Origin of the sequence: Paenibacillus sp. FSL W7-1287 (assembly GCF_038004245.1) — a bacterium.
In the GTDB taxonomy this organism is placed as follows: Bacteria; Bacillota; Bacilli; order Paenibacillales; family Paenibacillaceae; genus Pristimantibacillus; species Pristimantibacillus camelliae.
In genome coordinates this window covers 3,392,060-3,449,730 of sequence record NZ_JBBORD010000001.1, presented here as the reverse complement: position 1 = coordinate 3,449,730, position 57,671 = coordinate 3,392,060, and the positions used below count along the sequence as shown (strand labels likewise).

General features: G+C 42.8%; 38 protein-coding genes and 1 pseudogene (2 of these 39 running past the window's edge). 31 read left to right on the top strand and 8 right to left on the bottom strand.

Annotated elements, in window-relative coordinates; genetic code table 11:
* The 6 genes from NSQ99_RS15605 to NSQ99_RS15580 all read left to right on the top strand — a co-directional run.
* A protein-coding gene (locus NSQ99_RS15605; RefSeq protein ID WP_340837664.1) for a spore germination protein crosses the window boundary here: on the top strand, positions 1 to 1,353 show its 3' portion. It extends 306 nt beyond the left edge of the window; the window shows 1,353 of its 1,659 coding nt (coding positions 307–1,659); the start codon falls outside the window, past its left edge; its stop codon occupies positions 1,351 to 1,353.
* Between the two features lie 22 nt (positions 1,354 to 1,375).
* Positions 1,376 to 2,479, top strand: a complete 1,104-nt coding sequence (locus NSQ99_RS15600) for a GerAB/ArcD/ProY family transporter (protein WP_340837663.1) — start codon at positions 1,376 to 1,378, stop codon at positions 2,477 to 2,479.
* Complete coding sequence (locus NSQ99_RS15595) at positions 2,472 to 3,662, top strand: Ger(x)C family spore germination protein (RefSeq protein ID WP_340837661.1); 1,191 nt, start codon at positions 2,472 to 2,474, stop codon at positions 3,660 to 3,662. The genes NSQ99_RS15600 and NSQ99_RS15595 overlap by 8 nt, the downstream gene beginning before the upstream one ends.
* 220 nt (positions 3,663 to 3,882) lie before the next feature.
* A complete protein-coding gene (locus NSQ99_RS15590; RefSeq protein WP_340837660.1) occupies positions 3,883 to 6,264 on the top strand; it encodes an alpha-L-arabinofuranosidase C-terminal domain-containing protein in 2,382 nt (793 codons plus the stop codon).
* A gap of 5 nt (positions 6,265 to 6,269) precedes the next feature.
* Positions 6,270 to 7,205 carry a glycoside hydrolase family 43 protein gene (locus NSQ99_RS15585; RefSeq protein ID WP_340837658.1) on the top strand — a complete coding sequence of 312 codons (936 nt, stop codon included), beginning with the start codon at positions 6,270 to 6,272 and terminating at the stop codon, positions 7,203 to 7,205.
* Between the two features lie 265 nt (positions 7,206 to 7,470).
* Positions 7,471 to 9,108, top strand: coding sequence for a response regulator (locus NSQ99_RS15580; protein ID WP_340837657.1), 1,638 nt, complete (start codon positions 7,471 to 7,473; stop codon positions 9,106 to 9,108).
* 70 nt (positions 9,109 to 9,178) lie between these two features.
* Here the strand turns inward: NSQ99_RS15580 and NSQ99_RS15575 are convergent, their stop codons facing one another.
* Both NSQ99_RS15575 and NSQ99_RS15570 read right to left on the bottom strand, forming a co-directional pair.
* Positions 9,179 to 10,216, bottom strand: coding sequence for a Gfo/Idh/MocA family protein (locus NSQ99_RS15575; RefSeq protein WP_340837655.1), 1,038 nt, complete (start codon positions 10,214 to 10,216; stop codon positions 9,179 to 9,181).
* The gene (locus NSQ99_RS15570; RefSeq protein WP_251666210.1) at positions 10,216 to 11,115 is read right to left on the bottom strand and encodes a sugar phosphate isomerase/epimerase family protein; all 900 of its coding nucleotides are present in this window, start codon (positions 11,113 to 11,115) and stop codon (positions 10,216 to 10,218) included. Before NSQ99_RS15570 ends, NSQ99_RS15575 begins: the two co-directional genes overlap by 1 nt.
* A 123-nt stretch (positions 11,116 to 11,238) precedes the next feature.
* Here NSQ99_RS15570 and NSQ99_RS15565 point away from each other — a divergent pair, with 123 nt between their 5' ends.
* The 4 genes from NSQ99_RS15565 (at position 11,239) to NSQ99_RS15550 (ending at position 19,915) form a co-directional block, all read left to right on the top strand.
* The gene (locus NSQ99_RS15565) at positions 11,239 to 12,126 is read left to right on the top strand and encodes an AraC family transcriptional regulator (RefSeq protein ID WP_251666209.1); all 888 of its coding nucleotides are present in this window, start codon (positions 11,239 to 11,241) and stop codon (positions 12,124 to 12,126) included.
* 178 nt (positions 12,127 to 12,304) lie between these two features.
* On the top strand, positions 12,305 to 13,924 hold the full coding sequence (locus NSQ99_RS15560) for an extracellular solute-binding protein (RefSeq protein WP_340837653.1): 1,620 nt from the start codon (positions 12,305 to 12,307) through the stop codon (positions 13,922 to 13,924).
* Positions 13,925 to 13,944: 20 nt separating this feature from the next.
* Positions 13,945 to 15,687, top strand: coding sequence for a sensor histidine kinase (locus NSQ99_RS15555; RefSeq protein ID WP_340837652.1), 1,743 nt, complete (start codon positions 13,945 to 13,947; stop codon positions 15,685 to 15,687).
* Positions 15,688 to 15,880: 193 nt separating this feature from the next.
* Positions 15,881 to 19,915: a family 43 glycosylhydrolase gene (locus NSQ99_RS15550; protein ID WP_340837651.1), complete on the top strand. Its 4,035-nt coding sequence runs from the start codon at positions 15,881 to 15,883 to the stop codon at positions 19,913 to 19,915.
* Between the two features lie 78 nt (positions 19,916 to 19,993).
* Here NSQ99_RS15550 and NSQ99_RS15545 read toward each other — a convergent pair.
* Positions 19,994 to 20,791: pseudogene (locus NSQ99_RS15545) on the bottom strand (IS3 family transposase); the annotation flags it as partial.
* Entirely contained in the window at positions 20,746 to 21,141 is a 396-nt protein-coding gene (locus NSQ99_RS15540) for a helix-turn-helix domain-containing protein (RefSeq protein ID WP_340837649.1), read from the bottom strand. The gene NSQ99_RS15540 and the pseudogene NSQ99_RS15545, both read right to left, overlap by 46 nt.
* Before the next feature lie 654 nt (positions 21,142 to 21,795).
* On the opposite strand from NSQ99_RS15540, the gene NSQ99_RS15535 reads away from it, so the two are divergent.
* The 13 genes from NSQ99_RS15535 (at position 21,796) to NSQ99_RS15475 (ending at position 40,488) form a co-directional block, all read left to right on the top strand.
* A complete protein-coding gene (locus NSQ99_RS15535) occupies positions 21,796 to 23,190 on the top strand; it encodes an ABC transporter substrate-binding protein (protein WP_340838811.1) in 1,395 nt (464 codons plus the stop codon).
* A 195-nt stretch (positions 23,191 to 23,385) separates the two neighbouring features.
* Positions 23,386 to 26,169, top strand: coding sequence for an extracellular solute-binding protein (locus NSQ99_RS15530; RefSeq protein WP_340838810.1), 2,784 nt, complete (start codon positions 23,386 to 23,388; stop codon positions 26,167 to 26,169).
* Positions 26,170 to 26,185: 16 nt separating this feature from the next.
* The gene (locus tag NSQ99_RS15525; RefSeq protein ID WP_251666205.1) at positions 26,186 to 27,142 is read left to right on the top strand and encodes a carbohydrate ABC transporter permease; all 957 of its coding nucleotides are present in this window, start codon (positions 26,186 to 26,188) and stop codon (positions 27,140 to 27,142) included.
* Positions 27,143 to 27,144: 2 nt separating this feature from the next.
* Entirely contained in the window at positions 27,145 to 28,020 is an 876-nt protein-coding gene (locus NSQ99_RS15520) for a carbohydrate ABC transporter permease (protein ID WP_251666204.1), read from the top strand.
* A 14-nt stretch (positions 28,021 to 28,034) separates the two neighbouring features.
* The gene (locus tag NSQ99_RS15515) at positions 28,035 to 29,501 is read left to right on the top strand and encodes an NHL repeat-containing protein (protein ID WP_340837647.1); all 1,467 of its coding nucleotides are present in this window, start codon (positions 28,035 to 28,037) and stop codon (positions 29,499 to 29,501) included.
* A complete protein-coding gene (locus tag NSQ99_RS15510) occupies positions 29,485 to 30,120 on the top strand; it encodes a YIP1 family protein (protein ID WP_340837645.1) in 636 nt (211 codons plus the stop codon). The genes NSQ99_RS15515 and NSQ99_RS15510 overlap by 17 nt, the downstream gene beginning before the upstream one ends.
* Positions 30,121 to 30,202: 82 nt before the next feature.
* Positions 30,203 to 32,764 carry a DUF5696 domain-containing protein gene (locus tag NSQ99_RS15505; RefSeq protein ID WP_340837643.1) on the top strand — a complete coding sequence of 854 codons (2,562 nt, stop codon included), beginning with the start codon at positions 30,203 to 30,205 and terminating at the stop codon, positions 32,762 to 32,764.
* Positions 32,761 to 33,675 (top strand): carbohydrate ABC transporter permease, encoded by a 915-nt coding sequence (locus NSQ99_RS15500; RefSeq protein WP_251666200.1) that lies wholly within the window; start codon positions 32,761 to 32,763, stop codon positions 33,673 to 33,675. Before NSQ99_RS15505 ends, NSQ99_RS15500 begins: the two co-directional genes overlap by 4 nt.
* Before the next feature lie 15 nt (positions 33,676 to 33,690).
* Complete coding sequence (locus tag NSQ99_RS15495) at positions 33,691 to 34,638, top strand: carbohydrate ABC transporter permease (protein ID WP_251666199.1); 948 nt, start codon at positions 33,691 to 33,693, stop codon at positions 34,636 to 34,638.
* A gap of 80 nt (positions 34,639 to 34,718) precedes the next feature.
* Positions 34,719 to 36,068, top strand: coding sequence for an endo-1,4-beta-xylanase (locus NSQ99_RS15490; RefSeq protein ID WP_340837640.1), 1,350 nt, complete (start codon positions 34,719 to 34,721; stop codon positions 36,066 to 36,068).
* Between the two features lie 87 nt (positions 36,069 to 36,155).
* On the top strand, positions 36,156 to 38,345 hold the full coding sequence (locus NSQ99_RS15485) for an ABC transporter ATP-binding protein (RefSeq protein WP_340837638.1): 2,190 nt from the start codon (positions 36,156 to 36,158) through the stop codon (positions 38,343 to 38,345).
* A 2-nt stretch (positions 38,346 to 38,347) separates the two neighbouring features.
* Entirely contained in the window at positions 38,348 to 38,842 is a 495-nt protein-coding gene (locus NSQ99_RS15480) for a DUF1854 domain-containing protein (protein ID WP_251666196.1), read from the top strand.
* Between the two features lie 110 nt (positions 38,843 to 38,952).
* Positions 38,953 to 40,488: a glycoside hydrolase family 43 protein gene (locus tag NSQ99_RS15475; protein ID WP_340837636.1), complete on the top strand. Its 1,536-nt coding sequence runs from the start codon at positions 38,953 to 38,955 to the stop codon at positions 40,486 to 40,488.
* A 104-nt stretch (positions 40,489 to 40,592) separates the two neighbouring features.
* Here the strand turns inward: NSQ99_RS15475 and NSQ99_RS15470 are convergent, their stop codons facing one another.
* Positions 40,593 to 41,366, bottom strand: a complete 774-nt coding sequence (locus tag NSQ99_RS15470) for a response regulator (RefSeq protein ID WP_251666194.1) — start codon at positions 41,364 to 41,366, stop codon at positions 40,593 to 40,595.
* A gap of 341 nt (positions 41,367 to 41,707) precedes the next feature.
* On the opposite strand from NSQ99_RS15470, the gene NSQ99_RS15465 reads away from it, so the two are divergent.
* The 4 genes from NSQ99_RS15465 to yjfF all read left to right on the top strand — a co-directional run bounded on the left by NSQ99_RS15465 (position 41,708) and on the right by yjfF (position 46,362).
* Complete coding sequence (locus NSQ99_RS15465; protein WP_251666193.1) at positions 41,708 to 42,748, top strand: ABC transporter substrate-binding protein; 1,041 nt, start codon at positions 41,708 to 41,710, stop codon at positions 42,746 to 42,748.
* A gap of 101 nt (positions 42,749 to 42,849) precedes the next feature.
* Complete coding sequence (locus tag NSQ99_RS15460) at positions 42,850 to 44,358, top strand: sugar ABC transporter ATP-binding protein (protein WP_340837633.1); 1,509 nt, start codon at positions 42,850 to 42,852, stop codon at positions 44,356 to 44,358.
* A 5-nt stretch (positions 44,359 to 44,363) separates the two neighbouring features.
* The gene (locus NSQ99_RS15455) at positions 44,364 to 45,407 is read left to right on the top strand and encodes an ABC transporter permease (RefSeq protein ID WP_251666191.1); all 1,044 of its coding nucleotides are present in this window, start codon (positions 44,364 to 44,366) and stop codon (positions 45,405 to 45,407) included.
* Positions 45,394 to 46,362 carry a galactofuranose ABC transporter, permease protein YjfF gene (gene yjfF, locus NSQ99_RS15450; protein ID WP_251666190.1) on the top strand — a complete coding sequence of 323 codons (969 nt, stop codon included), beginning with the start codon at positions 45,394 to 45,396 and terminating at the stop codon, positions 46,360 to 46,362. The genes NSQ99_RS15455 and yjfF overlap by 14 nt, the downstream gene beginning before the upstream one ends.
* A gap of 56 nt (positions 46,363 to 46,418) precedes the next feature.
* On the opposite strand, the gene NSQ99_RS15445 is transcribed toward yjfF, so the two are convergent.
* The 3 genes from NSQ99_RS15445 to NSQ99_RS15435 all read right to left on the bottom strand — a co-directional run bounded on the left by NSQ99_RS15445 (position 46,419) and on the right by NSQ99_RS15435 (position 50,869).
* Positions 46,419 to 47,372 (bottom strand): substrate-binding domain-containing protein, encoded by a 954-nt coding sequence (locus NSQ99_RS15445; RefSeq protein WP_251666189.1) that lies wholly within the window; start codon positions 47,370 to 47,372, stop codon positions 46,419 to 46,421.
* Positions 47,350 to 48,957: a response regulator transcription factor gene (locus NSQ99_RS15440; RefSeq protein WP_340837629.1), complete on the bottom strand. Its 1,608-nt coding sequence runs from the start codon at positions 48,955 to 48,957 to the stop codon at positions 47,350 to 47,352. The genes NSQ99_RS15445 and NSQ99_RS15440 overlap by 23 nt, the downstream gene beginning before the upstream one ends.
* Positions 48,958 to 49,078: 121 nt before the next feature.
* Positions 49,079 to 50,869, bottom strand: coding sequence for a sensor histidine kinase (locus tag NSQ99_RS15435; protein ID WP_340837626.1), 1,791 nt, complete (start codon positions 50,867 to 50,869; stop codon positions 49,079 to 49,081).
* A 390-nt stretch (positions 50,870 to 51,259) separates the two neighbouring features.
* Between NSQ99_RS15435 and NSQ99_RS15430 the strand changes: the two genes are divergently transcribed.
* From NSQ99_RS15430 to NSQ99_RS15415, 4 genes are all read left to right on the top strand, one after another.
* Entirely contained in the window at positions 51,260 to 52,213 is a 954-nt protein-coding gene (locus NSQ99_RS15430; protein WP_340837624.1) for an ABC transporter substrate-binding protein, read from the top strand.
* Positions 52,214 to 52,428: 215 nt separating this feature from the next.
* Positions 52,429 to 54,216, top strand: coding sequence for a cache domain-containing sensor histidine kinase (locus NSQ99_RS15425; RefSeq protein ID WP_340837622.1), 1,788 nt, complete (start codon positions 52,429 to 52,431; stop codon positions 54,214 to 54,216).
* A complete protein-coding gene (locus NSQ99_RS15420) occupies positions 54,194 to 55,801 on the top strand; it encodes a response regulator (RefSeq protein WP_340837621.1) in 1,608 nt (535 codons plus the stop codon). Before NSQ99_RS15425 ends, NSQ99_RS15420 begins: the two co-directional genes overlap by 23 nt.
* A gap of 557 nt (positions 55,802 to 56,358) precedes the next feature.
* Positions 56,359 to 57,671, top strand: partial view of an extracellular solute-binding protein gene (locus NSQ99_RS15415; RefSeq protein WP_340837619.1) — the 5' portion only. Its footprint extends 391 nt past the window's final position; only the first 1,313 of its 1,704 coding nucleotides appear in the window; the start codon lies at positions 56,359 to 56,361; its stop codon lies off the right edge, out of view.

Below are 57,671 nucleotides of genomic sequence, written 5' to 3'. Positions count from 1 at the left end.
GAAGGGATGCAGGATGAAACTCAAATCAACAAACACGTCATGCAAGCGTTAATGGAAAACAAAGCATGGGGAAGTGATGGGTATTTGGCTCAGAGCCAAGGCGATGCATTTTCGGCATACTTGAAAGAAAAACTGCTATCTGTAAGCAAAATAAGCGAGGTAACGGATCTATATAAGCTCGAGGAGTCTATTTTACTAGGATTTACAGCATTGCTTGTAGATGGAATGCCTCATGGTTTATTAGTAGGAGACCCAAAACCAAAGGTTAGATCAACAGATGAGCCTACCTCAGAGGCATTATTACGAGGTCCACGAGTTGGCTTTACAGAGGTACTAGGAGATAATACTGCGTTGCTCCGTCAACATGGTCAAACCGCTCACTTAGTATTAAAGATGGTAAAGGTAGGTAATGAAATTGAGAGAAATTTGGTTATTGCCTACATGGATGACATCGTTAATCCTGAGCTGTTGAAAGAGGTAGAGGATCGCATTGCTAATATAGATATCGATTTTGTCGCAGAATCCGGGTATATCGAACAGTTTATTGAGGATGATTGGTTAAGTCCTTTTCAACAACTACAAAACACTGAGAGGCCGGACCGTGTTATTAACGCTTTGCTTGCAGGAAGGATAGGTATATTACTAGACGGGACGCCATTTGCCCTTATTGCTCCTGTTACGTTTAGTATGCTTCTACAATCTCCTGAGGACTATTATGAAAGATGGCTGCCAAGTACATTATTGCGATCACTTCGCTTCTTCGTTGCATTCCTTGCACTGATGACACCTGCGATGTACATTTCGTTTATATCCTTTCATCCAGGATTAATTCCTACTGAATTGGCTATTACGATTATTGAAACGAGGCAGGGTGTGCCATTTCCATCTCTTATCGAAGTGTTAATCTTGGAAATTTCTATCGAAATATTGCGTGAAGCAGGAATTCGATTACCGAAGCCAATTGGTCCGGCAATGGGGATCGTAGGCGGTTTAATTATTGGGGATGCGGCAGTGCAGGCAGGAATTGTTAGCCCAATATTAGTTATCTCCGTTGCAGTAACTGCGATCTCATCCTTTGCTATTCCGATGTACAGCGCAGGAATTACGCTCAGAATGCTGCGATTTGGAGGGATGTTGTTTGCAGCAGTTTTGGGTATGTTTGGGACCATATTATTTTTCTTGTTTATATGCAGCCATATTACAAAATTAAAAAGCTTTGGTGTACCTTACGTAACACCGATTACACCATATCGGTTAAGCGATTGGAAAGATCTTATACTGAGAGCACCTATTCCTCTGATGAAATCTCGTCCAAATATGATGAAGACTCAGAAAAAAAAACGAAAGTCATAACAGGAAGGATTGAGGGAGTAATATGTTCACACGTACTGATGACAAAATAACAACTACTCAAGCATCCATATTTATATCGAGCTCTGTTCTAGGTGCGGGCATATTAACGCTGCCTCGTTCTGTTGTGTCAGCTGCGAAAACATCGGATGTTTGGCTGTCCATCTTGATCAGTGGTGTTATCGTCATCTTGATGGCAATTGTAATGGCCAAGCTAAGCCAAAAGTTTTCTGAGAAAACGATATTTCAATATGCTAGCAATATCGTTGGTGCACCATTGGCTTTTATAGTCAGTACGCTGTTGCTCATATACTTTATTATGATCGCGGGCTTCGAATTACGAGTATTAGCTGAAGTTACGATGTTTTACTTACTAGAAGGCACTCCAATATGGGCGATAATAATCCCTTTTGTTTGGTTAAGTGGATACTTGCTTTTTGGGGGCATCAACGCGATTGCTCGTTTATTACAAATTATCTTTCCGATTAGTATACTCGTGCTGATTATCACGTATTTGCTTAGTCTAAAAATATTTGATATCGATCAACTTCGTCCGTTTCTCGGTGAAGGTTTGCTACCTGTAATAAACGGTTTGAAATCAACAGTTCTAGTTTTTTCTGGATTCGAGGTCACAATGTTCCTCATTGCGCATATGCAGCATCCAAAACAAGCAATTAAGGCTGTCGTGACAGGTTTGGGCATTCCAGTATGTATATATTTGTTTACCCTTATTTTTGTAGTTGGTGGTTTATCGGTAGATGCGGTATTACGTAGTACTTGGCCAACGATTGATTTACTTCGAAGCTTTGAGATATCAGGCTTGTTCTTCGAACGGTTGGAGTTTCCTTTTATGGTTATTTGGACGATGCAAATGTTTAGTAACTTTACATGCTATTATTACGGTGCATCGTTAGGCATTTCTCAATTAATTAAGGTGAACATTAGCCCTGTGATTTTAGGGCTAATGCCTTTTATATATCTATCAGCAATGATCCCCAAACGGAGCAATGACATATTTGCTGTTGGAGATTTTATCGGATGGTCTAGTGCTGTATTGTTTGTGATCATACCGTTACCTCTATACTTGATATGGTTAATACGAAGTAAAGGATTGAAGCAGCATGTCTAAGTGTTTGTTCAAGCTTGTCAGTGCGCTTATGATTTGCACATTATTGTTATCCGGATGCTGGAGTAGTAGAGAAATCGAAGAGCAAAGTGTTTATGTGGGGATGGCTCTTGATATCGCTAATAAATCCGAAAGAGATAAGCATCTGGAAGCACAGGGCGGGATTACAGCAGTAGATTCATTAATTACGGCAACGCTGCAGATTGTACCAATCAAATCAGTGAAAGGAAATCAATCTAAAGAAGAAGGAGGAGTTAAGAAATATTTGAATGATTCAGAAACAGGAGATTCGATCTTTGAGATCTTGCGTAAATATGCACTAAAGAGAGATCGTGCAGTTATCGGCCATCACTTGAAGGTGTTTGTCATATCCACGGAACTATTAGAAAAAATAGATATTTCGACATTGCTTGATTTTATGCTTCGTGACAACGATATTCGGCCAAGCTGTATGGTGTTTCTCGCTAGAAGCAAGGCTGCTGATGTGCTAGAAACCAATCAGCCAGATGAAATACCTGCTTTTTATATTAGAAACATGACTCTCAATAAATACCGAAATAATGAAATTATGAACGGAGTCATTCTAACTAATTTGGATCAATATATCGAATCTAGACAAAGCTTCGTATTACAAAATATAGCTACCTATAAAGGAGAATCTGAATTTGCAGGAGCAGGCATTATAAAAGGAGCAACGGGGAAGTGGATTGGGAATTTAACTCAGGAGGATGTCAGTAGTTTATCTTGGGTAAGAGGAGAGGGGAACGGAGGCTTGCTCAAAGCAGTTGATGACAATAATAAAATTATTATTTATGAGATCAAGTCCTTAAAAACTAAAGTGATACCAAAAGTAGATGGTGACCGCATGACTTTTCAGGTGAATATTAATTCAGAGGGCAGATTAATCGAGAATTGGGATAATAGAGTAGATGTTTCAAAAATAGATGCACAAATGAGAATGGAGGAAATATTCGAGGAACGCTTGAATACTATGATTCAAAATCTTATGAATAAGCTGCAAAAGGAGTATAAAGCTGAGGTAGCAGGTTTTGGTGAACGCTTAAAAATAACGCATCCAAAGGTATGGCAAAAAGTGAAGAAGGACTGGGATGAAGTTTTTAGTGATGCTGATGTTAATGTTAATATTAAGCTAAAAATAACAGATTACGGTTCATCAGCTGAATAGTTGCTTGAGTCTCAATGGGAAGCCCTCTTTAAGCTTAAAGCTTGAAGGGGGCTATTTTTTCTGAAAACATACTATCAGAATATTGCACATTTCGGTATCCTCGATTAAAATCAAGTTAGATTAATTGATATAATAACTGTTTAATATTTATGTTAATCCAGTTTTGAGTAAAGCAAAAATTGAAAGCGAATTCAATTCATTAGGAAGAGGAGTAGTGGCAATGAGCAAAGTTGGTCGTTTATCTGTTTCCTTGGAGCATCGAGGAGCGAAGCTTGGTGATTTGTTTGGCATTTTCTTTGAGGATCTGAATCATGCAGCGGATGGTGGCTTGTACGGTGAACTCGTTCGTAATCGATCATTCGAGTTTGATCCAATTGACAACCGCAGCTACCATGCTTTAACGGCATGGGAGAAGATTGAACGCGGTGGAGGTCAAGCGCAAGTCTCAATCCAGACCGAAGCTCCTTTAAATACGAAAAATCCTCATTATGCTGTGATTGAAATTGTTGCTGAGGGTGATGGGGTAGGCTTAATGAATTACGGCTATAACACGGGTATCTCACTGAAACAAGGTGAGCAGTACTTGTTCTCGATGTATGCTAAGCGAGAAGGCAGTAAGTCTGAGGCAGAGGCTATAAGCATTACAGTTGAAAATCCAGATGGCGTTGTGCTGGCAGAGGCATCTATCGCTGTATCAGGTAATGAATGGACTAGATATGAAGCAATTTTAACGGCAAAGTCTACGGATCATTCTGGACGTCTTATCATATTAACAAAAGGCACAGGAAGCTTAGCTCTTGATCATATATCGTTGTTCCCTAAGGAAACCTTCAAGCAACGCTCGAATGGCATGCGGCAGGATATTGCTAGCATGCTGCAGGAGCTTAAACCGAAATTTATGCGATTTCCCGGCGGCTGTCTTGTGCATGATGGATCATTAAATGCTGACGATAGAAACTCGATGTATCGCTGGAAAAATACGATTGGACCAGTGCATGAACGACCAGCGCGCCGCAGCAACTGGGGCTATAATCAGACGCTTGGACTTGGCTACTACGAATATTTTGTATTAAGCGAGGATATTGGTGCGAAGCCTATTCCGGTATTGCCTGCGGGCTATGATCCTCACCATAAACGAATCGTACCGATTGAAGAGCTTGGGCCTTGGATTGATGATGCCCTAGATTTAATAGAGTTTGCAAACGGCAGCATAGAGACTACATGGGGGGCGAAGCGTGCAGAGCTAGGACATCCTGAGCCGTTCGGCATGGAGTACATCGCGATCGGTAATGAAGAAGTGGGTGAGCCATTCTTTGAGCGATATACATACTTTCACAATGCGATCAAAGCGCGTTACCCTGAGATGAAAATTATTAATTCCAGCGGACCATTCCCTGCTGGAGGAGAGTATGAGCGCGGCTGGGCATCGGCACGTGAGCATAGGTCCGATTATGTTGATGAGCATTACTACGTTTCTCCAGAATGGATGCTGGCAAACATTCATCGCTACGCTTCGTTCAGTGCAGATGATCCAAAGGTGTTTTTAGGTGAGTATGCTTCTTGGGGCAATACGTACTACAATGCGTTAGCAGAAGCTGCATATATGACGGGCCTACAAAACAATGCACATGCGGTAGGGTTGGCATGCTATGCGCCATTGCTTTGCAATGTTGATTATGTGAATTGGCGACCAGATTTAATTTGGTTTAACAATCATCAGGTGTTTGGAACGCCAAACTATTATGTGCAACAGCTGTTTATGCACCATCAAGGTGATTATTTGCTAGAGATGAAAGCTGAAGGGCTAAGTCAACCGATAACGGTTAATGAAGCACCGATAACAGGAAAGCTGGCACTTGGTGCGAACCCAGATACGGCTGAATTTTCATTTTGGGATATTCAGCTCAAGAACAATATAACGGGAGAAATACTAACAATAGATTATGCAACTGCGCAAGGCTCAGAAACGTACCGAAATCTACGTGAGCTCGGTAAGACAGATTGGGATCATTATACGATATCGTTCAAGGCGCGCAGACTGGAAGGTGAGAAAGGCTTCGAATTAAGCTTTGGAGACAGAGGCAACGGCAATCGTTACTTGTGGGAAATCGGTGGCTGGCAAAACCAAGACTCTGCACTTGTTTCTTTTGTGAATGGTCGAGGCTCTTGCCTAACACAGAGCTTGTTTACGGTAGAAACCGATGTAGTATATCAATTTTCACTTGAAGTAACAGGCCGACAATTGAAGGCGTATATAAACGGTGAGCTTATTAATGCGGAAGAGGATAAACCGCTTGTGATCGAGCCGCTGTACTATACGGCTAGCTATGAAGAAGCTAGTGGAGATATTATTGTAAAGGCGGTTAATGTTCAGAATCAATCACTAGAGATCGCTTTTGATGTGTCCGACCGTTCAATTGGATCTGTTGAAGTATATGAACTCTGCGGCTGCCAATTAGAGGATGAGAATGATTTTGCTGCACCTACGAGAGTTTCTCCAAAGCAAAAATTATATCATGTGGAGCATAATGCAGCGGAGAGCTTTACCTACATGATTCAACCTCATTCTGTAACTGTGCTTCGCTTGAAGGAAGTGAGGTAAAGAATATGAATGCCTATCTATTTGTACATTTCAAGGAGAAAACGACGGAAGATGGAGAGCAAGTGTACTTTGCGATAAGTCAGGATGGACTAAGCTGGGAGCAGGTTAATGGCGGAGAGCCTGTTCTATGGAGTACGCAAGGTGAACGCGGTGTTCGTGACCATACAATCGTAAGAACGAAGCAGGGCAGGTTTTACATTCTATCTACGGATCTGTCATTAGCTAGAAGCTTTAAAACGACATACAAGGGCAGCTGGGGTGAAGTATCACGTCATGGTAGTAAGCATCTTGTATTATGGGAATCGAAGGATCTCGTGAATTGGTCTGAGCCTCGTTTAATTAAACTGGGGGATGAACAGTTTGGCTGCCTTTGGGCACCAGATATTTTTTATGACGCAGAGCAAGAAGATTACATTATTCATTGGAGCTCCTCACATGCTTCCAATGCGTATGGTAACAAAGCTATTTATTATACACAAACGAAGGATTTCGATCAGTTTACCAAGCCTCAGCTGCTTTATCGCAAGGAAGATAGCGGAGTGATTGATTCAGCTATCTATAAGGATAAGCAAAGCTATTATTGCTTCGTAAAAAGTGAGAACAATCCAGAAGGCGTGATCATGCTGCAAGCAGATAGCTTTACAGGCCCCTACTCACCAGTAGAAGCGTTTAATGAAGAAATGAATAAGCTTGGTTCAAGCGCATACGAAGCTCCTACAGCCTATCAGCTTGCAGATGGAAGATGGTGCTTAATGATAGATTTCTTCGGAGTAAGAGGCGAGGGGCAAGGCTATATACCATTTATTGCAGATGATATCGCAAGTGGAAAATTTATACGATCAGATGATAGCTTCAGCTTTCCCTATCGATTTAAACACGGTACTGTTCTCTCCATTACAACCGACGAGTACGAAGCAATAAAAAAAGCTTATCAAAATTAACCTATGAATAAGCAGAGTGGTTATCTCAGAAGGTTGAAAGTGACCTAGAGATAACCTTTTTTGCTTCAGGAAAATAGCTGAACAAGGGAATAGGTAAAAAATTGGATATAAAGAAAAAATATGCTTCTTGCAGTTCCATTTATATTCTATAATAATAGATGAATATTAAGTGAAGGTACGGAAGAGAACAAATTTTGTAAGCGTTGTCAATATATAGTCGAAAAATCATTAATGTCGTTCGAACTGGGCAGAAGGAGAAGATTCGATGTACAGATTGTTAATTGTTGATGACGAGGAAATTATTACTGAAGCGTTGTACGAAGTGCTGAGCCAGTCCATGCGAGAGGAGCTTGATATATGCAAAGCATTTTCTGCTAAGGAGGCATTGAGGTGGTTAGCACGGACTAGAGTCGATATTGTACTGACAGATATTCGAATGCCGGGCATGAGTGGCATTGAGCTAATGGAGGAAATTAAAACCTATTGGCCAAGGTGCAGAATTATTTTTTTAACTGGATATAGTGAGTTTGAATACGCCTATCAAGCAATCCAGAAAGCAAACATAAAATATTTACTGAAAACAGAGGGCTATGCAAAGGTTATTGAGACCGTACAAGAAGTAATGAGTGAAATTAATTATGACCATCATATTAACAATATACTAAAGCAATCAGAGGAGCAGAAGGCTTCCTTAATGCAGGTTGCTCAAGAGGATTATTTTAGACGTTGTCTCTTAGATCAAACGTTGCTGGATGATGCAGACAACATGCAATCGATGGCGAAGGATTTCTCGCGGATGAATATTGCACTTGATGCGACGAAGCCAACTGCTATTGTGCTTGCTCATTTATCCTATTCCTCTGATGCAGCCTATAGTGAAATAAGCGAAACGATTGCATCGGTTAAGCATATCTGGAACTCTTTCATGTCAGAACAAATACATAGCGTAGCGTTGGTCGACAGGTATGGTGACTTGCTTTGGTTTTTGCAAACATCGCCAGCTGCCGAAGAGAAGTTCAGCCAGCACATGATTCGTTATGTTGAAGGAACGCTAGAATTAATTCAACAAGCTTGCTACGATTCTCTTGGCATCGTTATCTCTTTCACGATGAGCAGTGAGAGATGTGCTTGGACACACGTCTCACAGCAATATGATCGATTGCGGCAGCTGCAAAAAATGAAGGTTGGAGAGGGAATCCCGTTAATACAGATTGATTACCCCGGAGGAGCTACATCGACTACGTGTCAGGAAGGCTTTCGGATTATGCCTAAGGTTGAAATCATGGGCGCGCATCTGGAGGCAGGCCGAGTACATGAGTTTATGCAAAGCTTTGCTGAGCTTGAAGACTATATTTTGTGCAAAAACGACAATGTGCATCGATCGGTAGAAGCGTACTATGCGGTGGCTCTCCTGCTGTTGTCCTATATAAACCGAAATCAACTTCACGAGCAGGTAGGAGAGGTTGGTAAATTAATGAGACTTGATGAGCACAGCTCGATTAAGGATAGCTTTCAATATATGCGTATATTGGCTGAGCGGATATTTGCCCATAAGCTGATCGATGAGCGTGATCGAGCATCATTAATCATTGATAAAATATGCAAATATATTCAGGAGCATTTAAGTGAGGATTTATCTCTTGTACGATTAGCAGAGCTGCATTACTTTAACCCTTCCTACCTATCTCGTTTCTTTAAGCAGGAACGCGGAGTGAAGCTGTCGGAGTATATTGAAGACTGCAGACTTAAAAAAGCAAAGGAGCTGCTTTCGAATGCGGATTTAAAGGTAAGGGATGTTGCCCTACTTGTCGGCTATGAAGCTGCCCATTCGTTTACTCGTTTTTTCAAAAAGTCTACGGGCATGACACCACAGGAATATCGTGATTCTATCATTGAGGTGTAACGTAAGAAAACCATACGTTTCGAGCGAATTGCTCTAAGGGCGTATGGTTTTCATTAGTCTATATGAAATTTTATTGCGTTAAGTAAGTACGAATATCAATCTTTTTACCTAGCCGAGCACTCTCTACTGCTGCTAAAACCATAGCCATGCTGTATAGATTATCGCTGCTGCTCGTTTCAGGAGCAGTGCCTTGACTAAGTGCGTCAAACATATTAGCAAGACAGCCCTGATGGAATGTCAACGGCATTTCTAACACACTGCTGCCTATTCTATCATACTCGTAAAGAAATTTTCCATGCTGAGCATCATCCTTAATGATCTCTGCGTAGGGCTCTTTATGTCCATCCCATATCGCTGTTCCTTTGTCTCCTACTACACGCCATGTAGCTTCCCATGAGGTTGGCGCACCTTCAGCACACCAGGAGCCGCGATAATCGAATACAGAGCCATCGGACATTTCAAATATACAGAGCGCCATTGCATTGCCGCTATACCACGATCCTTTTGGGGTAAATTCGTGACAGTATACGGAGACAGGATTCGCGCCCATAATAAACCTTGCCTGATCGAACGTATGGATGGCCATGTCTAGCAGAAGCGGGCTTTCCATCGCATCGCGAAATCCACCAAAGTGTGGAGCGAGAAAAAAGTCAGCGCTTGCAAAGCCTACTGTACCTATCGTGTTGTCTGTAATCATTTGTCTTAATGCGCGGATTCTTGGATCGAATCGGCGGTTTTGCATAACTGCATGCGTTCGTCCAAGCTGCTGTGCGAGCTGTACAAGCTCAACGCATTGCTCAAGAGACTCAGCAAGCGGCTTCTCGCTAAATACATCACAACCAAGCCTCATTGCTGTTGATGCTATGGAGTAATGGCTGGCAGGAATGGTGATGTCAAATACTAGGTTAGCACCGGTCGCCTCGATGGCAGCATCGATCGAAGTGAATACAGGACAACTCAGCTTTTTATTTTCTGCGAATCTAGCAGCGGCCTCAACCTGTATATCAACTAAGCCGACAATCTCGCTATCGGGTCTTGTCAAGGCATAATCAGCCCAAACATTTGCCATTTGACCGCAGCCTGCGATGATGATTTTATAGCTAGCCATTATAATCCCCCCTCAATAGGGTTTGGCACGAAGCTGCCGCCTCGGCATGATTTGAGATAGTTTAGCGCATGTACTTGACCTGTCATCTCCAGCTCATCCTTATACACAGGATCATGCCAGCCTTCGATATCAATTGAACCTTTATAGCCGTGCTGTCTTAATATAGTTATAATGTCGCTCCAATTGCTGTCGCCAAAGCCAGGTGTTCGGTGCCACACGTAAGGTTTAGGACCATGGACACCATACTCCTTGACAATGTCCCAAGCGATGGTCGCATCCTTGCCGTGGACGTGAAATACTTTATCTACCCATTTTCTTAATTGAGGAATTGGGTCGATCAAGCTAACCATCTGATGACATGGCTCCCATTCAAGACCAAGGTTGTCAGCTTGGACGCTATTAAACATCATCTCCCAAGCCGTTGGATTATGTGCGATATTCCAATCGCCTCGCTCCCATGTACCACCCATATCACAGTTCTCGAAGGCGATTCGGATGCCTTTATCTTCGGCTCGCTTAGCCAGCTCGCCAAACACTTGCTGGAATTTTGGAATAGATTCATCGATTGGTCGATCTGGTAATCGTCCTGTAAAGCCAGATACGATATTGGTGCCGAACAAATGGGCATGATCAATCAAGCGCTCCCAGCTCGCCAGCGTATCTGCATTGTTGCCGCTACCTGTCAGCGGGTTTCCGAATACGCTTATCGCAGAGATATCAAAGTTATGCTCATCTGCTAAAGCACGTAAGCGTGATGCTAGTTCCTTTAGATCAGTCTGACCCGTCGTTTGCCAGAAGGTTAAGTTAAACGATTCGAAGCCATGACCAACAATTTGTGGGATAATCTGCGGGGCACTGTTGCCGTTAACAAGTGTACCGATTTTAATCGCTTGTTCCATGCTTGTTATCACTCCAATATTGTCATATAGTATTGCTAGCAACACTATTATAGATCAGATATTACAAGGTTACGCTATTCAAAATTGGCGGAACTTTCTCTTATCTTGTGGAGGTGTAGTGCTGTGAGTTATCCAAAGGAGCTATGGGAGGATACGCATATGTCGCAGCCCGCGTATCCTATTCAACTGTTTCCTAATCGGCCAACGAACAAAAAAGCCGAGGACTGTGTGCTTTATTTGCATTGGCATGCACATATGGAGCTTATACTTGTAAGAGCAGGAAAGGTGCTATTTTACATAGATAGTCAGCCAATTGAAGCTGAGCAAGGAGATATTGTGTTTGTGCCAGGTGGCAGTCTGCATGTTGGCTATTCACAAGCTGATGAAGCCGTTGCAATGGACTGCGTCGTTTTTAATGCCGCTTTATTTCATGAATGGTTGAATGACTCGGTTCATGTTCAGCTATTAGCAAGGTATATGGAAGGGAAAGACAATTTCCCGTTGCTGCTTTCAGCAAGTGATCAATACGCCAGAGAGCTTCAGAATGAGCTGGATATTATCATAAGTGAGCTAGCTACTAAGCAAGCTGGCTACCAATTAATTGTGAAGGCTAAGCTGTATGCATGGCTTGTCAAGCTTGCACGCTTAAACAGCAAGTCATTATCAACGCAGGGACAAGAACCATATTTTGCGAATCGAGATCGATTCAAACAGCTTATTGATTGGGTCAAGCTTCATTATACTGAGAAGCCTACTGTGAAACAGGCAGCAAGTATGGTAGGACTTGATCCATTTTATTTTTGTAAGCAATTCAAAAAATTGACCGGCAGAACCTTTATCGAATATGTCAATGTATACCGAATGACAGAGGCTGAACGTATGCTTAAGTATAGTGAAGCCACCGTAGGAGAGATCGCGAACAGAGTAGGCTGTGATAATGCAGCTTATTTTACGAAGCTATACAAACAGTATATGGGCATGACGCCATCCGAGGCTAGAAAACAGCTTTGAATGACGTAAAGATTGGGTAAGGAAGTAAAGAAATGTACGTTGCCGCAAAGGTGACGTATCGCAATAATGAATGGATACTCTTATCTTGAAAGAGGGGAATCGCTTGCGAATATCCACGAAGAAAACAATTCGCTACGTTGCTGGAATACTGTTCATATTTATTTTACTGTCGTCATGTATGTCTCAGCGCACGAATAACGATGAAGCCGCATCCAATGAGCAAGGTCAGACGGCTGATATTCATGTATATGAGGATATAGGACTAAGCAAGTATGATCCACCTATCGAGGTTTCCTTCATTCGTGATGTAGGAGGAGATTTTGATAGCTTAATCAGCTCTCTTCCCGGCGAAACGCTTGAAAACAATAGATGGTCTCGACTATATAAGCAAATTCTTGGCATAGATATTACATATGCTTGGACAGCAAAAGATGATTTTTATCGACAAAAGCTAAACTATGCGATCTCTTCTGGACAGCTGCCCGACATTGTTAAGGTGTCTCCAGATCAGCTAAGAGCATTAAATAATGCTGGATTAATTCAGGATTTAACAGAAGTGTATGAGCAGTATGCAACGCCACTTACGAAGACTATTCTTAGTCAGGAAGGTAGTGGACCGTTCGATGCAGCAACCTTTGACGGCAGGCTAATGGCAATACCTGAGACAGGCTCTTCTATTGAAGGTGCGATGTATATATGGGTTAGAATGGATTGGCTTGAGCGGCTTGGACTGCAGTCTCCTCGAACGATGGAGGATATATTGAAGATTTCTAAAGCGTTTACAGAGCTTGATCCAGACCAGAACGGGGTGGATGATACCTTTGGCTTAGCGCTAACGAATTATTTGTGGGATCCCGTTATGGGAGCGAAAGGATTTATAGCAGGCTATCACGCATACCCTGAAATTTGGATAGAGGACGAGCATGGTCAGCTAGTTTACGGAGGAATACAGCCTGAAGTGAAAAATGCTTTAAAAGTGCTGCAGGAGATGTATATAAACGGGGAGCTTGACCCAGAATTTTCGTTCAAAAACGGCAATAAGGTTAAGCAACAAATTAGAGATGGGAAAATTGGCATCATGTATGGGGAACAGTGGGGTTCTTTTTTAGTTCAAAGCAGTCGAGAAACCGATGAAAATGCTGATTGGAAGGCATTTCCTATCGTTTCCGTAAATGAAGAGCCAGCAAAGGTACCACTTAAATTCAGTACATGGCAGTTTTTAGCTGTTCGTAAAGGCTTTGAATATCCCGAGGCGGTTGTAAAGCTATTCAACCTGCATCTCGAAAAAAACTGGGGGGTAACAGCGGACTTCGAGACGTACTATAGCTCACCTTATCCTGTTTGGCAGCTATCACCGGTGACGCCATACCCTGTGAAGAAAAACTTGAATGCCTATCGTCAATTAAATGATGCGCGTCGTTCAGGAGATTGGAGCATGCTGAACCCAGAAGCGAAATCGATCCAAAAGCTCATAGATACGTATTTGAATGGTGGTGCTAATAGCTCAGCAGGCTGGGGATGGGAAAAAACGTATGGGGAAGATAGTGCCTTTTCGATCCTTGATCAATACGAGCGAGACAATCTGCTGCTATATGAAAAATATACAGGGGTTCAAACGGAGACGATGATCGAAGCGAAAAGCATGCTGCATGATTTACAGCACGAAACCTATATTAATATTATTCTTGGTGATCCGATAGAGAGCTTCGATGCATTCGTCGATACATGGTATAAGCTAGGAGGCGCAGCCATTACGCAGGAAGTGAATGAATGGTATTCTCAAAGCTTTAGAGAATAAGACATGCGGAGGAATTCTATTTGATAAAATTTCCAGCAACCTCATTTAAAAACTCAATTTATTTTCGTTTATTAATTACGTATGTTATTGTGATTTTTCCAATTATATTACTCGGCTTTTACTTATATTATTGGAGCTATAATAATGCGAGTGAGGATATATCTAGAGCAACGGTCACGCAATTAAATTACTATCTTGAAGATCTCAATCGAGAAGTTGAATGGATGGAGCTGCAGCAGTTTGATTTTATTGAAGATAGTGAGCTAAATAAGCTTGCCGTGACCTGGGAGATGATGAGCAGCGTTGAGCTGAGATCAAGCCTTACGTATTTGCTGCATCGCCTGACCTCATTCAAAAACAGCAGTGCCTATATTAAAGATATCAATATTCATATCGGTAAGAATGGGAAAACGATCTCAGCTGTTCATTCTGTCTTAGATTTGGATATGAAGCATTATGAAGCGCTGCAATCGAAGATCAATTATAATCGCGAACGATTAACTTATTTTGATTCATCGATGCACTTGATAGCTGCCAAGTATGGAGGTAAAAAAGGACAAGCACCTTTATTCATTATTCAGATTGAATTTGACTTAGAGAAGCTAAGTGATTCGCTGAAACAAATGAATCTATACACAGACAGTGGTGCGTTCTTATATTCAAACACAACAGACTTTCGTCTAATGGATAGTGAGCAATCAAAGCCAATACTGCAAAGCTATCTCATGCAAACGAAGGAAGCAAGAGAAAAGACCTCGCTGCTTAATCATATTGGCATGAGATATCACATTGACAAAGCAAGCTCAGATAATTTGAATCTTACCGTTGTGACGTATTTACCTGAAGAAACAGTCAAGCGCCCACTAAATTTCTTTTATCAATGGGCATGGCTGTTTGCTCTTGCTTCATTTATAGCAATTATCGTTGTGTCTTATTTTACGTATCGCTTTATCCATAAGCCGCTGCTGCAATTTATGCAAAGCTTTCGGCGTATGGAGGAGGGGGAACTCGATAGTACGATCGAGCATGATAAGAAGGATGAGTTCGGCTATCTGTATACACGCTTCAATCAAATGCTCGTAAAGCTGAAAACATTAATTGATCAGGACTATAAGCAAAAAATGATGATGCAGCGTTCTGAGCTCAAACAGCTCCAGTCTCAAATTAACCCGCACTTTCTATACAATAGCTTCTTTATTCTAAATTCATTGGCTAAGACTGGAGATGTAGATCGGATCGAGCAGTTTACAATTATGCTGGGTGAATACTTCCGTTTCATTACACGTAACAGCGATGATCTCGTCCCAATGTCAGAGGAGACGAAGCATTCTAGAGTGTATACAGAAATTCAAGAGCTTCGTTTTTCCCGTCGTATTCAAGTGCAATTTGATGAACTGCCAGATGAAATCGCTAGTATAAAGGTGCCACGACTTATCATTCAGCCTTTAATTGAAAATGCGTATGAGCATAGTCTGGAGAATAAGGATGAGGATGGACGATTGCGCGTTACCTTTACTAGGGAGAATGATGATGTTTTCATTAGAATAGAGGATAATGGGGAGCATTTATCCGATGAAAAGCTAGAGCAGCTGAAGCTCAGTCTTAAGCACATCGATGAATCAAGTGAGATGACTGGAATTATTAATATTCACCGTCGTCTTGTGCTGACCTTTGGTGAAGCAAGCGGCTTGAAGCTTGAACGAAGCGAATTGGGTGGACTTCAAGTGACCATTCATATTCAATTGAATCAGTTGGAGCATTAGGTTAATGGCGTAGCAGCATTGTGCTGCACGCCATTTTTTATACTTTTTATACCCAATAAAGCTTACTTGATTTGTCCGCAATCTATAACTTGAAGGGTACTTCCACATCAGTTTGACAGGTTGTAGCTGGCAATTGTAAACGTTACCCTATTGAAGTATAGACATTAATTGGTACAGGGGGGCGATTCAATTTGTGAGCGTTAATAAAAAGAAAATAATTGTGGGCGCCTTATTGATTGTTGCTGTTTTGATGGCAATATTCATCGTGCGATCTCTTGGGAAAACGGAGCTTCCTGCAGTTAACGACGGACAATCACTTGAGCATGAAGGAGCAGCCGTTTCTAATCCAATCATGTTGACTGACGCACCTGATCCGGATGTCGTGCGAGTAGAGGATACCTATTACATGGTAAGCACTAGCATGCATATGATGCCTGGCTCACCGATCATGAAGTCAACGGATCTTGTCCATTGGGAGATTATTGGCTATCCTTATGACCGTTTAGAGGAAAATGATGCACACAACCTAAGGAATGGTATGAATATATACGGGAAAGGCTCGTGGGCTAACAGTCTGAAGGTCTATAACGGTAAATTTTATGTGCTAACGGCATCGCTCGATTCCGGGAAGACGTACTTATTCTCTACTGAAGACCCAAGCGGTGATTGGGAACGTACTGAATTTAATGAGTATTTACATGACCCCGCCTTGTTTTTTGATGACGATGGCAAGGCTTATATTATTTATGGGGTCGAGGACTTTTCGATTAAGGAGCTCACTGCAGATTACAAGGCGATCAATCCTAACGGGCTTAATCAAGTGATATTAACATCAGGTCAACCAGGCATGGAAGGTGCACATGTCTATAAAATTAACGGTAAATATTATATTACCGCGATCTGGTGGGAGCAAGGACAGATTAGAAGGCAGTATATTTACCGCTCTGACCAAATTAATGGTCCCTATGAAGGGAGATTGGCATTAAGCGATACGATGGGCTATAAGCAAAACGGTGTAGCCCAAGGTGGACTCGTTGATACACCAGATGGCAGTTGGTACGCTATGCTGTTTCAGGACCATGATGCAGTAGGTAGAGTGCCTGTTCTTGTTCCAGTGAAATGGGAGGATGACTGGCCTATCTATGGAGAGGATGGCATAGTGCCACTCACATTCACTGCACCGGGCAAGAGTGATATGTCGACAGCGTTAACGAGAAGCGATGAGTTTCTGCAGCTGTTAGCTGAAGAGAATGCAACGAGCGATCAATCGCTTGGACCAGCTTCGAGGTTATCATCTGGAATCGAGATAGCTGCAAACGGTTCATTTAACTCCAGTATTGCGGACTGGAGCGGCAAGGATCAAGCAAAAATCGAGGTAATCATTGATCCAGATTCGAGCGATAACAACATTGCATTGATTTCTAACCGCCGTGCGACCTACGCAGGCATCGAGCAGAACTTCACGAAGAGGATTGAACCTGGTGAGCGCTACACGGCAAGCTTCAAAGTTAAATATACGGATGGGCCTGACAATAAAGAGTTTATACTGACTGCAAGAAAAGTGAGTGCTGGCGAAACAAGCTATCAAAACCTAGTACGCGGCACAGTAAACAAAAATGAATGGACCGAGATCACAGGCAGTTTTACACTGGAGGATGATCCTGCATTTGTATACTTGTTTATAGAGACACCATGGACTGAGGCACCGTCTCAAGAGCTGGATCTTATGGACTTTTATGTAGACGATGTTTCTATTACCTCTAACCCTGTTTCGACAGCTGAACTCGCGGAAAGCATGCCTAACGGCTCCAAGCTTGGCCTGCAATGGCAATGGAATCATAATCCTGATCATACACGCTGGTCGCTAACTGAGCGTCAAGGCTTTTTGCGGCTGACTACGGGCAATCCCGTAACCAATATTATGGAGGCTCGTAATACGTTGACGCAGCGCGCGGTTGGAGCATATAGCTCGGGCTGGATATCAGTAGATACGAGTCACATGCTCGATGGCGATTATGCTGGTCTAGCTGCCTTCCAGGAGGAATACGGCTTTATTGGCGTGACGCAGGAAGCGGGTAAGCAATATCTCGTTATGGTTGATAAAGGGGAAGAAATTGCAAGAGAGGCATTACAGCAGCAGCAGGTCTATCTAAAGGTTGACTTTGATTTTATGATCGATCAAGCTACCTTTTTCTATAGCTATAACGGCAGACAATGGACGGAATTTGGCAAGAAGCTAAAGATGAGCTACACGATTCCGCACTTTATGGGTTATCGCTTTGCCCTATTCAACTTTGCTACACAGCAGGCTGGTGGCTACGTTGATTTTGATTTCTTCAGATTTAGTTCAGAAGCAACGGGTGCGGAGACACCGTACCAGCTGTCAGCTTACTTAAAGGAAAGTAAGCTTGCGATCAGCAAGGATAAGGAAAGCGGCTATGAGCTCAAGCTGCTGCTTGATGATTGGCCAGCTGAGCTAGCTATCGAACGTATAGAAGCAGAGCTAATTGTCTCAGAATTGTTCGAGGTACAGGATGCGCAGCTGAATGAAGCTAACCTACCTCTTGCAGCCCTGACCTTAGAGCGGTCAGAGAAAGGAATCAAGCTTCAAATCGCTCATATAGGCTCAACAGAGCCGCTATACGTTAATCAAGATGGAAGCAAGCATGTTGCAACGATAAGCTTAAAACTTACAGAGGAGCTGAATGGAATGAAAAACGAGGAAATTAAAGTAGAGAGTGTAAAGCTAGTTGGTGGAGAGGGTAAGAGCATCGAGGCAGATGTAAGCGGGGCGGTAACGAAAGCTGTCTATACACCGCCAGCTACTGCGATTGGTAAAGAACTAGGCAATCATAATCCACTAGTTACGTACAGATTTGGAGCAGATCCATATGCATTGGTGTATGAGGATCGTGTTTATCTTTATATGACGAATGATGTGCTGGAATACGATGAAAGTGGCAATGTGAAGGACAATACGTACAGCTCAATTAATAAGCTAGGTGTTATCTCTTCCGATGATTTAGTCAATTGGACGGATCATGGTGAGATTCATGTTGCAGGAGGCGAGGGTGCTGCCAAATGGGCAACGCAATCATGGGCGCCTGCCGCTGTGCATAAAGTAATCGATGGAGAAGATAAGTTCTTTTTATACTTCGCTAATAACGCTAGCAATATTGGTGTATTAACAAGTGATAGCCCGACTGGACCGTGGGTAGATCCGATCGGTAAACCGTTAATTACAAGACAAACACCAGGTGTTGCGGATGTAACGTGGCTTTTCGACCCAGCAGTATTTGTAGATGATGATGGCCAAGGCTATATTTACTTTGGCGGCGGTGTGCCGCAGGGCCAAGATGCGATGCCTAATACGGCAAGAGTGATGAAGCTTGGGGATGATATGATCAGCGTCGTTGGTGAAGCTGATGTTATTCCTGCTCCATATATGTTCGAAAACTCAGGCATTAACAAGGTAGGGAATAAATACTACTATACGTATTGCACGAACTTCTATAGCGGCACACGTGAGCCAGGAAGTCCGCCGGCTGGCGAGATTGCTCACATGGTTAGCGACTCACCGATGGGGCCTTGGACTTATGCCGGGACTATTTTGAAAAACCCTGTACATTTCTTCAACGTTGGGGGCAACAACCACCACGTAATCTTCGAGTTCCATGATCGCCATTATATTGCCTATCACGCTCAAACGCTGTCTAAGGCAATGGGAGTGGAGAAAGGCTATCGCTCGACGCATTTGAACGAGGTTGTGTTTAATGATGACAGCATTCAGACAATTACAGCAGATTATAAAGGCGTTCCACAAATCAAGCCGCTTAACCCTTACGTACGTGTAGAAGCTGAAACGATTGGCTGGAATGCAGGGATTAAGACAGCGGCTAATGATAGCGCAGCTAGCGGAAGAGCAGTAACGGACATTGATGATGGAGATTGGATTGGTATATCCAATGTAGACTTTGGTAGCGAGGGCGCTACATCCTTCACAGCTTCCGTAGCAGCGGGCAGCATGTCTTCCATTATAGAGCTTCGTCTGGGAGATCCAGAAGGCAAGCTGATTGGTGAGCTTGCTGTACCAGCTAACGGAGAAGCAGGCTTCGTCGAGCTGACAACGGCAATCGAAAAGGTACAAGGCGAGCATCATCTATTCCTAGTATTCAGAGGCGCAGCTGGCAGCAAGCTGATGGAGCTAGACTACTGGACATTCAATTAACTGTTATTATAGAGTAACAATGCAAAACCCTCCCTACTTTTGGTCAAGACCCCAATTAGTAGACATTGAATAAAAACCCTACCCAACAAGCTGGTTCCGATATAAAACCGGGGCCAGCTTGTTGAGTTTTCTTTGTGGGCGACGATGGTTATAAAAATCGATGAATTCCTTAATTCTCATTTGTGCTTCCTCGATCGATCGAATATCATAAGGGTAGAGTCCTTCCGTTTTTAAATGCGAGAAGAAGCTCTCCATTGAGGCATTATCGTAACAATTGCCTCGGCGTGACATGCTGATTTGGGCGCCAACCTTTGGCAGCATGTCATGATAGTCGTAGGACGTGTATTGGAATCCCTGATCGCTATGAACGATCAGCCCATTCACGTCCTTCTCTTTTTCAAACGCCTGAGCGAACGTCTGAAGCACAAGCTGCTTGTCGTTACGCAGGCTCATGTGGTAAGCAACGATCTCATTGTTGTACAAGTCTTTAATCGCAGAGAGGTATAGCCATACCTCTCCAACTCGATATTGCGTGATATCCGTTACCCACTTCTCGTTAGGTTTCTCCGCTAGAAACTTTCGCTCTAATACGTTTTTCACTACTCGATCACCAATATTCCATACTCGATTATTTCGGTATTTACGCCTAATCCTAGCGCGTAGTCCCATCTCCTGCATCAAACGAAGCACTTTCTTGTGATTAATCCAAAGTCCGTGATCTTGCAGCAGAAACAGTTGAATCTGGCGGTAGCCATAGACCTTATTGTAACGTTCAAAAGTCGTACGAATAATTTCTTTTGTAATCTGATCTTTATCTACTTTCTTACGCTTCAAATAGGCGTAGAACCCACTTCTGGAGATTCCGATCTCCCTACATAAGGCTGTAACGGTATAATCTCCCCGGAGCTCTTCAACGAGCCGCTGCTTCTCTGGTACACCTCCGCCTTCGTAATTTCCAACCACTTTTTTAGGACAGCATTCTCCATTTCTAAGCGTCTGACGTAGCGATTTTCATCGACATATTCCTTCCGACGTCCACGGGAATCCATTAACCCAAACTCTCCCATTTGGTTATAGCGACGCATCCATACTTTTAGTCTGTCAATATCCACGATCCCAAGCTCCTCAGCCACTTTAGCCTTTGTCATTCCTTGAAGTCGCATTTCAATTGCCTTCTTCTTTGTCTCGAAACTGTATGTCACAAACTTTTGCCCTTTCTTTGCCATAACGAAAAGCACCCCCTATAGTTGTACATCGGTTCAAACACCAGGGTGTTTTTACAATGTCTACTATAAGGGGTGCACTTCATTTCGCAGTAGGGAGGGTTTTGTAGTTAGAGGAAAACAAAGCTTCCAGTAATCGCCCACAAAGCTCCAGCGTAGTCCATATAATCACTAAGGCGACCACCTTCCGCAGGAAGGTACGAGCGTAGTGAATATGTGGCGAAGCATGAGGATGCCGACGAATACTCCTCGTAGAAACTTGAAGATGCTCCAAGCGGAGTCAATATATTCACTAAAAGCGACCCTCATTCCGTAGGAATGTTCGAGCGTTAGAGAATATATGGCGGAGCGTGAAATACCCACGAATTCTCCTCGTAGAATCTTGAAGAAGCCCCAGCGTAGTCACATATTCACTAAAAGCGCCCTCCTGCCGCAGGAAGGTTCGAGCGTTAGAGTATATGGCGGAGCCCTATCCCGTTGTTTGGATACGATGCAAATCTTTACTTGTTGGCTTTTTGGCGAAGGCTGCCAAACCGCATGAAATAAAGGAATCTATAATTAGTCAGGTAGTAAAACTACATAAAGTAAGGTTGTTGATGCAGTAATGTAAGCGCTACACTTTCTGTGTAAACAACAATCTTTTAGGGGGAAAACATGATGCGCATGAAAAAATCGATGCTATTAACAATCTGTTTAGTCTTTATGCTTGTGCTGGCTGCATGCAGTAGTAATTCTACAACAAACACGCCAGCAAACGGAGGGAATACCTCCACTAATGAGCCTGCTGTAACAGAAAGCGCTGATCCAGTAGAAGAGGAAGAAGAGGAAGTCGTTGAAGGCAATCCTAATGCAACACCAGAAATGGATTTTGATTTAGGCGGACGTACAATTAAAGTCGTTTCTTGGTGGGATATGACAATTCCAGAGGACAATCCCGACAACATCCAACGCAAAGCTAACTTGGATGCTTTAATGGAGAAGCATAACTTTAACATAGAGTACATCGCTATTGACTATGGCGAGTATCAAACAAAGGTTGTTGCTTCTTTAATGGCAGGCGAACCAATTGGAGATATCGTACGACTAGGTAAAACGTACACCGTTCCAACGCTAGTTAAACAAGACCTATTATGGCCTCTTGATGACTATGTGAAAAACGATAACGCATTTAACCAAAAAGTTACCAAAGAGCTGTATACGTATGAAGGTAAAGGCTATGGATTCACTGATGACAAAGCAAACCACACAACTGGCGTCTTTTATAATCGCACACTTATGAATCAGCTTGGCTTAAAGCCACTGCAGGAATATGTGAACGAAGATAATTGGAACTGGGAATCGTTTATTCAAGTAGCTAAGGAAGCTAATAAGGATACAAACAATGACGGTAAATTAGACACTTGGGGGCTTGCAAATCGTGGGTTGCTTGAGCAAGCGCTTTACTCCAATAATGCAGCTCTTACTTTAGGCAACAATCAAAACCTAGAAGATCCAAAAACACTAGAAGCATTAAATTTTGTTTCTAGACTAGCAACAGAACAAGTATCTAGACCTACAGAAGGCGGCGATTGGACAGAGCCAAGCCAGTTTTTCCGTCAAGGCAATACATTGATGTATGTAGGTGCGATGTACGAGGTAAGCGGTATTAAAACAGATATGGCCGATTACGATATTGGCTTTGTTCCACTACCGAAAGGACCTAGTGCTACGGAATATCACTCTGGTGAAGCGTTGTTCCAGGCATTAACGATTCCTAAAACAGTAGAAAACCCAGAGCAGCTCATGTACATCTGGGAAAAAATCAATGACATTGAATCAATGTACGATTACCCATCACAAGCTTCCTTTGAAAGTAATTTCGATAATGAAGATGATATCAACAATGCAATCCAAGCACAGGCTGGTTTGCTAGTACTAGATCATAACACTTTCCCGTCCTTGCCTTATTGGGATTTTGAAGCTGAGTTAACGTCCGGCACTTCGGTATCGACAGTTGTCGAGTCTTATAAAGCTCCATTCCAAGCAGCAATTGACGAGATTTACGGTCAATAATAGTTTACTTAGTCCCCCATTTAAATGATTTAACTGGGGGACTCTAATTGATGATGTAGCTCTTGCAAGGAGGGAAGAAAGTTGAAAAAAAGTATAAAGAACTACGTGATTATCTTCCTAGTTCTTGCCTTAATCATTACGTCCATCGCAGTGTTTGCTCCTTCCCGTTCTTCGAATACACAGCTGGCACTAGCTATGAGTGACTTTGTGGCAGTTACTGACGACAGTGATGAGAACGACTATGCGCATTACTTGCAGCGCTATGAAGCCGCTAAACGTCCTGAGCAAGCTATACGTATAGAAGGCGAGCAATACTCGAAAGTAGAAGGGACTGGCTTCGAAGTTGTCGATCAATATGAAGGCTTAGCAGGTAAGGCTGTAATAACTCCTGAGACAGGAGAAATTAGCTGGGATGTTAATCTTCCATCAGCAGGATTGTACAACATTCGTGTTCATTATTACCCGATCGAAGGAAAAAGCTCTGCCATTGAGCGAGAGTTTCTAATAAACGGAGAAATTCCTTTTAGAGGCGCGGATATTTTGCTGTTTAACCGTATATGGGCCAATGCAAGCGATGAAGTGAGGCAGGATGATCGCGGCAATGATTTGCGCCCGAGACAAATTGAGAAGCCGTCCTGGCAGCTCAAGTCCTTTATTGATGGTGATGGATACTATGAGGATCCATATTCTTTTTATTTTGAAAAAGGACAGCAGACGATAACGTTGCGAGCTCTAAGAGAGCCAATGGCAATTGATTATATTGAATTGTATCAAGAGAAGGAGCTGCTAAGCTACGAGCAGCTAAAACAGCAATATGAAGCAGAACAAACTCCGGAGGCATCTAATCAGATCAAGATCATTCAAGCTGAACATGCAACATCGAAATCATCACCGACGCTTTATGCCTTAACGGATCGTTCGAGCCCATCCGTAGAACCGTACCATGTATCTAAACTGCGCATCAACACAATTGGTGGATTGAACTGGAGACTTCCGGGTCAATGGATCGAGTGGGAGTTCGAGGTTGAAGAGGATGGTTTATATCAAATCGCACTTAAGCGTAAGCAGGATCAATTAAGAGGCGTATACTCCACGCGCAGCCTAATGATTGATGGCGAATATCCATTTGAAGAAATGAAGCGTATTCGCTTCAACTACAACACAGAATGGCAGATGGATGTGCTTGGTGAGGATGAGCCATATCTATTTTACTTAACAAAGGGCAAGCATAATATTCGCTTAGCCGTATCTCTTGGTGATATTGCACCATTGCTGCGCACGATTGAATCTAGCGTTCTGCAGCTGAATGAAATGTACCGCAAAATATTGATGATTACGTCAAATACACCTGACCCGTATCGTGATTATCAGCTTGAAAAACGTATTCCTGACCTCATAGAGGTTTTATCTGAACAAGCAGAAACGGTTGATAGTGTAGCCAAATATCTTGAGGATATGACAGGAGAACGTAGTGATAAAGTAGCTGCACTTCACTCTTTAGTTGTTCAATTAAAAGATATGATAGAGTACCCAGAAACGATTGCTAAACGCTTAAGAACGTTTAAGCTCAACGTTGGTAGCTTAGGTACGTGGATTCTGCAAGTACAGGAACAGCCTTTAACGTTGGATTACCTCGTCGTTGCTTCACCTGATCAGGATCTTCCTAAAGCCGATGCAAATATGTTCCGTGAGCTGCAGCACGAGCTAGGCGCGCTAGTAGCCTCATACACAGAGGATTATGACAGCATCGGTAACATTACGGAGAATCAGCGCTCAATTACGGTGTGGATAACGACTGGTCGAGATCAGGCTCAAGTATTGAAAAATCTAATCGACGATTCATTTACCCCAGATACGGATATATCAGTACAACTCAGACTAGTACCAGGCAATATTCTACTGCCTGCAACTCTAGCGAATGAAGGACCAGATGTGGCATTGCAGGTTGGCGAGGATGTGCCTATAAACTATGCGATGAGAAATGCGGCTGCTGATCTGACGCAATTCCCAGATTATGAATCCGTTCTTTCACGCTTCCGTCAAAGTGGTGTCGTACCATATCAGTACAACGGAGGAATTTACGGGCTGCCAGAGCAGCAAACGTTCCCAATGCTGTTCTATCGCAAAGACATATTAGAAGAGCTAGAGCTGGAAGTACCAAAAACATGGCAGGACATCTATAACATGATTTCCGTTCTGCAAAAGCACAATATGGAGTTTTGGCTGCCGCTGGAAACGCCTACGAATAACGTGAATCTAGTGCCGAATGCAACATTTGCCATGCTTCTCTATCAGAACGGTGGAGAGTTCTACCGGGATAATGATAAGAAAAGTGCACTCGATTCCGAAACATCGATGGAGATGTTTAAGCGCTGGACACAGTTTTATACAAACTATAAATTCCCGCTTATAGCTGATTTCCCTAACCGTTTTCGTACAGGAGAAATGCCAATCGGAATTGCCGATTATACAACGTACAATATGCTGACTGTTATGGCGCCTGAGATTAGAGGATTGTGGGACTTCACGATGGTTCCAGGCACAGAGCAAGCCGATGGTACGATTAACCATCAAGTGGCCAGCTCAACGACGGCAGTCATGATGCTAGAAAACGCAGAGGATAAAGAGGCTGCATGGGAATTTATGAAATGGTGGACATCGAAAGATATCCAAATTCAATATGGTCGTGAGATGGAAGGTCTGATGGGGGAAGCGGCTCGCTATCCAACAGCTAACATTGAGGCACTAGAGGAGCTGCCGTGGCCAGTAAAAGATTACAACAATCTGGAAAGTCAATGGCAGTGGGTGGAAGGGATTCCACAGGTGCCAGGTGGCTACTTTACTGGACGACACTTAGATAATGCGTTCAGAAAAGTTGTAAATGGCAACGAAAATCCTCGTGAAGCACTATCTGACTACATTCTATATATCAATGACGAAATAGAGATTAAACGGAAAGAGTTCAATTTACCTTATTAGTTGGAGGTGGAAGCCGATGCAAACGGAAACGTCGAAACAAACGGTACAGGGCTCCATCCGACCGGTGAAATCATCAAAAATGTCTCAAATACTAAGTGAGCTGAAAAAGAATAAGCACTATTACTTTTTGATGAGTCCGTACATGATCATATTTTTTACCTTTACCGTCATACCTGTTGTATTTTCTTTACTGCTTAGCTTTTTCTATTTCAACATGCTGGAGTTCCCGCGATTTGTTGGATGGCAAAATTATTCGCGATTATTTCTAAATGATGATGTATTTATGATCGCGCTGAAAAATACCTTCCTATTCGCAGTCGTCACGGGTCCGCTCAGCTACATTGCCTGCTTTATTTTTGCCTGGATTATCAATGAGCTGTCCCCTAAGGTCAGGGCGTTTATGACGCTTGTATTCTATGCCCCTTCGATTTCAGGAAATGTATTCTTCATCTGGCTTATCGTTTTCTCGGGCGACAGCTACGGCTACTTGAATGGCTTTTTAATGAAGGTGGGCTTTATTCTTGAGCCCATCCAGTGGCTTCAGGATGAAAAGTATATTTTGCCAATTGTAATGATTGTACAGCTATGGCTGAGTCTTGGAACAAGCTTCCTTGCCTTTATTGCCGGACTACAGACGATTGATCGCTCGCTTATTGAAGCGGCAGCAGTTGATGGCATTCGCAACAGATGGCAGGAGCTATGGTTCATTACACTTCCATCCATGAGACCACAGCTTATGTTCGGTGCGGTTATGCAGATCACAGCCTCGTTCGCAGTAGCGGATATATCGATAGCGCTGGCAGGTTTTCCGAGCGTTAACTATGCCGCACATACAATCGTAACTCACTTGATGGATTACGGTACGATTCGCTTTGAGATGGGCTATGCTTCAGCTATTGCAACGGTACTGTTCGGCATTATGATCGGAACAAATCTATTAACGCAGAAGCTGCTAAGAAAGGTGGGTGAGTAACGGTGGGATTAAAATTGATTGCTTCCTTGCGGGCGCCTAGAAAGCTGAATCGCTCGTTCACGGTCAGTTTCTTGCTGTTCGTGCTCCTTGCCTTGTTCGGATCGTTTATGGCATTACCACTGATTTATGCGATTAATAACGCATTTAAGCCGTTAGATGAATTGTTTATATTTCCACCACGGTTTTTCGTTAAAAATCCGACGTTCGACAATTTCTTTGATCTTGTAGCCATTATGGGGAATTCTTGGGTCCCGCTATCTCGCTATATTACGAATACGCTGCTCATTACGCTTATCGGTACTGCAGGGCATATTATCTTCGCCTCTGCTGCAGCGTATCCACTAGCGAAGTACAGATTTTTAGGCTCTAAGTCGCTATTTTCAATTGTCGTATTAGCGTTAATGTTCTCCGGTCACGTTACAGCAACACCAAACTATATGGTGATGTCATGGCTAGGTTGGATTAACACGCATGCTTCAATTATTGTCCCTGCGCTAGCATTTCCACTAGGACTGTTTCTAATGAAGCAGTTTATGGAGCAAATTCCGGATGCACTGCTTGAAGCAGCAAAAATTGACGGTGCCAATGAATACCGTATTTACTGGACTATTGTTATGCCGAACGTTAAGCCGGCTTGGTTAACGTTGTTAATTCTACAGTTTCCAGCGCTTTGGGGAACGGACGGAGGAAGCTTTATTTATAGCGAGAATCTGAAGACGCTCCACTATGCACTCGGGCAAATTGTGCAGGGCGGTATTGCTCGAGCCGGTGTCGGAGCAGCAGTTGCGCTAATATTGATGATTGTTCCAATTACGCTTTTTGTCATCTCACAAAGCTCTGTCATTCAAACAATGGCAACTTCTGGAATGAAAGAGTAGAGGGGGGCACAATCATGACATCGAATCGTAAACGCAAGCTCGTCATCATGCTTGTTCTAAGTGTGGCGCTGCTGCTTAGCCCAATCACTGGCACTGCAACTGTTCAAGCAGAGGGTGCTTCCAATTCTTATAACTATTCGTTTTGGGGAAACACTGTTGTTTCGCCAGATGCTTATGACGCAACGAAGCTGCTTACAGGCCATAATCTAGGAGTTGGCAGCTTAAAGGATCCAAGCGATCTGCATGTTACGGCGGACGGTCACATTTATGTGCTGGATTCAGGCAACAACCGTATTATCGTGCTTGATGATAAGTTTAAGCTGCTTCACATCATTGATAGCTTTGAACATGCAGGTCAGCAGGATACGTTTGCATCTCCACAAGGTATCTTTGTTACAGAGCATAATCAGCTTTACATTGCAGATACAGGCAATAAGCGAGTTGTCCACCTTGACGAGCAGCGGCAGCTTGTACAGATCGTGGACTCTCCGCAATCTGAACTGCTGCAGGCCAACTTTGAGTTTAAGCCTGTACGTGTCGTTGTAGATAAGGCGAATCGTATATATGTGATGGCAACCGGTGTATTTGATGGTTTTATGGAGTTTAATGCTAACGGTGAATTTACAACGTTTATCGGAGCCAACCGTGTGAATGTCGATCCGCTCGAATATTTATGGAAAACGCTATCTACACGAGAACAACGGAGTCAAATGGTTCAGTTTACACCTACTGAATTCACTAATCTCGATATTAATGATGAAGGCTTTATTTATGCAACGAACGGTGATCAATGGGGCGATAACATCAAAAAGCTGAATGCTCAGGGCACCGATATTTTACGAAGAGAAGGCTACTTTAATCCAACGGGAGATATACGCTATAGAGTAACGGATGGGCCATCCCGTATGATCGATATCGATGTTACCGATAGCGAAATTTATTCCGTGCTAGATTCTAAGCGTGGGCGTATCTTCACCTACAACGGCGATGGACACTTAATGTATGTATTTGGGGGTCTCGGCAATCAGCTTGGAAAGTTTACAACCCCAGTTGCTATCGAGCGAGTTGGTGATCAGATGCTTGTGCTCGATAAAGCGCTGGGTGAAATTACAGTGTTCGAGACAACAGCATATGGAAGAACGCTGAATGAAGCGGTTCGCAGCTACTATCGTGGTGATGAAGAAGCAGCCTTTCAGCGCTATTTAGAAACGATTAATATGAATGCCAATCTTGAATTCGCATACTCAGGAATTGGAAAGGCGCTGCTGCGTCAGGGCAATTACGGAGAAGCGATGAAATACTTTAAGGAAAGCTACGATAACAAAGGATACTCTAAAGCCTTTTTACTGCACCGTAAAGAGATTCTACGATCGTATTTCCCAACCATTATGACAATACTCGTTACTTTACTGCTTGCTATTTTTGTATGGAGAAAAGTTCGGAAGTGGAAGGGAGGAAAAAAGATTGTCACCATCGAGTAAAGAACTGATCAAATATCCTTTTTATCTTATTGTCCATCCCTTTAATGGCTATTGGGAGCTTAAATATGAGCGCAGTAATAAATGGAATGTAATCATCTCATTTGTCATATTGTTTCTGCTTGCGTTGACGAATATTTTGCATTCACAATACGCTGGATTTCTCGTCAACATCTACAATCCAAAAGAGATGAACAGCTTAATGGAATTTCTATACGTCATTGTGCCGGTGCTGTTCTGGTGTATCGCAAACTGGTCGCTGACGACGCTAATGGACGGTGAGGGGAAATTCGTTGAGATTTTTAATTCAACCTGTTTTGCGCTCATTCCATTAGTCGTTATTAATTTTCCGTGGATATGGTTAAGCAATGTGGTTGCGCTAGAAGAGACGACCTTCTATTATTTCTCAAGCAGCTTTGCAGTGATATGGTTTGTATTTTTACTTTTTGTCGGTAATATGACGGTGCATCAATATACACCACTAAAAACAATTTTTACGATGCTGCTAACTTTATTGGCCATCGGTTTTATGGCATTCCTTTGCCTGCTTTTTTTCAGTCTTGTACAGCAAATCATTTCTTTCATATCCGTCATCTATCAAGAAATGGTCATGAGAGGCTGAGGGAGCACAGGCTTTCGACGTACTTATCATGTACAAGAAGCGTCCCTAGCTACATATCATGAAAAGGTTGAGGAGGATAGAAATGAGATTAGCAAAGAAGTGGATAAGTTTCATCATAGCCGTTGTGCTTATTGCTGGTTGCACGAATGTCCAGCCATCAAACCAAGCTAATGTAGAACCAGATGTGGGGCAAATAAGCACTGAAACAGTCAAATTAGAAGGTATGAAGCCTGTTCGCGCAGCATTTACAAGTACAGCTGTACCTAACATGAAAGGAATGCTGGAAAATGATCAGCTGCAATTGTTTGTGCATGAGGAGACGGGTGAAATAGCAATTGTTCAAAAAAAGAGCGGAGAAGTTTGGTACAGCAACCCATTAGAAAGAGATTCAGATCCGATAGCAGCGGGTGTGAATAAGGATATGCTGTCAGCTCAGCTAAAGCTTGATTTTTATAACTCCTTCGGTCAGATTAACACGATCAATTCCTATACCGACAGCGCTGCTCACAAGCAATTGACGGTTGAGGAGAGCGACAATGGCATTCGAGTAACCTATCAATTCGGCACATCGAAGCGTTCAGCTGAAGACTTGCCCTTGAAGCTGAGCAAAGCTAGATTTGAAGAGTTAAAGGGTGAGATGGATAAAGCAGGGCAGCGAGCACTATTAATTGCTTATAAGGAGAATAAAGATACGGAAACTTATGAGCGAAACGATAGTGCCCTTCAAGGTCTACAGCTAGATCGTGCGCTGCAGGCGTTTGATGCAATTGGATATACAGAAGAAGATTTGATGCAGGACGCTCAGGAGCATAACTCAACGCAAGCGAAGCCAGAGCCGAGAATTTTCCAGGCAGTTATTGAATACTCGCTTGATGGAGAAAGCTTAATCGCAACTGTCCCTGTAGCGGATATACAATACCCAGAAGCCTATCCTGTCAATATGATCTCCATGCTTAGTTTTTTTGGAGCTGCTGATTCTGAAGAAGCTGGATCGATTTTTGTTCCGGATGGCTCAGGTGCGTTAATTCATTTCAATAATGGTAAAACAAAATATCCAGCTTATCAGCAGTCCGTCTATGGTCTTGATATGACGATGGAGATGACGGAGGATGCGAATCAGGAGCAGAAAATTAGGCTGCCTGTATTCGGTATGATTCGGAATAACGGCGCATTTGTAGCCATTATTGAAGAAGGGGCTTCCGCTGCAACGATTAACGCAGACGTGAGTGGTAGATTGAATAGCTACAACTATGTATACCCAAGCTTCTATGTTATTAACAAAGGTGATGTCACGCTTGACGCGAACGGACAACGTCGTTCCTTGCCGAAGTTTCAGGAGCAGCCGATGTCTACAGATTACACGGTACGTTATACGTTCCTTGGAAAAGACCAGGCTTCGTATTCTGACATGGCTCAATATTATCAGCAATATTTGCAGGAGCGAAGCGGCTTGCCGCAGCCTTCAAGCGAGACACAGTCAGCAAGCACATTTTATTTGGAGCTCATCGGCAGTATAACAAAGCTGAACCATTTCGCAGGTATCCCGTACGAGGCGCTTGAGCCGCTAACGACCTTTGAGCAAGCTAAGGATATGATTACACAGCTCGAGCAACGGAATATTACTGAGCTCGCTGTCAAATATGCTGGCTGGTTTAATGGCGGATTAGATCATAAAGTACCTTCTAAAGTATCCGTTGATAAAGGGATAGGCGGAAGTAAAGGATTAAACAGCTTTGTAGCATTCACGAAAGAAAAGAACATCGCTTTATTTCCTGAAGCTTCGCTGCTTATGGCCAATTCCAGCAAAGGCTTTAATGAAAGAGTAAGAGCATCACGTACGCTAAGAGAAATACCAGCAATGCTATATCCGGTTGATTTGGCACTTAACCGTCGAGATCGTGAGAAATCTCCTTCTTATATCGTGTCGCCTCGCTATGTGGAGGGCTACACTGAATCGTTGCTGAAGGGATTAACGAAATACGATACGGGAGGCATTGCTTTAAGAGACTTAGCAGATATGCTGAACAGCGACTTTTTGAAAAACAAACAAATTGATCGTGAGCAATCTGAGCAAATCTCCGTCCAAGCGCTGCAGATGATTCAGCAGCAAAACCTAGAAATGCTTGCAGATGGCGGTAATGCTTACGCTTTGCCATACGTTACGCATGTAACCAACGCGCCAATGTCGAGCAGTAAGTTTAAAATTGAGGATGAATCGATTCCATTCTATCAGATGGTTATTCGAGGATTTATCGATTACACGGGTTCGCCGTATAATTTATCTACCTATACAGATGAGCGAAAATACGTGCTGAAGACATTGGAATATGGTTCAAACACTTATTTCAAATGGATCTATGAGCCGAACTACTCTGTAAAGGATACCGATCAAAATGATCTGTTTGCTGTTAATTATGAGATATGGCTAGATCAGGCAGAAGCGATCTATAGCGAGGTTAATGACTTCTTGCAGCAAGTTAGCTCTAAACGAATCAGCAAGCATGAAAAATTAAGCGAAGAAGTGTATAAAACAACCTATGAAAATGGCATATATGTCATCGTCAATTATAGTGATACGAAGGTGACGGTTGATGGTGTAACTATCGATGCCGTGGGCTATGTAACAGGTGGTGAGCAATCATGAAAACTGGACTGAAGCTTGGCATAAAGCAACGTACGTATACGCAGCAAAAAGCGATGTGGGGATTTCTTTATGTCCTGCCTTGGCTGCTTGGTTTTATCTTTTTCTTTCTCATTCCTTTCATCTCATCGCTACGCTACAGCTTTAGTAAGATTACAGCGAATGCACAGGGAATGATCATTGAGTGGATAGGCTTCAATAACTATGTTGAAGCACTAACGATCAATACCAGCTTTAACCGTACATTGACCGAATCCATCATTAATATGGTTGTCAACGTACCGCTTATCGTTGTATTCAGTTTATTTTTGGCCGTACTGCTTAATCAAAAGTTTTTCGGCCGTTCGCTCGCTCGAGCAGTATTTTTCTTGCCCGTTATATTAGCCTCTGGTGTTATTCTATCACTTGAGAGCACGAGCTTAATCCAAGCTGTAAATGAACAGAATGCTGGCAGCTCAGGTGTTATCAATGCGTTCAGCAGCTTTGAGCTTCAGCGTCTCATGCTGGAAGCAGGCGTTAGCGAAACAATCGTGCTTTATTTAACGGGAGCGGTTGATCGCATCTATGAAATCGTAAGCTTATCCGGAGTGCAAATTCTTATATTTCTCGCAGGTATTCAGACGATTTCTCCGCAGCTGTATGAGGCATCGAAGATGGAAGGTGCAACAGGCTATGAAGCATTTTGGAAAATTACATTTCCAATGGTAAGTCCACTCATTCTAGTTAATGTGGTATATACAATCATCGATTCGTTTTCACGCAATGCACTGACGGATTTGATTCGTGAGACTGGATTTACTAAGTTTAATTTTGGCTTGAGCTCTGCAATGGCATGGATTTATTTCCTGTGCATCGCTATCATACTGATAATTAGTACATCCATTATCTCAAGAAAAGTATTCTATCACGAATAGAAGGAGGTGCGGAGCTTGATTCGATCAAAATGGTTATCCTTTGAAAACTGGAAGAAGTGGCTATGGTCCTTCGTAAGGTACATTCTCATTCTCGGCTTAGCATTCGTAATTTTGTACCCGATACTGCAAAAAATATCAACTGCAATTAAGGACAAGTCGGATCTTTACTCACCAATTGTTGTATGGATCCCACAAAATTACTCGCTTAATAACTTTCTTCAGGTCATTAACATTATGGATTATTGGGAGACGCTGCTTAATACGTTTTCCTTGTCCGCGATGACAACGATTCTAACAGCGATATCCTGTGCACTGGCTGGCTACGGCTTTGCACGTCTCAAATTCAGAGGAAGCAATTTGTTGTTTGCTGGTGTAATGCTGACGATTCTCGTTCCACCTACAACGATCTTGATTCCGATGTATATGAACTTAAAGGACTTTACATTGCTTGGTCTTATTCCGCTAATTACTGGGAAGCCCGTAAATCTACTGAATTCGTACTGGCCGTTTATATTAACATCACTAACCGCGAGCTCACTGAAGGCAGGCTTATACATCTTTATATTTAGGCAATTTTTTAGAGGGGTGCCTAAGGAAGTTGAAGAAGCCGCTTACATTGATGGAGCTGGTATCGGTAAAACCTTTATGGGCATTATGCTGCCTAATGCAATCCCTGCCATCATTACAGTGACATTATTCTCCTTCGTATGGCAATGGAATGATAGCTTTTATACGACGACTTATTTGACCTCAAGTAAAGTAATGTCGACTCAGCTGTCGTCACTGCCGTACAACTTAGCCGTCCAACTGGATGGAGGAGATGCGTCACAGGCAGATCCGTTTTATTTAAGTATGGTACAGGATACAGGGATACTAATGGCGATACTGCCGCTCATCATCATTTACTTATTCGTACAGCGTTACTTTGTCGAAAGTATTGAGCGTACGGGTATTGTCGGCTAAGCCTATTGAGTTTAATAGTACTATGAAACGCCAAGTGAGGATCCGTAGAAATTATGCGGTTCACGCTAGGCGTTTCTAATTTGCAGGAAAGGCAGGGTAATCTATTGAATATAAAAATCAAGAAAAATCATGTCTTGATACTAGCGGTTTCTGTACTTATAGTTGTGGCAACGATTTTTATTATTACAGTGAGTAAGGATAGCAAGCAAGAATCGAAAACGAATGATGCAATTAATATAGCAGCTGAGTCTGGCGATATCGCTCAGGAGCTTGAAGCAATAGATGATGTAAGTGAGGAGGGGCCAGAGGAAAGCACACCGGCTGTAGAGCCGGAAGCTACGCCAGCACCAGAGCCAACAGTAGCACCAGAACCATCCGTTGAAGCTGATATACCTTCGCTGCACGAGGTATTTGCAGATTATTTTCCAATCGGTGCTGCAATTGAGCCTTTCCAAACAAGTGGTCTGAAGGCTGAATTGCTCAAGAAGCATGTCAATATGCTTGTTGCTGAAAATGTGATGAAGCCCGATGCGATTCATCCTAGTGAAGACAACTATAATTGGACAGCAGCGGATCAGCTTGTTGCATTTGCTAAAGAAAACAACATGCAGCTACGCTTTCACACCTTAGTATGGCACAGTCAGGTTGGAGATTGGTTCTTTAAGGATCTAGATGGCAAGCCGATGGTGGACGAAACGGACCCTAAGAAGCAGGAGGCGAATAAAAAGCTGCTGCTCGAACGTCTTGATTCGCATGTACGCACGATTGTAAGCCGCTACAAGGACGATATTGTGTCATGGGATGTAGTGAATGAGGTTATCGAGCCGAATGATCCTGATGGCATGCGTGCTAGTCCATGGTACATCATTACAGGTACCGATTATATTGAGACCGCTTTCCGCGCTGCACGAGAAGCCGGTGGAGAACAAATTAAGCTGTATATTAACGATTATGGCACAGATGGTGCAGCGAAGCGTGAGCGTCTGTATAAGCTGGTGCAGGAAATGCTTGATAAAGGAGTACCGATTGATGGTGTCGGTCACCAAACCCATATTAGCATTCCTTGGCCTCCAACTGCGATGATCATTGAATCAATGAAGCGATTTGCGGAACTAGGACTCGATAATATTGTGACTGAGCTTGATATGAGCTTATATGCATGGGATGATCGCAGTGATTACGGCGATAGCATACCTGAGGAAGTGTTGATGAAGCAAGCAGATCGATATCGCGAGCTATTCGAAGCGTTCAAGGAAAATAAAGATATCATTAGCGAGGTCGTGTTATGGGGAATTGCAGACGACCATACGTGGCTAAGCGGTTTTCCTATAAATCGAACAGAAGCTCCTTTACTGTTCGACAAGCAGCTGCATGCTAAGCCTGCATTCTGGGCAATTGTAGACCCAGATAAGCTCGAGAGCAAGGAATAGTCTTAGAAGATAAGCAGCAGATGAATAATTAAATCTGCTGCTTTAAGTTTCTACACAGGCATTCTAACGGAAGGAATGAGTGAATTCATGGTTGATGAGTTACCAGAGATTTTTAAGTCACAGCTAAGCGAGGATATTCTGTTTAACGTCAAAACGGATCTTGATACGCAGGGGATGCTTGCTGCACAATGGCTAGCTATTACGCATGGAGATGTAACACTGTGGCAGGAAAAGGCTGAGCCTATCAAGCGTATTGGGATTGAAGAGATTAAGGAAGCGCGAGCGGTAAGTAATATAGGCAGTGGTATGCTCGTCGTTGAAACTACTACAAACGGCCCTATCGTAATCGCACGCTATACATCTACCTTGTCAACCGCAATGAGCTATGCAGCAAAGCTGATCACTGCGCTTGCCCAAGGAGAACAGCTGCCTGTTGCAACAAAAGGAGACATCCCGCGTTATTGCTCAACCTGTCATAGCCCTATGAAGGAAGGGACGAAAACCTGCGAGTTTTGCTTGAGTAAAAAGTATGCCGCTCTGCGGATGCTAGGCTACTTAAAGCCATATAAGTTCAAGGGAATACTAGCTTTAGGTCTACTGATTCTCTCGACGATTGTAGAATTAATTCCACCATTTTTAACGAAAATAATCGTCGATGATGTGCTTCAGCCGCAGCAACCAGGCACGCTCTTTGTCATTATTATAGCCGCATGGGCGCTTACGTTGCTTGTCATGTCTAGCATGCAGGCTTTACGCGGCTATATTGGTGTAGCGATCAGCTCGAAGCTGATGGGGGATATACGTAAGGATGTGTATCAATCCTTGATGAAGCTGTCACTTGCCTATTTTGATAGAAGACAAACCTCTCAATTCATTAGTCGTGTGAACAGTGATGCGGAATCGATGCGCCAGTTTATGACCGATGGCGTCATCTATATTGCAGGCCATCTCCTGCGGTTTTTATTTATACTAGTCATCATCTTCTCTATGAATTGGAAGCTTACATTACTCGCTCTAGTGCCTATTCCACTGCTCGTCTTCTTATCGATATCGATATGGCCAAAAGTTGGGCGTCGTTTATATCAACAATGGCGAGCGATCTTTCGTTTGAATATGCAGGTCGGTGATACGCTGCAGGGAATACGTGTCATTAAAGCGTTCGGACAAGAAAAAAGTGAGCTGGTGCGCTACAACAATGCCAACGAGGAAGTCGTTCATCATGACATGCGCTCAGAAAAGATGTGGCAGCTATTTTTCCCTGCCTTTGGTTTACTGACGAGTCTAGGTGCTGTATTAATCTGGTACTTAGGAGGCTACCAAGTGCTGTCTAATGAGCTGCAATTAGGTGTGCTGCTTGCTTTTGTAGCGTATTTGGGCATGCTGTTCGGTCCAATTCAGTGGCTGAGTCAGATGATTAGCTGGACGAGTAGAGCTATGACCGCTTCTCATCGTATCTTTGAGATTATGGACACGCCAGCAGACGTTGCAGATCATCCTGATGCCGTGAAGGTGCCGAATATTAAAGGGGATGTTGTGCTGCAGCAAGTGACCTATGGCTATGAGAAGCATTACCCTGTGCTTAAGGATATTAATCTTGAGGTAAAGGCAGGGGAAATGATCGGTCTAGTCGGACATTCAGGTGCTGGAAAATCTACATTCATTAATTTGCTTTGCCGCTTCTACGATGTCGATGAAGGAGTCATAACGATAGACGGTGTGCCTATTCGTGATATTGAACAAACAGAGCTCAGACGCCAAATTGGCGTAGTGCTGCAGGAAACGTTTCTATTCGATGGAACGATCGCTGAAAATATCGCTTACTCTAAGCCGGACGCAACACCTGAAGACATTATGCGTGCAGCCAAAATCGCCAACGCCCATGATTTTATCGTTAGGCTTCCTGATGGCTATGATACACGTGTAGGTGAAAGAGGTCATAAGCTTTCTGGTGGTGAAAAGCAGCGAGTAGCGATTGCGCGAGCCATTATTCATGATCCGAAAATACTTATACTGGATGAAGCAACCGCATCCGTCGATACAGAAACAGAACGGCAAATACAGGAGGCGCTTGCGAATTTGGTTAAGGGTAGAACGACGTTTGCCATTGCCCATCGACTTTCTACGCTGCGCAATGCGGATCGGTTAGTTGTGCTTGATCGAGGTAAAATGGTAGAGCTAGGAACACATGAAGAGCTGCTGGAGAAAGAGGATGGCGTTTATCGTAAGCTTGTTGATGCGCAGATGGAAATGTCAAAAATTAAAGGAGTGGGTTCGTAACGATGAGTGCAGAGGACATCCGAATGCTTTCGTCAGAAGAGCTTTACGTATACCGTGGCGAGGGTGGAGTACTACAGGGAATTGTTGATGGAAAAACGTATCACGAGCTGCTTATTTTTCTTACATTCCCAATGCGGTACACAAGCGAGTATGTTTCAATACGAACGAAGGACGGCAATGAGCTTGGAATCGTCCGATCATTGGCTGGACTTGATCGAGACAGTGCAGCTGTACTGAAGGAGGAAATTGAGCTTCGCTATTTTCTACCTCGTGTCACTAAAATTGAATCCATTAAGCAGCGTTCAGATCTGTGGTTTTGGGAGCTGCAAACCCATCTCGGTTCGATTCGTATCATTATGCGGAATTTACATGATCATATTCAATTTCCAGGAGGAGACCGAATTTTATTATCCGACCTTGATGGCAGACGCTGCGATATTGTTAATTGGAGGCAGCTGGATGCACATAGCCAGCGATTGCTTAGAGATATATTATAATGGGCTATCCATATTTCAGCAGGTATAAAAGCCGTGAACTGGCAGGTTGTTGTTTAGGAAGGTACAAGATATTATTCATACATATGAGAACTAAAGGAGGATCAATCACAATGAGCAGCACGATGATTCAAAACCCAATTATATGGGCTGATGTTCCAGATCCAAGTGTCATCGCAGTAGGTGACTATTTCTATATGGTAAGCACAAGCATGCATTCTATGCCGGGCTGTCCGATTATGAGATCGAGAGATATGGCTAATTGGGAAATTATTAGCTATGTGTTTGATACGCTAGAGGATAATGATCAACACAATATGGTCGACGGGAAAAACATATATAGTAAAGGCTCATGGGCTACTTGTCTTCGAGAGCATAATGGCGTATTTTATGTGTGCTTCTCCAGCAATGATACACGTCAGTTTTATGTATATCGATCAAGCAGCATCGAGCAAGGGGAGTGGAAGCGATCGGTTATTAAACAGCTGTTCCACGACCCAAGCTTACTATTCGATGAGGATCGTGTATACGTCATTCATGGCAACGGCAACATTCACATTACGGAACTAACCTCTGATCTACGTTCAGTCAAGGAAGGTGGCTTGAATCAGCTGCTACTTGAAGGGAAGTCAGAAGGGATGGGGCTGCGCGCTGAGGGCTGTCATGCGTACAAATTAAATGGATATTACTACTTTTTCTTTATCGAATGGCCAAGAGATGGCAACCAGCGTCGCAGACAGATTTGCTATCGCTCGGAAAGCCTGCTAGGCCCGTTCGAGCTTAAAGTTGTACTGGATGATAATTTGGGATATCGCAATCATGGCGTAGCTCAGGGCGGCATTGTGAAGGATGTTAATGGCAAGTGGTATGCGATGCTATTCCAGGATCATGATGCCGTGGGCAGAATCCCCGTTGTCGTTCCAGTAACGTGGGAGGAGGACTGGCCCGTATTCGGAGTAAACGGTAAAGTCCCAGAGTCGTTTGAAGTATCGCTTCCCTATACAAGCACTAGACCGATCGTATGTAGTGACGAATTTGATTATAAGGAAAATAAGCTAGCTTTACAGTGGCAATGGAATCATCGCCCGAACGAGCAGCTATGGTCTGTGACGGAGCGGACAGGATATTTAAGACTTACGACAGGCGCATTAGCTCACAGTGTGCTTGAAGCAAGAAACACCATTACCCAGCGTACTGAAGGACCATCCTGTATAGGCGAGGTTGTAGTTGATGTGACGCAAATGAAGCCAGGTGACCATGCCGGCTTAGTGGCCTTGCAGAACTGGTTTGGCACAGTGGGGATGCAAGTCGATAGTGAAGGAAAACGAGCGGTTGTAATGACAGTAAATGACGGAGACGGACAAGAGCAAATCGTAGAGACGATACCTTGTGACGCGCCAGTCGTATACTTCAAAATACAATTTGAATTTGAGGATAGCATAGATCTAGCTTATTTTTATTATGCAACATCAGAGGGAGATTGGATGAGCATCGGTCAGCCTCTAAAAATGAGATATACGTTAGATCATTTTATGGGCTATCGAATAGGTTTGTTTAACTACGCAACTGCGCAATCGGGCGGTTATGTAGATTATGACTATTTCCACTATTGGAAAAAGGTAGACGGTGAGTTTCAGCTCATCCGATAATTACACTGAAAGTTAAGAGCCTGCTGGTTTGATACGCTTTCCTTAGTTAGACAGGTAATCTGTTTAACGAGGGAGAGATATCAGTCAACCAGCAGGCTCTTTTTTTAATTAGCGCGAGACAATTCGTATTGCTTTCTGTACATGTTGGCACTCAAGCCGGTGTATTCCTTAAACTTCTTGTAGAACCAATCGATCTCTGTGTAGCCAATTTCATTGGCAATTTCGTAGATTTTAAGATCCGTTCTTGTTAGCAGCAGCTTCGCCTTTTCCATTCTTTGCTGCAGCAAATATTCATTAAAGGACATGTTTTCATACAGCTTAAATTTTTGTCCTAAGTACGCACAGTTAAAATGCAGCTTTCTTGATATTTTTTTCAATGTAATATTTTGATTTAATTCATCTTGTACATAGCGCTTTACGGAGTCAATAACTGCTTTAGACGCGTCATCCTTCTTCTTGATCGCAGAGGATTGAGGAATGAGTGTCGTAGAGTAGAAGGTGTAATGGTACTCAAGCTCTTTCCGAATGGCTAGTAGGCTAGCTTCCAAGGCATCAACTTTTAAAGGTTCGGCTAAATAATCGCTAATTTGATAGGTGAGCGCTTTTCTAGCAAGCTGGAAGTCGTTTTTACCTCCTAGCAGTAGAATTGGAATTCGGCTATGCTGTCGAATACGGCTGCATAGTAACATACCGCTCGCGTTATACCCTTGCATCGGAATGATAACGAGTGAAATGGTTTTCTCATTGAGCAGATCCATTGCCTCATCATATGTACTTATACTGGCATGAACTTGGTAGCCTACATCTAATCGTTGAATGATAGCTTCCGTTTCCTTTAACGTTACCGGATTAGGCCCAACTAGAAGAACGTTATACATAAACGGTTACCCCCTTACTGTATAAACATGGTCTATATATTGCTCAGTACAACAACAAAATGAATACGCTTTAATTATGTTAAATGAAAGCGTTGCAAACAATGTGCAAATCTTTGTACTTGCTGCATTTGTTTACATGTTGAACAAATCTTCGTCAATGGACGGCTATTACAGCATGAAAATTACAAAAACTAAACAAAATAATACACTTTTGGTTTTATGACGCTTCAACTTCAAAAAATATTCAATAAATACCGTATGGCATCTCGTATAAGCGGGTTGTGAAAGCGGTTTATAATCTGGATACACCTGTTGGTGATCAATAAAGAGGAGGAATCATAATGAGAACATATCGCAAGTTTGGTGCGATAATGGCGCTAGCCATCATGATGGTTATTACAGCGGCATGCGGAAATTCGGGGGATTCAACGAAGACGAATAATGGTAGCACGACAACAACGACAAACGCACAAAATACAAACAATAATAACTCTAGCAGCGACAAGAAAATTACATTAGGCTTTGCCCAGGTTGGTGCGGAAAGTGGCTGGCGTACGGCGAACACAAAGTCAATTCAAGAATCAGCTGAAGCTGCTGGCTTTGAGTTGAAATTTTCTGATGCTCAGCAAAAGCAAGAAAACCAAATTAAAGCCATTCGTTCTTACATTCAACAAAAGGTAGATGTCATCGCATTTTCGCCAGTTGTTGAATCTGGATGGGACACAGTGTTGAAGGAAGCGAAGGATGCAAACATCCCAGTTATTCTCGTTGACCGTGCTGTAGATTCTAAAGACGAGTCACTTTACTTATCCTTTATCGGATCTGACTTTGTAGAAGAGGGCAGAAAAGCTGGCCGATGGTTAGTAGAGCAATTCCAAGATGCGAGTGAAACGATTAATATTGTTGAACTGCAAGGTACAACGGGATCGGCACCTGCCAATGATCGCAAGGCAGGCTTTGAAGAAATCATTAAAGAAAATGCTAATCTTCAAGTTATTGCTTCACAAACAGGAGATTTCACACGTGCCAAAGGGAAAGAGGTTATGCAAGCTTTCTTGAAAGCTCACAAAGATATTGATGTACTATATGCCCACAATGATGATATGGCACTTGGCGCCATTCAAGCGATTGAAGCAGCAGGCTTAAAGCCAGGGGAGGACATTATTATTATTTCGGTTGATGCGGTTAAAGATGGCATGATTGCTGCAAGTGAAGGCAAAATCAACTTCATCGTGGAATGTAATCCAATGCTAGGGCCACAGCTAATGGAAATGGTGAAGGATGTTGTTGACGGTGTAGAAATTCCAAGACGTGTAGCGACAGAGGAGGCAACGTTTACTTCGGAAGAGGCATTAGAAGCATTGCCAACACGAGCGTACTAGTAAAGTACTAATCTGATGTGAGAAAGTCACTCCAATTGGCTTACAGCCTGCTAGAGTGGCTTTCTCTTGTATAACTATGACATGTTTTGGGAGTGAGACAGATGGAACAACAACCAGTACTCGAAATGCGTGGTATTCATAAACAGTTTCCAGGAGTGAAGGCGCTTAGTAATGTAGATTTTAGGCTGTTTTCTGGTGAAGTACATGCGCTGATGGGCGAAAACGGAGCGGGTAAATCCTCCTTAATTAAGGTTCTTACAGGTGTTTATTCCATTGATCAAGGTGCTGTGAAGCTGTCTAATCAACCCGTATCACTAAAAAGCCCACTTGAAGCGCAAGAAGCTGGAATAAGCACCGTATATCAGGAAGTTAATCTCTGTACGAATTTAACGGTTGCTGAAAACATCTTTATCGGTAGAGAGCCGAGACGTTTTGGACGTATTCTGTGGAAGCAGATGAATCGTAATGCTGACAAGCTGCTGAAGGAACGAATGCAGCTTAATATAGATGTAACGCTGCCATTACATGCTTATTCCGTTGCAATACAGCAGCTCATCGCGATTGCACGTGCATTGAGCATATCAGCAAAAGTATTAATTCTGGATGAGCCAACCTCAAGCCTTGATGCTAATGAGGTAAAGCAGCTGTTCAGTATTATGCAAACCTTGAAGCAAGATGGATTAGCTATTTTATTCGTTACACATTTCCTTGATCAGGTATATGAAATATCTGATCGTATTACAATATTGCGCAATGGAAATTTAGTAGGTGAATATATGGCAAAGGACTTGCCGAAGCTGGAGCTCGTTTCACAGATGATAGGGAAGGATTTGACGCAGCTCGAAAAGCTTCCTAGCAAATCAGCTAGTGAGCAATTCGAAGGGAACGAGATTATTGCAGAGGCAAAGCAAGCAGCACGTAAGGGAGCAATTGAACCATTTGATCTAAAGCTGCGTAAAGGTGAAGTCATCGGTCTAGCTGGATTACTTGGATCAGGAAGAACGGAGACTGCTCGCTTATTTTTTGGAGCTGATGCGCTAGACCAAGGTACGGTACGAATGAGCAAGGCTAACCAGCATATTCAGTCACCTCGAAAGGCCATCGAGCATGGTGTTGCTTTCTGCTCGGAGAATCGAAAAACTGAAGGAATATTGGATGAGTTGACGGTACGAGAAAATATTATCGTGGCACTACAATCGACACGTGGCTGGTATAAGCCGCTCTCACGTAAAAAACAACATGAGATCGCAGAGCATTATATTCAGCTATTGAATATTAACCCTCCACATACAGAGCAGCTCATAAAAAATTTAAGCGGAGGCAACCAGCAAAAGGTTCTTTTAGCACGTTGGCTGTTAACGCAACCAAAGCTGCTTATATTGGATGAGCCAACGAGAGGGATCGATGTTGGTGCAAAAACTGAAATTCAACGCTTAGTGCTGGATCTCTCGGCAAAAGGAATGTCCGTTCTTTTTATTTCCTCAGAGCTGGAAGAAGTTTTACGTGTCAGCCATAGAATTGCTGTGCTAAGAGATCGTCGTAAAATTAAGGAGATTAGCGACCAGGAAATGACAGAGCATTCCATTATGAAGACGATCGCAGGAGGTTAGTGTAGATGAGACAACTTTATAAACATCATTTATTTTGGCCGGTTGCCATATTATTTTCTTTATTGTTGTTTAATTTCATATATTCACCTGACTTTTTTAGTATCGTTGTTAGAGATGGAAAGCTGTACGGTAGTTTAATTGATATATTGAATTTTGGAGCCCCATTAATGCTAGTTTCTATAGGGATGACGCTTGTCATCGCTACAAAGGGCATTGATCTATCTGTAGGCTCAATCGTAGCGATTGCAGGAGCACTAAGCTGCCTGATTATTAGCAGAGGAAATGATCAAAACACTTTATCTTTAGTGCTGTCAGCTATGGGAATGGCCTTGTTGCTCTCCCTTTTTCTAGGCTTGTGGAATGGCTTACTCGTTGCAAAAGCAGGTATTCAGCCTATTATTGCAACACTTATTCTGATGGTTGCAGGAAGAGGGATTGCACAGCTCATTACTAGCGGACAAATTATTACAGTTAACAGTCCTAAATATGCTTTTATCGGTACAGGTGCTTTGGCTGCTTTGCCGGTTTCTGTGTTTGTCGTTGCTCTAATGCTAGCCATTGCTTTGTTATTAACGCGTAAAAGTGCACTGGGGTTATTTATTGAAGCAGTAGGCTGTAATCCTGAAGCGAGTCGTCTATCCGGTATTCGCTCCGTGATGGTGCTAATGTTGGTATATGTTTTTTGCGGCTTATGTGCAGGAATTGCTGGATTATTGGTCAGCTCCAACGTATCAAGTGCAGATGGTAACAATGCAGGGCTTTGGTATGAGCTTGACGCGATCTTGGCCGTCGTTATTGGCGGGACCTCACTCAATGGCGGACGCTTTTATCTCATTGGTACTATTATTGGTGCACTTATCATTCAAACACTCACAACAACGATATATATGATTGGTATTCCGCCTGAGATTACGCTTGTCGTCAAAGCGTGCGTCGTGCTTATCGTATGCTTGATTCAGTCAGAAACATTCAGAAAAACACTCGTTCATCGCTGGAATACAAGGCACTATACAGCAGAAAGGGAGGCAACGAGTCATGTCAATCAATAGAAAATATGTACCTATTGTGGTTACGACATCATTATTTTTGCTCATGTTCATAGCAGGCTCGTTTCGCTACAATGGTTTTTTTTCGCCACAGGTTCTCTTGAATCTATTGATCGATAATGCTTTTTTACTGATTGTGGCGGTAGGCATGTCATTCGTCATTATTTCAGGTGGCATTGATTTATCTGTTGGCGCAGTCATTGCATTAACGACCATGATATCAGCCAGCCTCGTTCAGCAGCTGAACTGGTCTCCTATCATCGTTATTCCGCTAGTATTGCTGATAGGTGCTTTGCTGGGCTGTGGCATGGGAGCAATTATACATTATTTTAAGATACAGCCATTTATCGTTACGTTGGCAGGTATGTTTCTTGCACGCGGGCTTTGCTATGTTATTAGCATCCAAACGATTACGATCGACAACCCATTTTATACAGCAATGGCACAAACAAAGATTAGGCTGCCAGGTGGCAGCTTCATCTCAATAAGTGTAATTATTGCGCTTGTTGTAGTTGCAGCAGCTATCTATATCGCGCACTACACATCGTTTGGCAGAAATGTATATGCGATCGGGGGAAGTGAGCAATCGGCATTGCTAATGGGCTTGCCAGTAGCAAAAACAAAAATATTAGTGTACACGCTTAGTGGCTTGTGTTCAGCTCTTGCAGGTGTAGTATTTACGTTTTATATGCTTTCAGGCTATGGGCTGCACGCAGTGGGGATGGAGCTCGATACGATCGCAGCCGTCGTAATCGGAGGGACGCTGTTGACAGGCGGTGTTGGCTATATCGTAGGCACATTTTTTGGAGTGATGATCCAGGGCATTATTCAGACGATTATTAGCTTTGAAGGCACGCTTAGCTCATGGTGGACGAAAATTGTAATTGGCCTGCTGCTTTGTCTTTTTATTTTACTGCAGAAGGTGCTTAGTGCAAGGCAAGCGATATTTAAATCATAACGTAGTATGTGTAGCGTTATTGTATGCGCAGCAAAGAAGCAGACACATGTCTGCTTCTATTGTTTAGTAGTGTTCAATTCTTCTATTCCCATATCAATGAACGATGGTATGACGGTTTGCTGATTGGCCTTCATAAGTGTGTCAATGATTGTGGAGCCCCAGCTATGCTCATTTTGAGAAATGATCGTATGGATCTGTCCGTTGTGAATCGCCGTTTCTGACTCAGCAGTTTTGCCGATGCTTAACACATACCGGTTCATGCCTGCGGCCTTCCAAATTAAAATTGAGGCAGAGCTAGATACAGAATCAAGGCTTAAGAAAGCACTAAAATGAGGATGCTCGTTAATCATTTCTTCCAGCTTTTCAATAGCAATATCTTTCTTTCCTTCATTATATTTAACCTGCAGTACTTCGATTTCTGTCTCCTCATTAATATAATTAAGCAGCCCTTCCAGTCTTTGTTTTAGACTAAGCATATCAGACATGCCAGTTCCAACGATAATCATCCCTTTATTATTTAGCAGCTTGTTTGTCGCCATTCCAAGCTGGCGACCCGTTTCATAATTGTCGGCTCCGATAAAGCTAAGCCGTTTACTGTTAGGAGCGTCTGATTCAAAGCAGATCACAGGTATATTATTGTCGATAGCCTGGTTAATGACAGGCTCGAGCGCTTCAGCATCAACAGGAGATATGGCAATGCCATCAACCTTTTGTCTAATCATCGATTCCATGATTCGGATTTGCTGCTCTAAATTTGCCTCGTCCGGGGCTGCAACAAGCAAACGGATGTTGTGCGATTGAGCCATTTTTTCTGCGTGCTCGGTAATTAATTCATACGAGGGATCAGCCATTGGAAATATTATACCGAAGGATAAGCTTTCCGCTATGGCTTGATCTACTTCTCCCGTTATGCCAATCATATGGCTTCTTTCCTGCTCAGTACAGCTTGCAAGCAAAACGATAACGAGTATGCCTAAGAGTTGAGCGCTAAGTTTTCTGAGCTGCAGCATGCTTTACCCCTCCCGCAAAGTAAAAGGTCTCAGCGGTCATTGCACTGCCTTGCTTGCGAAACTCAATTGGTGTCATTCCTGTCGCCTTTTTGAAAATGTTAGAGAAATAATGCTGGTCTTGATAGCCTACCTCATAAGCAATCTCGAATGTTTTGCTATTTGTCGTCTTGAGCAGCTCCATAGCTTTATGAATTCTAGTACGCGTAATAAATTCAGTAAGTGTCTGCTTAGCTTCCTGACTGAACACTTTACTAAGATGACTTGGGCTTACTCCAACATGTCTAGATACTTCCTGTAGTGATAATTGCTTATTGTGATAATGCTCGGTAATATATTGCTTTACTCTCAGAATTAGCTCGCTATATTGATTAGCGCCAATTGATCTCCATTGCCATAGCAACGATAAAAGGTCGATTAGGTAAGACTTGCACTGCTCCAAAGAATTAATCTCTCTAACTCGTTGCTGCATCTGTGCAACGAGCTCACTGCAATTTGGAATGTCAGCAAAGCATTGCTTTGCGGTGTGGAATGCTTCAAGCGTCAGTTCGTTAAACAAGTATATGCCGTACATCGAATTGCTCCATGATAGCTGCTCAATATCTTTGCAGAATGCGTGGGAAAATTCATGTAGCTGCTCCGTTGTGCCGATTTTTACAAAATTAATAAACTTTGCTCGATCAATGAGCGGTTGTTGTACCGTTGCATTTTGCAAAAAAGTATTAGCTTCCAGCTGGCTGTTCTGCAATAATCGTTGTTTGTTTTTTTCATGATCGGCAACTAGATACGATTGATGAATACTCTGCAGTCTTTGTTCAATTGAGCCAATACCAAGTAAAGCTTTACAGTTAAGCAGCTGCAGCATTGGCTTGGTTTGTTGAGGCAGCTCTGCTAAGCATTGCTGCAGCACATGCTCATTATTGGATTTAACGAGGCAGACCAACTCACTACGGCTTGGTCGATAGCTTAATACATCTACGTCTGACTGAAAGTAAGAAATAAACTGTTCCGCAGCAAGCTTATAAGAGTTATCATCTAATAATTCTTCATGGAAACAAAAGTCGATAGAGATCACAGCATAATAACGGGCGATCAAGGAAATATGATAATTTGCTGCGATTTCAATTGCCTTGGACGTATTGATTAAACCTCCGCACATATCTGAGAGCAATTTATCCTTTGTATAGGCAGCTGTTTCCTTCTGAAGCTGCTCGGAATCGATCTGCTTGCTAACTTTTTGCAGCAGCTCAATTAAGTCAGTAGATCCAACAGGCTTAAGACAATAGTCTTCAACACCGATACGGAGAGCTTGCTGTGCGTAATGGAATTCGTCATGCCCGCTTAAAATAATGATTTTGATGTGAGGATACGCTTTGCGAACAATGGAAGCTAGCTCCAAGCCGTCCATAAAAGGCATTTTTATATCAGTAATGACAATTTGCGGACTCCACTCCTCAATTAATGGCAGTGCCATCTCGCCATCCGCCGCATCACCACAATAGATAAATCCATTGCTTTTCCAATCAACACAGTTTCTAATACTTTCACGAGTTAAAATCTCATCATCCACCAGCATGATCTTTTTCATAGGACCCTCCTAAAACTTTTCGTAGCTACGATTTGTGATCTCCGATGCAACGAAAAGTACATCGGAAGCATAAGCTAAAACTTTTCGTAGCTACATTGTTATAGCCTCGATGTAACTCCCTTTATTTCCGTGGTATTCGTACAGAAACACGAGCACCTTCGCCGTAGATGCTTTCAAGCATAAGACCGCATGGCTCTCCAAAGTAGAGGCGTAATCTTTGATGGACATTAAACAAGCCAAAGCCGCTTTCATTTTCCTCATCAATCTGCTCTGATGAGGAGCTTTCCATAGGTAAGGTCAAACTCTCCCTAATATGCTGCAGCCGCTCAGACGAAATCCCAATTCCGTTGTCCTCAACGGTCAGCAAAATATAATAATCATTTTCTATCTGTCCACTGACACGAATCTTCCCTAAGCCACGTTTATTTTTTATCCCATGATAAAGAGCGTTTTCGATCAAAGGCTGAAGCGTCATAGCCAGAATTGGATAAGAGTAAAGCGCATCATCAACCTCGATCTCATAGGTTAAAATGTCGTAATATCGCATTTGCTGAATGGTTAAATAGCTCTTAGCATGCTCCAGCTCAGTCTGAATCGTTACCCAGTCTCTGCCTTTATTTAAGGAGATTCTGAAAAATTGAGACATTGCCTTAACAAGCTTAATAACGTTATCGTTTTTGCCTGTTTCCGCCATCCATATAATGGATTCCAGCGTGTTGTATAGAAAATGCGGGTTAATTTGTGCTTGGAGTGTTCTGAGCTCTGCCTTCTTTACTTGCTCTTGCTCGCGATTATTATTTTCAATTAAATGTTTAATGTTCTCCAGCATAGTATTGAAGCTGTCGCTTAAATCAGCTATCTCATCCTGTCCACTTGTTTTTATTTTTGCTTCAAGGTAACCGTCAGCTGCCTTCCGCATTTTTGCTTTGAGCAGCTGAAGCGGCCTAATAATACGTTGAGTTAATGAAATATAGAGGGAAATGGCGAATATTGCGCTTAGCCCAACACTTAATAGAATTAGCAATCTAATTTCAATCGCATCAGCAATAATCTCTTTAAGTGGAGCTATACCGACGATGCTCCAGCCAGTCATTTCAGATGTAGCGTAGACGTAAAACTGCTTCTCGTTATTTAGCTCTTCAGTAAAGCTTCCCCTAGGTGATGTCGTATGTGTCAGTAACGTTTTGCTTGAGGGAAGATCTCCTATTCTTGCTTCTGGCCAAAAAATAGGGTTGCCAGATTGATCTGCGACAAAGAAAAAACCAGTGTTTCCAATCGTAATATTGTTGTAATAGTGCTCAATCATTTGATCGTCGAGATCGATAACAATAAAACCGATGACCTCATGCGTCACGCGCTGCTTGAGAGGCGCGATGATAGAAATAACATTGTCCCCTGGGTATGTAAAGCCATCGAGCCTGTCAAAGCTTGAAGCTTCTGTTGGTGGAATTATTAATATTTCATCTGGGTGTTCAGATAATAATACGAAGTGAGGATTTCTGAGTGGGTTATGATCTAGTTGAAAAACACCTTTACGTTCGCTAATACCTTTTCCATATAGATTAACCATTTGAATATTTAGAACACTATCGTACTGATAGGTGCCGCGATAAATATCTAATGTTTGTACAATTTCTTTTGCTTCCGTATAGGTTTCGGTTTGAGAGCTTAAAAAGTAGAGTACCGTCGGGTTTGTTCCAAGCTCTAGCAGCTTCTGTGTGTCTAGAAACAATGTATCAATGTCACTGACTAATTGATCTGCATATAGCAGAGTGGATGCTTTACTATGGTCTGATAGTGTATGGTATGATTTTTGATAAGAGACAACTCCAACAATTAGTAAGGGCACTGATGCTAAAATAATAAACATAACGAGCAGCTTGGCACGAAGACTAGAAAAGATCTGCTTCATCCGATACAATCCTTCCTTGCTGAATAACAGTCTATATATTCACATCATATAACAAATAAGATCGTTCATGTTAACGTTTTCAAGCGAACGAAGAAAGTTATACCTTTCACTAAATATATTCTAATTGTATATTGTTTGTGGAAAAACCAGGCAATGCACAGGTGAATTTCGAAAAAAAATACACATACAACAAAAAAAACTATATTGCTATCTAGAAATGCGTTCGATAAGGTGAAAGCATGCTAGCATTATCGCGGAACTAGGAGGGAGGAGTATTCATTGCATTTATTTAAAACGACTACAAGGGCTACGTTATGTTTTTTGCTATGCTTATGTTTCTTACTTACAGGATGCTTTGCGTTTTCAAAGAATAAGCCGGTAGAATCTCAGATGCCAACCGTTGAAACAGTCGTTACAGAGACAATCAATATAAGCTCCTTGTATCCGAGCCATATGAACGAGGATATTGTTATGGGCTTCTCCCAACTAGGAAGCGAGAGTGATTGGCGTTTAGCTAATACAGCATCTATCGTGGAATCGGCAAAGGAAGCGGGGATTACGTTGCTGCTTGAAAATGCAGAGCAATCGCAGCAAGCGCAATTCTCTGCTATTCGTTCTTTTATTGAAAAACAGGTGGATGTCATCGCCATTGCTCCCGTCGTTCAAACGGGCTGGGAGAACATCTTACAGGAAATTAAAGAAGCAGGGATTCCAGTGGTCATTATTGATCGTTCTGTCAATGTAGAGGATACTTCACTTTATGTTACATTTATCGGTTCGGACTTTTATGAGGAAGGCATTAAGGCAGGGAAATACGCACTAGATAAAATGAGAAATAAACCAGGGGGGATTCGAATCGCTGAGCTTGAAGGAACAGTTGGCTCCACGCCGTCCATTGATCGTGGAAGAGGCTTCCGTGATGTGATTCAAGAGCGAGATGATATGGAAATAATAATGAGTCAGCCCGCGGATTTTACAATCGAGGGCGGTAAGAAAGTGATGGAGCAATTTTTGCAGGAGGCTGGGGAACAACCACCACAGCTGTTGTTCGCACATAATGATGACATGGCAATTGGAGCGATTCAAGCGATCGAGGAATTTGGACTTGAACCAGGTAAAGATATCATCATTATATCGGTGGATGGAACTCGTCAAGCATTTGAGATGATGATCGAAGGTAAGATCAATGCAGTGATCGAATGTAACCCACTACAAGGCTCATTACTGATGCAAGCAGCTAGAGAGATTATGGGTGGCCGCACATTACCTAAACGAATCATTCCGCCCGAGGATATATTTACACAAGAGTATGCTCATCTAGAAATTGACCATCGAAAATATTAAAACTAATTTTTAGTGCAGCAACCCCCTGCAGTATTTCGGATCGAGACCGCTTATTGGCTCATCCCGAATAGAAGCTGGGGGTTGTTTGTCGTTAGCATGAAAAGCTTTCTCGAATTTTTATAAAATGCCTTAAAAATTACCATAAATATTAATAAAATGTACTATGAAAGCGTTTTATTTTCCGTTACGATCTTTAGATAACGAGGTGAGGCAGCATGCCAACATTTAATTTATATCGAAAAATGCTTACGGTACTAGTACTAATGCTTATACCAATTATCGCTTTGTACGTGTATTCCAATAAAACGAGTACAGATGTTTTGCGTGCAGAGCTGCAAAACTCAAGTCGTGACCAGCTTAACTTTTTTCAGCAGCAGATAGATACCGTTATACATTCCATTAGCCAATGGCCCAATCTATTAATTTATGATCCAGACATATCTAACTTGAAGGATATTCACCATCCAGTTGGCGACCACTTAGATCTAGAAACGATAGAGCTTATCAAGCGAATTCAAAAAAAGCTGAGCATCCAGGAAAACTCGGTGAACTGGGCAAGTCAGCTAACGATTTATTCTCCTTCCTTACAGCGAATCATTACATCAAGCAAAGTTAATCATCTGGATGAGACATATTTGCCGTCTTTATCTGCTAAGGGCTGGCAAATGACCAGCTATGCCGTGTCAGAGCAGGAGCGCGAGCATCAGTTTTCTCTTGTTACGGTATCTCTTTTTTCTAGCTCGCGTAATCCAGAGAAGTCGAATTTAGTATTAGAGGTTCAATTCAGCAGCGGAAATATTAAGCAGATGCTGGATGCCTTTCGCGGTGATGGGCAGCGCAATCCTTTCTATTATGTGAAGGAAGGGGAGATTATTTATCATAGTGCAGCCAATAAAGAGCTAGTAGCACAATTGCTCGAAAATCTACAGCTGCAGGACCTTGAAAAGTCAAGCTATGAAATCGTGACGCTGGCGGGCGAATCGTATCTTGTCAATATGGAGCGCTCGACGACGACAGGGTGGATTTTAGTAGATTATTTACCACTCTCTGAGATGATGCTTCCTATAACTAAAAGCAATACGTTGTTTTATGCATCGGTGGCTGCTCTTCTATTGATGGCTGCTGTCGTCGTGTACCTTCTTTATGTTCAGGTTCAAGTACCGATAAAGCAGCTGATCATGAGCTTTCAGCGTGTTAAAAAAGAGGACTATTCGGTTCGACTCCAGCCGAAGGGCAATACGGAGTTTACTTTCTTATTCAAACGATTTAATTCAATGGTTACTCAGATTCAGGAGCTGTTTCAACGCTCTTATCTCGAGCAGATACATATTAGAGAGGCCAAGCTTAAGCAGCTACAATCCCAAATAAACCCACATTTCTTTTATAATTGCTTCTCATTTATTTCTAGTATGGCCAAGCTGCAAAATTACAGTGCCGTTATCGCGATGTCTCAAAACCTATCACATTATTATCGCTACACGACGAGACAGGAGAAAGAGCTGGTCACTCTGCAGGAGGAGCTAACGTTTGTTCAGCACTACTTGGATATTAGCGTGATGCGTATGAAGCGGTTAACCTATCATATTGAGCTCCCAGACGAGCTGTTGCTTGAGATGATACCGCCGCTTTCGATTCAGCCGTTAGTGGAGAATGCAGTTCTGCATGGTATTGAGCGATCGAGTACGGCGAGTACAATTGCGATTGTTGTCGCTAGAGTGGGACATAGGGTTACAGTTACCGTAGAGGATGACGGTAAAGGGATGGACGAGGCACATATTGTTGCTCTCATGAAACGATTGAATTATCCAATGCAGGAAGATATGGGCTGCGGTCTATGGAATGTGCATCAACGGATGACGTTACGTTATGGCAACAATGCGGGAATTACGATACAGCCCTCAAGGCTTGGGGGCTTGAGTGTTACGATTAGCTGGCATGCTACTGATAAGCAGGATACAGATAATGAGGGGGAACCTATCGATGGTGGACATCTTGCTGGTTGATGATGAAACGTATGTAACAGAAAGTCTTGCCTTGACGATTCCATGGCAGGAGATCGGTGTACATGGTGTATATCAGGCTGCTTCTGCGGCTGAGGCACTTGAAGTGCTGATGATGCGGCATATCGACATACTTGTTACTGATATTCGGATGCCAGAGCAGACTGGTCTTGAGCTTATTGAGCAGGCGAAGGACAGGTGGCCAAGACTGAAGACGGTATTGCTTACCGGTTACTCGGACTTCGAATATGCACAGAGAGCAATCAAGCTTCGAGCGGGTGATTACTTGCTTAAGCCAGTAGATGATGATGCGTTCATTCGCTGCATCTCCTCGCAGGTGAAGGTGCTTACGGAGGAAAGAAAGCGGATGGAAGAGGAGCAAAGTCAACAATATGCGAGAAAATCTGAGCAAGCGGTGCTTCGCAGTCAGCTAATGCAGGAGCTGCTGCTCGGAAGAAGACGGCCAGATGCATTACTGAATCGTCTGCTTCAGCAATATGAGCTCGAATTCAGGGTTGACCAGGCATGCACCTTACTAACGGTACAGCTGGCAGGGCGTTTTATGGAAATGGACCGACCGTCGATCGAATTAATAGAATATGCGATTGGGAATATTGCGGAGGAAACCTTCCGTGATCCCTATCATGTTTGGCATAGCAGCTCGTCACAGGATCATGTCGTTATCCTCGTTGCTTTGCGGGAGGGGGTAGCGAGCAGCTATTCCAGTAAGGAAATGATGAAGCGGCTATGCGAATCTTTACAGCAGAAGGTTATGAGCTATCTAGATGGAGAAATTTCAATTGTGGCTTCGGATTGGTTTAACTTCCCGGAACAGTTAAGCAAGCATTATCGGGAAGCGTTAACGACACTTTATCGCATAAGACTGGATGAGCCTAAACTTGTCATGATGGATGAACTTAGTATGATGCAGCTGTCAAGCCACAGTGCGCTAGAGGAGCTGCATAAACCACCGACCTTTATTAATTTGCTAGAGAGTGGCCAGTGGCAAGCGGCTAAAGATAAGCTCGATGCATTTTTTATCAGCAGCGAGCAGCATACTCGTGAAAAACTGTATGAAGCATTTATTGCGATATCCAACGGATTGATCTATGTTGCTAGCAAAATGGGGGTTGATCTGCATAGCATCGATCCACAAGGTGTCAATCTGCTGCTTGACCGATCATTTATGCTAACCGCCACTCATTTGCGTGCATGGTCTAATGAGATGCTTGATCTGCTTTCCATCCAATATGACGAAAGTGATTCGTACCATAAAAAGCATATTATTAAGCAGGTGCAAGAGCTTGTAAGTAAGGAGCTCGGTGTAGATACTTCAGTAAAAACGATAGCAGATCGCGTATATTTACATCCGGTTTATTTATCGAAGCTATATAAGCAAGAGACTGGCGAAAGCCTTGGCGATTATATTATCCGTATTCGAATGGAAAAGGCGGTTTATATGCTGAAGCATACGAACAAGAAAATTTACGAAATTACGACTGAGCTAGGATACCAGAACCCACAGTATTTTAGTAAGGTTTTCAAAAAATATTATGGCTGCACACCCAACGAGTATCGCGACCAATAGAGAGGAGGCTAAAAAAGTCCAACTTTGATCACGATGTAGCTCGATGTAGCTTATTCGGCGTCGAATATTGCACGCTAGCGAAAACTTTGGTGCTCACGTACTAAAAGCGTACGCTGCGCTCCGCGTTTTCTACTAGCGTGTAATCTTCTTGGTGCTGAAGTCTGAACTTATTGAACCTTTATTGGAGATGTAATTCAATAAGTACAGGCTTGATGACGAAGCATAGCGTTGTCGCTTATTCGGCGGCGAATATGGAGTACTACCGAAAGCTCCGATGCTCACGTACCAAGTAACGTACGCTGCGCTACTCGCTTTCTAGTATTCCTCCATCTTCTTGGTCCTGAAGCCTGAACTTATTGAATCATTATTGAAAGAGATAGCTCAAAAAGTCCAACTTTGATCACGATGTAGCTCATAAGTTGCTTATTCGACGGCGAATATTGATTTCTTCACTAAAGGTTGATAAAGGTGCAGAAATGTTGAGAGAGTAACATAGGCTGACCTGTGACCCCAATCTATAATTAAAGTGTAGCAATTATTCGTAAGGGGGTACAAAGATGAAAAAATCATTACTATTATTGATCCTCATTATGCTGGCGACGACGATAGCAGCATGCAGCGGCAGTAATAATGGCGGCAATACAACTACGAATAGCACAAAAACACCTGAAGCAACACAGGAAGGGAATCAAACAGGTAACGAGAGCAATGAATCTGCTTATAAGGATAAGTATGATCCGCCTGTTACGATTTCTACAGTTTGGGGCATTGACCCAGAGCTTAAGTTCAAAAACAATGAGACGATCGAAAATAACGTAGCGACAAAGTGGGCCCTAGATACATTAGGGATCGAGATTAAATCGCTATGGTCTGTAACCGATTCCAACAATGCATTTCAAACGAAAATGCGTCTTTCTCTTAACTCAGGCAACGACATTCCAGATGTTGTAACGATTGGAGATGCACAGCTAGCGCACGAACTGATCGATTCTGGTCTGTTCCGTGAGGTAGGCTCCCTTTTTGATGAATATGCAAACGACACTTGGAAGCAAGCGATGGCACTCGATGACAATGTATGGAACCCATATACACGTAACGGTGAACGTATGGGAATACCCGTACTAGATTATGCTTACAACCATGACTATCTACTATGGATTCGTCAGGATTGGTTAGATGCATTAAAGCTTGAAGCACCAAAAACAATTGCTGAGCTAGAGCATGTACTAGAGCAGTTCAAGAATAATAACCCGTCTGGTCTATCGCCAAGCGAGGTTACTCCGTTAAGTATGGGAACGAAGATGAAGCTTAACACTTGGATGGGTGACCCGTCCTGGATCTTTGGCGCATTCGGAACATTGCCTGAGCAATGGAATGTCGCTGCGGACGGAACGCTGGAGTATGGCTCCATTCATCCAGGCATGAAGGACGGCTTAGCGCTGCTGCATGACTGGCATAGCAAGGGCTACATTCCACAAGAGATTGCACTATGGGATGAAAACCAAACAGCAGTTCCAGCCGTTGCTGGTACAGCAGGCATTATCGCAGGCCCTTACTGGATGAGTGGCTGGCCGCTATCAGATACCGCAGTTAATGATCCAGATGCAGTATGGAAGCCATATCCAATTCCTACTGGTGAAGATGGAACGGCAATGCGCCATGGAACACACTATACGAATGGTGTGACTTTAATTAGTACGAAAATGGAGTACCCAGAAGCGTTCTTTACGTATCAAAACTATTTATTCGACAATTATGCTGACCCTAAGGAAGGCGGCGTATTTGAAAACGGTTTGTTCAAAAACTATGACTACGATATAGCAGATGATGGTTCACTATTACGTTGGGACGATATCCCTGGTGGCTATGT

Excerpts from the sequence above, each read along its gene's own strand:
- NSQ99_RS15435 (WP_340837626.1), bottom strand. The coding sequence starts at position 50,869 with ATGAAGCAGATCTTTTCTAGTCTTCGTGCCAAGCTGCTCGTTATGTTT.
- NSQ99_RS15420 (WP_340837621.1), top strand. The coding sequence starts at position 54,194 with ATGGTGGACATCTTGCTGGTTGATGATGAAACGTATGTAACAGAAAGT.
- NSQ99_RS15575 (WP_340837655.1), bottom strand. The coding sequence starts at position 10,216 with ATGGCTAGCTATAAAATCATCATCGCAGGCTGCGGTCAAATGGCAAAT.
- NSQ99_RS15530 (WP_340838810.1), top strand. The coding sequence starts at position 23,386 with ATGAGTGACTTTGTGGCAGTTACTGACGACAGTGATGAGAACGACTAT.
- NSQ99_RS15470 (WP_251666194.1), bottom strand. The coding sequence starts at position 41,366 with ATGTATAACGTTCTTCTAGTTGGGCCTAATCCGGTAACGTTAAAGGAA.
- NSQ99_RS15500 (WP_251666200.1), top strand. The coding sequence starts at position 32,761 with ATGAAAACTGGACTGAAGCTTGGCATAAAGCAACGTACGTATACGCAG.
- NSQ99_RS15480 (WP_251666196.1), top strand. The coding sequence starts at position 38,348 with ATGAGTGCAGAGGACATCCGAATGCTTTCGTCAGAAGAGCTTTACGTA.
- NSQ99_RS15585 (WP_340837658.1), top strand. The coding sequence starts at position 6,270 with ATGAATGCCTATCTATTTGTACATTTCAAGGAGAAAACGACGGAAGAT.
- NSQ99_RS15590 (WP_340837660.1), top strand. The coding sequence starts at position 3,883 with ATGAGCAAAGTTGGTCGTTTATCTGTTTCCTTGGAGCATCGAGGAGCG.
- NSQ99_RS15445 (WP_251666189.1), bottom strand. The coding sequence starts at position 47,372 with ATGCTGCAGCTCAGAAAACTTAGCGCTCAACTCTTAGGCATACTCGTT.
- NSQ99_RS15525 (WP_251666205.1), top strand. The coding sequence starts at position 26,186 with ATGCAAACGGAAACGTCGAAACAAACGGTACAGGGCTCCATCCGACCG.
- NSQ99_RS15595 (WP_340837661.1), top strand. The coding sequence starts at position 2,472 with ATGTCTAAGTGTTTGTTCAAGCTTGTCAGTGCGCTTATGATTTGCACA.
- NSQ99_RS15465 (WP_251666193.1), top strand. The coding sequence starts at position 41,708 with ATGAGAACATATCGCAAGTTTGGTGCGATAATGGCGCTAGCCATCATG.
- NSQ99_RS15455 (WP_251666191.1), top strand. The coding sequence starts at position 44,364 with ATGAGACAACTTTATAAACATCATTTATTTTGGCCGGTTGCCATATTA.
- NSQ99_RS15515 (WP_340837647.1), top strand. The coding sequence starts at position 28,035 with ATGACATCGAATCGTAAACGCAAGCTCGTCATCATGCTTGTTCTAAGT.
- NSQ99_RS15460 (WP_340837633.1), top strand. The coding sequence starts at position 42,850 with ATGGAACAACAACCAGTACTCGAAATGCGTGGTATTCATAAACAGTTT.
- NSQ99_RS15600 (WP_340837663.1), top strand. The coding sequence starts at position 1,376 with ATGTTCACACGTACTGATGACAAAATAACAACTACTCAAGCATCCATA.
- NSQ99_RS15430 (WP_340837624.1), top strand. The coding sequence starts at position 51,260 with ATGCCAACCGTTGAAACAGTCGTTACAGAGACAATCAATATAAGCTCC.
- NSQ99_RS15425 (WP_340837622.1), top strand. The coding sequence starts at position 52,429 with ATGCCAACATTTAATTTATATCGAAAAATGCTTACGGTACTAGTACTA.
- NSQ99_RS15485 (WP_340837638.1), top strand. The coding sequence starts at position 36,156 with ATGGTTGATGAGTTACCAGAGATTTTTAAGTCACAGCTAAGCGAGGAT.
- NSQ99_RS15560 (WP_340837653.1), top strand. The coding sequence starts at position 12,305 with ATGTCTCAGCGCACGAATAACGATGAAGCCGCATCCAATGAGCAAGGT.
- NSQ99_RS15580 (WP_340837657.1), top strand. The coding sequence starts at position 7,471 with ATGTACAGATTGTTAATTGTTGATGACGAGGAAATTATTACTGAAGCG.
- NSQ99_RS15475 (WP_340837636.1), top strand. The coding sequence starts at position 38,953 with ATGAGCAGCACGATGATTCAAAACCCAATTATATGGGCTGATGTTCCA.
- yjfF (WP_251666190.1), top strand. The coding sequence starts at position 45,394 with ATGTCAATCAATAGAAAATATGTACCTATTGTGGTTACGACATCATTA.
- NSQ99_RS15440 (WP_340837629.1), bottom strand. The coding sequence starts at position 48,957 with ATGAAAAAGATCATGCTGGTGGATGATGAGATTTTAACTCGTGAAAGT.
- NSQ99_RS15540 (WP_340837649.1), bottom strand. The coding sequence starts at position 21,141 with ATGGCAAAGAAAGGGCAAAAGTTTGTGACATACAGTTTCGAGACAAAG.
- NSQ99_RS15505 (WP_340837643.1), top strand. The coding sequence starts at position 30,203 with ATGAGATTAGCAAAGAAGTGGATAAGTTTCATCATAGCCGTTGTGCTT.
- NSQ99_RS15570 (WP_251666210.1), bottom strand. The coding sequence starts at position 11,115 with ATGGAACAAGCGATTAAAATCGGTACACTTGTTAACGGCAACAGTGCC.
- NSQ99_RS15535 (WP_340838811.1), top strand. The coding sequence starts at position 21,796 with ATGCGCATGAAAAAATCGATGCTATTAACAATCTGTTTAGTCTTTATG.